The following is a 52,217-nucleotide window of genomic DNA, read 5'->3' as shown; positions in this document are numbered from 1 at the left end:
GGGTGGGGCCCGGCGGATCCAGGTGATCCGCCGGGCCCCACCGGACAGTCCGTACGCACGACACCGGACAGTCCGAACGCACGACCGAGGGGCGGGACCGTCACGGCGGTCCCGCCCCTCGGTCGTACGGATCCGACAGAGACGTCCTAGTCCTTGAGGACGTCCTTGATCTTCTCCTTGGCCTGGCGGGCATCGCCCTTCATCTGGTCCGCGCGTCCTTCGGCGGTCAGGCGTTCGTTCCCGACCGTGCGGCCCGCGGCTTCCTTGGCCTTGCCCTTCGCCTGTTCCTTCTTCGCCTTCATCTTCTGCTCACCCGACACGACTGGCACTCCGATCGCTGGGGGATCTCCTGACGTGCTGCGCCTAACCGCTCGCCGGGTTCCTAAACGTGGGCGCCCCGGGGAAGGGCGGGCTTCTTCGCGGTGGCGGCCGAGGGCCGGCCGCCGCCCGACTCGCACATCCCTGTACCGGGCATTTCGCCCCGTTTTTAGTCACTCTGGGTCCTTCGCTACCTCCTACAGAAAGGGCCACGATGACAGCGCCCCCTTCCTTCGCTTCTCCCCGTACCACGCCCGGCAGCACCACCCCCTTTGACGTAGGCCTGCCCGTGCTGCGGCTCGTGCTCGGCGCGATCATGATCGTCCATGGAACCCAGAAGCTGTTCCGGTGGTTCGACGGCCCCGGTATCAAGGCCACGGGCGGCTTCTTCAGCAGGGCCGGCTACCCGGCGGGCGAGACCATGGCGGCGATCGCGGGCCTGACCGAGACGCTGGGCGGTCTGGGCCTGATCCTCGGCCTGCTCACCCCGCTGGCCGCCGCCGCCGTCGTCGGCATCATGATCAACGCCATCACCCTCAAGTGGAGCGGCGCCGTCCTCGGGATGAAGGGCGTCGAGTTCGAGTCCCTGATCATCGCCGCGGCCGTCACCCTCGCCCTCACCGGCCCGGGCCGTTTCGCCGTGGACAGCTTCCTGCCGGTGCTGCGCAACCACCGGCTGGTCCACGGAGTCCTCGCCCTCGTCCTGGGGGTCGTCCTGGCGCTCGTGGTGCTGCTGCTGCGGGACTGACCCGCAAGCCCCGGCGAAACCGATAGCAACGCAGGACCAGTCGAGCAGAGGAGCGTGTTGTGCCCGAAAAGCAGGACGTGGTGGCCGTGATTCTCAAGGACCACCGCAGGATGGAAGAGCTGTTCCGCCGGATGCGCAGCGTCGAGGCGGACCGTGCGGCGGCCCTGGAGGATCTCGCGGCGCTGCTGATCGCCCACGGGAAGGCGGAGGAGGCGGAGGTGTACCCGGCGCTCAAACGCTTCCGGAACGTGGACGACGAAGAGGTCGAGCACGGCAAGGAGGAGCATCAGGAGGGCAACGAGGCCCTGCTGGCGCTCATGGAGGTGGACGAGGTCGGCTCCGACGAGTGGGACGAGAAGCTGGAGGAACTCGTGAAGGCCGTCGCCCACCACATCGACGAGGAGGAGCGCACGATCCTCAACGGAGCCCGGGAGAACGTTCCGGACGCGCGGCGCGAGGAGCTCGGCGCGCTCTTCCTGCGGGACAGGGCCGAGCACCTGGAGGCCGGCTGCGGGAGCATCGACAGCGTCCGCACGGTCGTGCGGGAGCAATGACGGGACCCCCTGGGCCGCGCCACCCGTGGGCTGCTCCGGCTGGAGCGTGACGGTCGCGACCGCGCCCCGGCCCAACGGGTCACGCCCGGGCCGCGAGGCGTTCTGCCTCACAGCCCGGGCGTGTGCGCCGTGCCGACGGTCACCCGTCAGCCGGTCTTGCGGATCCTGTACCCGTACTCCTTGTCGCTGTTGGTGGAGAAGTACAGCTCCGGGTGGTCCTCGCTCCCGGCCACACCCAGCCGCCCCACCTCGGAGTCGTCCGAGAACGAACCCCCCGCGTCGTACGAGAGCTCGACGGCGGTTCCGGCGTCCAGCGTCGACCACGTCCCCGTGCCCGACAGCTTGCCGTCCCCGGCCGGGGGCTCGATGAAGCTGAAGACGACGGCGTCACGCGGAATGCCCGACATCTCGAAGCGTCCGTCCGCCCGGAAGTCCACCCGCCCGCCGCCGTCGCCCGTCCAGGCACCGGCCACCTGCGAGGTGTCGATCCGCACGGGAGCGGAGCCGCTCCCCTGGCCGCCGCAGCCGGCGCTGCCGGCGAGCAGCACGGCCGCCGACACGGCCAGGGCCGTCCGCCGGCCGTTCCAGCGCTTCATTTCGCCTCTTCCCTTCCGCCTGCTCACTTGTAGATGGTTTCGGTCCAGCGCAGATCCACCCGGTACCCGGCGAAATAGCCTCCGGTGTACTGCGGTGTCTTGTTGAAGACCTGCTGCCACTTCCCGTGCCCCGGAGCGAAGGACTCGTTGTCGATGTCCGTCCACGCGTGGTACTGCACCGTGAGCGTATTGCCCTTGCTCTTGGTGACGTTGTACTTGACGTCGTAGGACCCGAGCACGCCCTGCGCCTCGCGGTCGTCCTTGCCGAGGATCAGGCCGCCGAGATCGGAAGCGTACACACCCGCCATCTGCAGGAGGTTCAGGTCCTCCCCGTCGCGGGTCTTGGTGACGCTGTACTTGTCCTGGCCCTTGGTCTTGCCGGTCTCGTTGAACTGGGCGGCGACCTGCTCCCTGACGTCCTTCATGCTGCTGCTCTTGATCAGCGCCTGGGTCATCTTGTCGTCGCCGTCGTACGACCCGTTCGGGATGGTGTTCTTCATCTCCGGGCTGCCCCAGATCCAGCGCAGCGCCAGCGACCAGGGGCCGTCGCTGTTGACCTTTCCGTCACCGCCGTGCTCGTCGTTGGCCAGCTCGCCGGACGGCGGCCGGCACATCGCCTGTGCCTCCAGGAACATCTTCTGGATCTTCTGCATCTCAGGGCTCAGCTGCCCGGTGAACTGCAGCGGGACCGGGTCGGGGCCCAGCAGCAGGGGCGGCCGCTGGAGCAGCGGGGAGGAGCCTCCGGCGCTTCCGGTGAAGCCCTGCGAGGTGCCCCAGGAGCTGCCCGAGGTACCGGTGCTGCTGGATCCCCACAGCGGCGGCGACACGAACATCTCCAACATGACCACAGAGATGTCGCAGTCGACCCCCATCGTGCAGGTGAAGGAGGCCTGACCCGACGGGTCCGCCGAGGTGACGGGGTTGCTCTCCGCGTAGCCGTACCCGTTCAGCGACTGGTGCTTCTGCGGCTCCAGCAGCGGGTCGGCACTGATGAAGCGGCCGAGTGCCGCGTCGTACTCACGCGCGTCGACATGGGTCAGCCCCGTCGACTTGTCCTGGGTCTTGCCCAGGAAGCCGCGGTCGTCGACCCAGCTCCCGACGCCGCCCCCGCGCTCCTCCCCGAAGGCGTTCAGGTACCGCTTGGTGACCGCCTGGGTGTCCGAGGCGATGGCCAGGCTGGAGGTTCCGTGGCGGTCTCCGGCCAGGTAGTGGACCTTGTTCGCGCCCGACTGGTTGGAGCGGACGGCGACCGTCAGCTCCTTGGTCCCGTAGAAGCGCTGCGCCCAGAACTTCCCGTCCGCCTTCAGGTGGAGCTCCGTGCCGCCGGCGTACAGGACCCGCTCGCCGTCCTTCTCGCTGCGTACGAGCAGGTTGCCGTCGGCGTCGTACAGGTAGTCGGTCGCCTTCGCGCCCTCGGTGACCTTGTCCAGCTTGCCCTCGGTACCCCAGTCCAGGGTCTGCGTGCCGGTGGCGCCGGGCCGGTTGACCGTATTGCCCGCCGCGTCGTAGACGTAGGACTGCTCCGGGGCGGCGCAGTCGTTCTTGGTGCTGGTCCCCCTCAGGGTGTGCGGCTGGGCGGTCTTGAAGCAGGACGTCGTGGTGACGTCGCCACCGGCCTTGTGCTCGGTCTCGCTCTTGCGCTGCCCGGCGGTGTCATAGGTGTAACCCGTCCAGTACGGAGCGGGGCCCGAGAGGCTGTCCGCCTTCCTGGGATCGGCGCACTTCCGGGAGGACGGGGTCCATGCCTCGGTCAGCCGGCGGAAGCCGTCGTACGCGAAGCACTGCGTCTCGGCCTTGCCGGTACCGCCGAGCGTCGTCGGATCGGCGACCTCGGTCACGTTGCCGACCTGGTCGAAGGAGTAGGTGAGGTCCTGCAGCATGTAGGGGTGCGTCTGGTCGGTGACGTGGCTGCGGGTCAGCCGGCCGGTGCCCTCCTCGTAGGTGTTGGTGACGAAGACCTTCTTGTTCGCCTCCGTGTTCGCGGTGCCCAGGATGAGCTGCTGCGCCTGGCCGAGCGCCGAGTAGTCGGTGGCCAGCAGGTAACCGGTGCTGCCCACGATGGACTTGACCTGGCCGAGCGAGGTGTAGTCGTACCCGACGATCTCGGACTCCAGGCCGCCCAGCGCCGGCTCCGTGGAGTTCATCTTGGTGCCGTCGTTGTTGAACGCCGTCGTGAAATCGATCGAGGCCGGGGCACCCGCCTTGACCAGTGGATCGGTCGCGGGCAGCTTGAGCCGGGTGGCGGTGGCGCGGTCGAGGCTGTCGTACGCCGTGACCTCGCGGGTGTAGGCCTGGCCGGTCTTGCCTCCGACGTAACGGGTGGAGGAGGACGGCTTGCCCTTCACCACGGCGTCGTAGCCCTGCGAGGTGAGCAGGTTGGCATCGGTCGCGCTGCCCGCCCAGGTGTGGGTGATGCGGCCGATCTCGTCGTACGCGGTGAGCACCGACTTGAGCCGGGCGTCGGTGGTCTTGACCACCTGGTCCAGGGCGTTGTAGTCGGTGACCGCCTTGCCCTTGTCGGGGTCCACCGAGGTGGTGCGACGGCCGAACAGGTCGTAGCCGTACGTCCACGCGGCCCCGTCCGGACCGGTGATCGTGCTCTCCTTGCCGTCCGGCGTGAAGCCCGTCTTCACCGAGGTGTACGCGACCCCGAGGGAGCCGCCGTACTGGGCGTCGGCCGGGTCGGTACCGGCGTACGAGCGGGTCTCCACGGTCCGGCCCAGAGCGTCCACGATCACCCTGCGGGCGCTGCCGCCCGCGAGCGCGGTCGTGGCCACGGAGTCACCGGTGTGCGTGGTGGAGACGGTCCACCGCTTGGTGCCGAAGAACAGCACGGACCGCTGGGTCTCGCGTCCGGCGCCGTCGAAGACGACCTCGGTCTGGGTGGGCGACTCGCCGTACTCGGCGCGGGTGTACGTGGCGTTCGGCGCCGTGGTGTTGTCGAAGATGTCCGCGTGCGTCTCGTAGGCCAGGCCGCGCGAGTCGTAGCGGGTGTCGGTGAGTACGCGGCCGCCCTGCGGGGTCGGCGACTGGCTCTGCAGCGGCCGCAGCAGCGCGTCGTAGATCGAGTACGTGGTGTTGTAGGTCGTCCCGTCCTTCTTCAGGACCGATGTGGAGACCGCGGACGGCTTGCTGTTGCTGAGCTGGTAGCCGAACTTCTGGTTGGGGCTGTAGCCGGCCGCGCGGTTGCGGTTCGGGAGCCAGACGTCCGTCAGGCGGCCCACGGCGTCGTACGCCAGCTCGGTCTTCCTCGCGTTCGGGTCGAAGGTCCGCAGCGGCAGGCCGCGCCGCGGGTCGAAGAAGGTGATGGTCTTGTGCCCCTTGGCGTTGGTCACGGCCGTCCGGGTCACCGGGCCCGCGTCCGGCGGGGTGTACTCCGTGGTCGTAGCCTTCTTGTCCGCGTCGGTCACCGAGAGCGGCCGGCCGAGCGCGTCGTAGCCCGTGGTGGAGACCTCCTGCCAGGAGGGCTGGTCCGAGGCGTTGTACGCGGCGGCCCGGCCCGTCCAGGTCGGCAGTCCCTTGGACGGCTGCTGGGCGGCCGACCAGGGGGCCCCGTCGTAGGAGATGGCGGTGTCGGACAGGACGTCACCGCGCTTGGCGGACTCGGCCGGCAGGTCCAGCTGGGCGTCCGTCACAGAGCAGGCCTTGCCCACCGTGCGGGTACGGGACGGCAGGTTGGTCAATCCGGCCGTGGTGTTGCGGGCGAACCAGGTGCGGGTGCACGTCTCGTCGCCGGTCACGGCGTCGTCGCCGCCGTCCTGGACCTGGTACGGCATACCGTACTCGTCGTGGTCGGTGGTGCTGGTGCGCGAGCGCCAGGCCTTCGACGCCGGCGCCGCCGTCAGGAACGTGTGCGTCGTCGCCTTGTGGGTGCGCACGTACCGGGCCACCTGGTCACCGGCTCCGGGCACCTCCTGGCGCGCCGTCTCCTTCGCCCAGGGCTCGTTGACCACGACACCGACCGGGGTGGCGCCGGAGTACGTGATCTGCTGGCGGAGCTGCCCGCTATACGAGCCGGAGTCCGCGATCGCGGGAACGGCCAGGCCGCTCACCCCGATCCCGGGGACGCTCACCGACTTCGTGGAGCCGTCCTTCTTCCTGTCCCCGTCCATGCCCTGGAGGTACAGCGAGACGGTCTTCGACCGGGCCGGGGCGTCCTTGGCGCCCTTGAGGACCGTCACCTGGCGGTAGCCGCGCCAGTCGGACCAGGTCCGCTCCTCCTGCGGGGTGAACGGCGAGTCGCTGTAGTGCCAGGCGGCGCCGCTGTAGCTGTACTCCTGCTCGATGCCGTCGTTCTGGCCCGCAGGATCGGAGTTCACCACCGCGAGCACGCGGTACTTGTGGAACCAGTCCACCGAGGCCTTGTCGGAGCCGTTGATGTTCCAGTACTGCGGGAAGCAGTTGCGGGTGTTGGTGTCCTCGGCGGCGCCCAGGACCTCGCTGCGCACGCACTCGGGCGCGGACATGGTGACCCTCGTGACCGCTCCGGTCTCGGAGGTGACCGTGGAGACGCGCGGGCGGGTCAGCGGCAGGATGTCGTCCGTGCCGTCCACCCGGTTGGGCCGCATGTGGTAGGTGAAGGACACCGGATCCATGGGCACGGCCGTGCCCGCCTTGGCGGTCCGCTTCAGCGACTTCAGCGTCAGCACCTGGTCGGAGGTGTCGCCGATGTCACCGCCGTCCAGGTACTCCTGTACGAGCTCCCACGAGTCCACCGCGTCGTACGAGGACGTCGCGGACGCCCAGGTGAAGGTGTTGATGCCGGTCAGCCGCTTGCGCGTGAAGAAGGACGGGGCCAGGCCGTCGCACTCGGCGTCGTCCTCGGAGCAGATCGCGTCGAAGGGCACGTCCGGCCAGTTGTCGGCGGTGTCCTTGGTGAGTTCCGTGCAGTCCGAGGCGGTGCAGCGCTCCTTGTGGTCGAAGGTGACCTTGGCGTCGGCGGCGTCCGTGAAGAGCGCCCCCTTGCGCAGGCCGTACTTGACCTCCTTCAGGTAGCCGCCGCGGACGTAGGGGGTGTCCGCCTTGGCCGCCTTGTTCTTGCGGTAGTGGTTGGTCTCGGTCGTGTACCAGTAGGTGGCCGCGTTCCCGCGGGTGTCCTCGACGTAGTCGAGGTTCCAGCGCCACGCCTGGGTCAGGGAGCGGCCCGCGAAGGAGGTGCCCTCGCTGTAGCCGGGCTCGCCCGAGTCGTCGCCGAACACCGGCGCGGTCCATACGGAGTTGGTGCGCTCCGCGGCCGCCCCGTCGAGCTTGTTCAGGCCGAAGACGTACTTGGAGCCGTCCCCGGTGACCACGGTCCAGTGCTCGCCGTTGTCGTCGCCGTTGTCGGCGCCGGTGGAACGGGTCACCACCGAGGCGTCGTCGCCCTGCAGCCGCCACGCGCCGGAGACCTTGTCCTTCACCAGAGTGGAGGACTTGCCGTTCAGCACGAGCCGGGCGTTGTCGTACTTCCAGCAGAGGTCGAAGACGTCGTCGTGGCCGTCGTCGTCACAGCTGCCGTAGCCGCGCTCGACGTAGGACTCGGTGATGCCGAACCCCTCACCGACCGAGGTGCCCTGGTTGTTGGTGGTCGCCGTACGGCCGTCGATGCTGCCGGAGTCGTACGCCAGCGAAACCGTCGGCGCCGGGCCGGCCGCCGCCGCGGGCGGCTTGAAGTCGTAGGACCAGGTGAACGCACCCGAGCTGCTGCCGGCCGACCAGGACGAGGATTCCGCCAGTTCGGTGGCGGAGTAGTCGCCGCTGCCCTTCGCAGACTCACCGGCGCCGGGGCTGCCGGCGGTCAGGGCAAGCACCGTGGCACCCGAGGAGGCCGACACCGTCTGCGTCGACATGCCGGAGGAGGCCGCGGCCAGCGGCACCGAGGCGGACACGGTCTGCGTCCGGGTGTCGTTGACCGACCCCAGCCGGGTACGGCTGCGGCACTCCTGCTTCTCGGGGCTGGTCAGGGCGCAGGCGGGCAGTCGTACGAGCTCCAGCCGGCCGGACCAGCCACCGCCGATCGCCGACGCGAACTCGCCGTATCCGACGCTGACTTGAGCCTGGCCCGCCGTCGGGGCGGTGGCGGTGAGCACCACGCCGAGGATGCCCAGCCGGTCGGCGGCCTGCTGGTCGAGCACGGTGACCGTGGCCTGGGTACCGGCCGCGGCACTGTCCCTCGCCCCGACCGCCGGAGCCATCGCCAGCGGCAGGCCGCCCGCGAGGGCCTTGCCCCGGCCGGGCGTCTTCGGCTGGCCGGCATCCGCCGCCGCGGTGAGCTCTACCTTGGCGCTGCCCGCCTTCGGCCAGGCGCCCTTGCCCTGCTCGGCGGTGGCCCTGCGGGCCTGTTCCGCGTTGGCCGCCGCGTCCTTGGCGACCTGTTCCCTCGCCTCCTTCGCGCCGGGACCGTTCACCGCCTTGACCTTGCTGACCCGGGGCGGGCGCACATCGGGGCGGCCGAAACCGCCCGGCTGCGCCTCCGCCGCCGACGCGAAGGCCAGCGGCGCCACCAGGCCCAGGGCCACCGCACCCGCCAGGAGGCGCGGTCTGCTGCGGCCGCCGCCCTCCCTCGGGCGCGGACCACCTATGTGAAACAACATCAGCTCCCTCTCCACCACAACTCGCAGGTGATGTCCGGCATCGGGCGCCGGACACCGGAAGTCCGTGAACGCGGCACCGGGGCCGCATGAGAACAAGGGCGGCACCGCGCGTCGCGCGGTGCCGCCCGGGGGAGTGCCGTCGAAGTGGCGTCGGCCGCCCGTAGGCCAGGCGCGACTTCGACGACACGACCTAGGGATGCGCCGCGGGTCAGTCGCCCACGTGCGCGTCGATCTGCTCGGGGCTCGCCATCGCCCCCGCCCACAGGCGGACCTCGGAGATCCGGGCCGGGAGGTGGTTCTTCCAGGCTCCCGAGGCGAAGGCCGCACCGACGGCGAACTCACCCGTGCCGATCTGGGCCGTGTACGCCATGGCGTCACCGTTCTGGTTGTGGCCCAGGTACAGGCTGACCGTGCCGGACTGGGCGTCGTACGTGCCGGTCAGGCGGACCACGTCGTCCAGCGAGGCGACCTCGTTGGAGACCACGGAGGTGAAGGAGCCGTCGGCGTTGAGCCGGCCGAAGTGCCACTTGCCCACGGGGACGGTGGTCTCCTGCCCGGTCTCCATGTCCACCACGGTGTCCTTGCCCGACATCTGGTACCAGAAGCCCCAGGAGGAGCCGGCCGCGGTGCGCTGGCCGAGCACCTGACCGGTGTAGCCCACGTCCTTGGTCAGCAGCTTCGCCTTGTCCAGCCGGACCGCGGTGGTCGCGGTGAACGAACCGGTGTCGTCGAGCGGCGGCGCGGCAGCCGTGGCCACGTCGTCCGTACCGTCGAGGACGATCTCGCCGGACTCCTGGACGGCTCCGCCGTTCAGCGTCAGCGGCCGGCCGTACCCCGAGGAGGTGTCGGCGACGGTGGCGCCGTCGTTGCCGGCGGACCACTCGGCCACCAGCTCGGCACCCGCGAAGCCCGCGGACGTCAGCAGCCTCGCCTCGTCGGCGACCTCCTTGTCCTCCAGCTTGCGCTGCCAGACGGCCACTTCGTCGATCGAGCCGTTGTAGTGCCAGTACCGCAGTCCGGCCCAGAGGTACCGGCCCATGTTCAGCGGACCGGTCGAGGACCAGGAGCCGGGCACGGTGCGGGTGCCCTGGAGCACGCCGTTGACGTAGAACCGCAGCTCCTGGGTCGCCGGGTCGTAGCTGCCCGCGAGATGGGTCCAGGCGCCCACCACCGCGGGCGCCTTGCTGACCACGCCGAAGTACGCCTGCCCGTTGTCCTCGTCCTTCTCCTTCAGGCCGAAGACCCACTTGTTGGACTTGACGTCGTACCAGATGACGAACGCGCTGTACTTCGAACCGTCCTGGGACAGCACGATGCCGTCCTGCGCCTTGGAGCCGAGCCGGGTCCACGCCGACACGGTGTACGCCGACCGGGTCTCCAGCACCGGACCACTGGTGGCCGCGTGCGCGCCGCTGCCGTCCAGGGACAGGCCCTTGTCGGTGACCGCGGTCTCCAGCGGTACACCGTTGGCATCGTGCGTCAGCTGCCCGCGCCGGCCGCGGTCGTCGCGTACGGCGGTGCCCGCCAGCGTGGCGTCGTGCCGGACACCGCTGGTCGCCGTGTCCTTGGCCACCCCGCTCGCCTCGTCGAAGCTCCAGCGCCCGACCGGGCCGGTGCCGGCCGCGACCAGGAAGTCGGCCACCTGCTGTGCTCCCCAGCGGCCGACGGTGTCCTTGGCCCGGACGTAGAGACGCTGGGTTCCGGAGCGCTCGGGCTTGATGGAGGTCCGGAAGATGCAGGGCATCGCGGGCTTGCACACCGAGGTCCACGCGGCCGACTCCGAGAGCCGGTACTGGAAGTCGTTGACCGTGTCACCGGCGGCCGGGACGAAGTTCACCAGGCCGGCCACTCCGGGGCCGCCGCCCGGGGCGCAGGCGTTGGTCGTGCACTCGGAGTACACGCTGGCGAACGTGACCTTGGGGGCCTTCGGCGCGGTCGGGTCCACCTTGAAGTAACAGGCTGCCGTGTAGCCGGTGTTCAGCCTGTTGCTGCCGTCCTCGAGGTAGGACATGGTCAGGGCGAGCAGGCGGTAGCTCACGCCCTCGGTCAGCGTCGGCAGGCTCTTGGTCTGCACGGCCAGGTTCCCGGCGTAGCCGGAGGTCGGACTGTCCACGTCGGTGTGCGCGGTCACCCAGGAGGTGCCGTTCCACTTCTGCGTCCGCCAGCGGATGCGCAGGTTGGCCTCCTTCTCGGCGCCGGCCGCGGTCCGCGGCTTGCCGGAGACCGCGGGGGTCGGGTCGCTGACGATCGCAGGGTCGGCGGAATCGGTCGAGCACACCACGCCGTTGCCCGTCACGATGCCGACGTTGGCGGGCAGGGCCGGCAGGGCCACGTACTTGACCGCCAGCACGGCGTCGTTCTTGAACCGCTTCCAGGCGGACGTGTCCGTCTCGTCGTTCGCGCGGATCTCCAGCGTCAGACGCGAGAACTTGCCCGCCGCGAAGTCCCGCACCGTCGGAGTGAGGTTCTCGTTCGTCTCCTCCGGGTTGTCGTTGAACTCGATCGGAGCGTCCGGGGAGTTCGGGTCGCACAGCGAACCCCGCCCGGCGGACACCAACCGGTCACCCATCCAGTCCAGCTCCTTGGGCCGCGAGGACCACGTGGTGGACGTGGAGATGTTGTCCGTACGCACGAGGTCGACCCACCGCGGATCGCACTGGAAGGCCCACGGCTCGGTGACGCGGAACGTGGCGTCGAGGACGTGCTTGCCCTTCAGCTCGGCCGGCGAGAACTCGAAGTAGAGCCGCTGGACGTACCCCGGACCACAGGCGTAGCCGGCCCAACTGCCGCACTTGCCCGCGCCCTTGCCGAGGTCGTCGTCACCGTTGGACCAGCCGTACGACTCGTAGCCGTCCGAGCGCAGCAGCGTACGCTCGGACTCGCCCCAGGTCACGGTCGGATCGATGAACAGCGGGTACGCGGAGGGGGCGCTGCGTGCCAGCATCTCCGCGTCGGGGACCACCGACAGGCGGTCGGCGCCCACCTTCACGTCCATCCGGGCGACCTTGTCCCCCTGACCGGGCTCCTGGCCCTTCCCCGAGGGCGCGACCTCAGCGGCGTCGGCGGTGGACGGCTTCGGCGCCGTCGGGCCGCCGCTCCGCGGAGCCGTGAACAGCGTGGACGGCTTCTCCGCCGCCTTCCGGCGCTGCTCGTCGGCAGTCTTCCCCGCCGAGTCCCACATCTGGGCCGGCGGGGCGCGGAACACGGTGCGGCCGTCGGAGTCCACGGCGGCCAGGCCTCCGGATGACCCCTTCTGGAGCGTCAACTCCTTTGTCTCCAGGCCGAAAGCGAGCTCCTTGAGCTTCGGGTTGCCGGCCGCCTCGGGAGTCTTCACCACGAGCACGTGCTGGAAGCTCTCCACGGTCGCGTTGACCCGCAGGTCCACCTGCGGCAGCACGTCCCGGTACAGAGCGGTCGCGCCCTGCAACTCGGGCTTCGGCAGCTTCCCCGGCCAGTTCAGGGCGAGCGAGCGTCCGCCGTCGGCGATGGCCGCCAGCGGACCGGCGTCCCCGCCGCCGGAGAAGCGCATCTCGACGGAGGCCGCCTTCGGGCCGACGGTGCCGTCGGCGCGCTGGACGAGCGTCGCGTCGGGGGCCTGCCAGCCGCCCCCGGCCTTGGCGACGCGCACCGGTACGGCGGACTGCTCCAAGGTGAAGGACATGCCGTCCGGGTTGGCGAACACGGTGGCCTGCTCGGTCCGTTCGCCCACGACCTCGACGCGCCGGCCGCCCGCCTTGGCCTCGTCCAGCGCCCGCCGGCCCTCGGCCGATCCGGCCTCGGCCGGCCTGGCCTTGTCCGCGGGCGCCGCGTGCGCGGCCTCCGCGGGAAGCACCCCCGAAATCATGGTGGCGAGCACGGTCGAGAGGACCGCACCCGCCACCCGTCTTCTCCTGGCACCGATGCGCACAGTCCGTCTCCCTCGTGACTGATCGTCAAATCCGAGAGATTGAAACAATCATGATCGAGCCATGTCAATCCAAAAACGATCGGGGTGTGATGACTGCGCTCAGCCTCCGGGGAGCGTGTACGCGGCCTCCAGCTGCCGTCCGGGAGGGGGACGCGGCACGGACGGGCGGCGCTTCCCGTCGTTGCGGTGCCTCAGCCCGCGGGCGTGGCCGAGGGCGCGGCCGCGGAGGTCTTGCGGAGCACGCCTATCTTGTCGATCCGGTGCTCGGGGTTGCCCTGGGCGTCGCTCCAGTAGTTCCCCTCGGCGTGGTCCTCCGGCGTGGCACAGGTCGAGAGGGTGATCATGGCCTGAGTGGGGGCCGCCCCGGGCTCGCCCGGCACCGCGGCGCGCTGCTCGCTCAGCGAGCGCTCCGAGCGGAAGGACGTCTCGCGGGTCGCCACGATCTCGTACGTGTGCACCACCTCACCCACCGTGACGAGGACCTCCTCGCCCTCCTCCAGGGCGGGCAGGTCGCGCAGCGGGCCGCCCGCCGACAGGCGGTGCGCGGTGACCAGGAAGTTCCCGACCTGCCCGGGGCCGACTCCGCCCCGCTTCCCGTACGGGCTGGCGGCCACGCCGAGGTCCTGGATGCGGGTACCGGGCGCGTCGTCGGTGGTGCCCTCGTACGGGACCACGCGCAGCCCGGCGACGCCCGCCGAGGGTATGGACAGCGTGGATTCCCGGGGCCGTGCGGCGGGGCCGGGGGACGGCTCCCGGGCGGCTGTCTGCGCCGGGGAGGGGGCGGCCGCGGTGGGGGAGGCCGCGGCGGGGGCGGCCGGGGGCGGGACGGGTGCCGCTGCCGTCCGCGGCGGGGCCGCCGGACCGGCGGCGGCCTCGGGTGCGCAGGCTGCCAGCAGGGCGGTCACGACGGCGGCGAGTGCGGCGGACATCGCTCGGGTCGGGTGCGGCAGGGGCATGGGCGTATTCCGTGTCGGGCGGGCGGGCGGGCGGGCGGGCGGGCGGCCGGTCGGTCGGGAGGGCGGTCGGCGGTCGGCCGGGTCAGGGTCCTGCGGCGGCGCCGTGACCCGGTCCACTCCGCCAGGGTGACATATGGAGCAAGCGGTGCATATGGTCCCGGCCTCCCGGGTTCGGCCTGCCCGGCGCCTGGCCTGCCCGGCGACCGGCCGTGCGGGCAGCCGAGGGGCTGCGCCGGTACGGCTGTCAGGGCGGCCCGGTCGGCGCTCGCCCGGGCGCCGGTGCCGCGGCGGGCAGGCCGGTCCCGGTGGTGTCAGCGGGCCGCGCCGAAGGCCTGCGTCCAGTAGGAGTTCGGCTGCGCGAGGCCGACGCCGATCTCCTTGAAGGCACAGTTGAGGATGTTCTGCCGGTGCCCGGGGCTGTTCATCCAGCCGTTCATGACCTGCTCGGGCGTGCTGTAGCCGTAGGCGACGTTCTCGCCGTAGGTCGTCCAGCTGTAGCCGGCGCGGGTGATGCGCTGACCCGGGTCCGAGCCGTCGGAGCCGGTGTGCGACATGTTGGAGTGCGCGGCCATGTCCTTGCTGTGGTTCAGGGCGGCGGTCGTCAGCTTCTCGTTGACGGTCAGCGCCGAGCAGCCGGCCTTGGCGCGCTCCTGGTTGACGAGGGCCACGACTTCGGCGGTCGGGCCGGAGGCCGGCGCGGCGGTCGGGGCGGTCGGCTGCTTCGAGGGCGCCGGGGGTGCCGGGGGTGCCGGCCGGGCGGGGCGCGGCTTGGCGGGCACCGACGCGGGCGGCTGCGCCGCCTCGGTGGACGGCTGCGCCGGCTGCGGGGCCTCCGCGGGCTGGTCGGCCGGCTCGCTCTGCTCGGTCTGCTCGGGCGTCCCGGCCGGGGTGGCCGCGGGCTCCGCCTGATTCTCGACCGGCTCGCTGGGCCAGGGGGTGCTGGGGGAGGGGCGCATGCTCTGCGATTCGGAGGTCCTCGCCGAGCCCGCCTCCTGGGTGTCCAGGCATGCCATCGCGGCCGTGGGTATGCCCACGATGCCCACGGCGATCGCGGCGATGGTGATCTTCTTGTAGTGCTTCCTCTTGCGGTGCTTCTGCATGCGTGACCTCACTTGGTTTCTGCGAAGCGTCCTGCGCCTGAGCTGCTGGAGCGCCGGGCGGGCCGCCATTCTTAAAAGCCCTGGAAGGGGCTGGCAAGTCTCGCCACCAGCCCGTACGGCGGCGCCGTGCGGCGGGCTTGAAATGGGCGGACAGTCATGCTGGCCGTGCGCCCGGCAGGCCGCCCGAGGCTGCTGAAAGCCATCAGAAACGCCTGTGACGTGGCGAGTTGCAGCAGCTCCTCCCGTCCCCCGAGATGGTCATTTCGGCCGAGAGGGGGAATGTCGACTCCAGTTGGACAAATCTCGACATGTCGGCAAGGGCTTAGTGGACGTAATGGTTCCGTGATCCGCCGGGCCACTGTGATGCATGTCACCGTTTCGACTGGAACCGGGCGCCGCCGGGGGCTCCGGGCCGCGCCTGGGCACGGGCCCGCCGGCCCGATGGCGGAGCCGGCCGGAACGGGTGCCGCGGGGTGTCGGGGGGTGCCGCGCGGCGTCCGCGGCCGCCCGGCCGGGCCCCCGTACCCCCGACCCCCGGTCGGCATCGCCTGGCAGGGCGGCCCGGATGCCGCAGGAATGCGCCAACTGGCCCTGAACGGCGCGGTGTTAGAAATTCCGTAGTGAGACGAACGGCTGTTGCCGGGACCCTTGCTGTGCCATCGAGGTTCGCGAATGATGCTCCCGGTGCCACCGGCCGACGCGGCCGGAACCCGCGCGCCACCCCCGAACCGCCCGGCCGGAGGCCTGCTTTGCGGACGAGTCATCACATCCGGAGATCATCCGTCGTCGTCGGCGCCGCGCTGACCCTGATCCTCGCCGTTCCCCAGACCGCCTTCGCGGCCCCGCCCCCGGCACTCCCCGCCAACGCCGAGACCATCGAGCTGACCTTCCAGCCCGCGTACGACTACGACACGGACGGCTGCTACCCGACACCCGCCATCGGGCCGACCGGAGTGCTCAACAGCGGTCTCAACCCCACCGGGGCCCTCAACGGCAACTGCCGCGACGCCTCGGACCTCGCCAACACCAACGGCTACTCCCGCGCCACCTGCAACAACGGCTGGTGCGCCGTCGTCTACGCCCTGTACTTCGAGAAGGACCAGGCCGTCCCCGGCATCCCGCTCGGCGGCCACCGCCACGACTGGGAGCACGTGGTGGTGTGGATCCAGAACAATGAGGCGAAGTACGTCGCCACCTCCGCCCACGGCGACTTCAACATCCACACGCGCGACCAGATCCGCTGGGACGGCACCCACCCCAAGATCGTGTACCACAAGGACGGGGTCGGTACGCACTGCTTCCGCGCGGCGAACACCAACGACGAACCGCCCGAGAACCACCGCCGCGCCTGGCAGTACCCCGCCCTCGTCGGCTGGTCGGGCTACCCGGCGACCCTCCGGGACAAGCTCAGCCAGGCCGACTTCGGCAGCGCGCACTTCGGCCTCAAGGACGGCTCCTTCTCGTCCCACCTCGCGGAGGCCAAGCCGGCGGGCATCCCCTTCGACCCGTACCAATAGGCGGACCGGTCCTCCATCGTCGGGAACACCGTCACCTCGATCGTGACCCCGGACCACGTCTGGCCCGCCCCGGTGCCCGCGAAGCCCGAACAGGAGCCCGTACATGGGCGGACACCTCAGGCGTCGCGGTCGGTCACGGTCGGGCGTCGCAGGCAGTCACGGTCAGGCGGCGGGAGGGGTGGTCCGGTGCGCCGTGAGCAGCAGGTACTCCCACTCCATGACACCGTCGCGGGTGTTCTCCTCGGCCAGCGCGTCCAGTTCGCGGTCCAGCGCCGCCACCCGCTCGGGATCGTCCCCGATGGACCGGTACACCGCGATGGTCGGTCCGTAACAGGCCTTGAAGAAGGTGCGGAATTCCCCCGGCCGGGGGAAGGCGTCGACCCGGACGGTCCGGCGGCGGGCGTCGACGTCCGTGACGCGGTCGCCGAGGAGCCCGTACACGTGCTCCTCCTCGCCCCAGAGGGGCGGCGGCTGGGCTCCGGGCGGCGCGGGCGGCGCGTACGGCTTCATCGTCGCGAACATCCGGCCGATGAACCCCTGAGGGGTCCAGTTAGCCAGGCCCACGGTCCCGCCGGGGCGACAGACGCGGACCAGCTCGTCGGCTGCGGTCTGGTGGTGCGGGGCGAACATGACGCCGAAGCAGGACATCACGACGTCGAACTCCTCGTCCGCGAACGGCAGGTGCTCCGCGTCGGCCTCCCGCCACTCCAGGCTTACGCCACGCACCCCGGCGATGTTCTTGCCCACCTCGAGGAGCTCGGGGGTCAGGTCGCTCGCCACGACGTCCGCCCCGGCCGCAGCGGCGGGGATGGCGGCGTTGCCCGCGCCCGCGGCCACGTCCAGTACGCGGTCCCCCTGCCGCACACCGCACTCCGCGACGAGTTCGGCGCCGGCCTCAGGGATGACGTGGGAGGCCACGGACGGGTAGTCGCCCATGGCCCACATGGCCCGGTGGCGGGCCTTGAGCGCTCGATCGACCGCAACCGCGTCGCTCGCTTCGGACATGCCTGCCTCCAGGGTCGGACCGATCCCCTTCACGAGGGTATGCGCCTTCCTCCGGAGACGCAGTTCGGGCCGCAGGGACCCGGCGAGGCCGCGCTCACCCACCTGCGTGCCCCTCCAGCGCCCTCTCATGGCGCTTGCAGGTCCGGCCCCCCTGATGCGCGGGCGAGGGCTGCGGCCGGCAGGCCTGTTATCGTGCGCCGATGTCATCGATCAAGCAGTTCCAAGTGACCACTGACTGCGCAGAACCCGAGCGCCTCGCTCGCTTCTGGTGCGAGGTGCTGGGGTACGTCGTATCGCCGGTGCCGAAGGGGTTCGACACGTGGGACGACTACCATCGCTCGCTGCCGCCTGAGCATCAGGTGCAATGGTTCTCCTGCATCGATCCCTCAGGTGTGGGCCCTCGGATGCTCTTCCAGCGCGTTCCCGAAGGCAAGGTCGTCAAGAACCGGGTGCATCTCTGCGTGCGGGCCGGCACCGGGCTCGTGGGTGAGGAGCGCCTCGCCACACTCCAGGCCGAGTGCGCACGACTGGTCGCGCTCGGCGCGGTGCACGTGCGAACGATGCTTGCCGATGGCACCAACGAGTCGTGCATCGTGATGCAGGACATCGAGGGCAACGAGTTCTGTCTCGACTGAGCCGAGACCGCCGACATGACGCGTATCACTTTCCGGGTGCTTCGGGTCGGGCGTGCGTGATCATGATCGGTATGGACGCTCGTTTCCTCGGCATCGCTGATCTGGTCGAAGCCCCGTCCGTGGCGGTCGTGGTCGACGTCATGCGTGCTTTCACCGTGGCTGCCTGGGCCTTTGCCCAGGGGGCGGAAAAGATCGTTCTTGCCGAATCGCTGGGCGAAGCCCTGGCGCTCAAGGCTCGCCACCCGGATTGGGTGGCGCTCAAAGACGGTCCGCCCGCGCCCGGGTTCGACACCGTCAACTCCCCGGGCCTGCTGCGGTCGATCGACCTCGGCGGACGGACCGTCGTGCAGAAGACCACGGCAGGGACGGTCGGCGCCCTTGCGGTCAAGGACGCGCCGCTGGTGCTGTGCGCCGGCTTCGTGGTGGCGGAGGCAACGGCTCGGCTCTTGCGGACGCGCGAGAGCGACAGCGTCACGTTCGTGGTCACTGGCGAGGACGGGCAGGCCGATGAAGATCTGGCATGTGCTCAATACATCGCTCGCAGGGTCACCGGGGCTGGGACGGATGCTGCCGAGTACCTCCGCCGCGCTGCCGAGTCGCGCGCCGCCGCCGAGCTGGCGGAGGGGGTGCGCCAAGGAGTCCATCCTGATGACGTTGCGCTCTGCCTCGAGATCGACCGGTTCCCCTTCGCCATGGTGGCGACCTTGGAAGGCTCGCTCATGGTCCTGCGCCCACGCGCGATGCCTTCGCTGACCGGCGAGGACCCGGTCTGATCGCTGGTGAGGCTACGCGCGGCTCGGCCGGAGGGTGGCGAGGACGGACTCCGCGGGCTGCAGGGTGAGCCCCGGGTGGACCTTCGCCCGGACGGCCCCGGTGTCCAGGTGGAACCGCTGCCCCAGTACGGCCAGCACCAGCGCCGCCTCCACGAGGGCGAACCGCGCGCCCAGACAGGCCCGCGGACCGCCGCCGAACGGGAACCACGCGTGTTCCGGTACCGGATGCGGCGCGTCCGCGTCCCAGCGCTCCGGACGGAACGCCTCCGGCTCCGGGAACCACCGCTCGTCCCGGTGCACCGACCACGGGCTGGTCCACACCGAGGTACCGGCCGGGACCGGCCGGCCGCCGATCACCGCGCCCTCACCGGCCACCGCCGAGATCAGCCAGATCGGCGGATAGATCCGCAGGGCCTCCTTGACCACCTGCTGGGTCCACGGGAGCCGCGCGTAGTCCTCGTACGTGGGCAGCCGCCCGCCGAGCACCCGGTCCAGCTCCTCCACCAGCCGCGCCCGCGCCCGCGGCGCCCCAGACAACAGCTGCCATGCCCAGGTCAGCGTGGTCGAGGTGGTCTCGTGACCGCCGATGTAGAGCGTGATCGACTCGTCCCGCAGCTCCGTGCGCGACAGCGGCAGGCCCTGCTCGTCGCGGGCCGCGAGCAGCCGGCTCAGCAGGTCGTCCCGCTCCTCGCCCGCCGCCGAGGCCGCCTCGTGCTCCCGTATGACGTGCTCGATCTCCCGGTCGAGCACCCCCACCGCCGCACTCATCCGGCGCCGCCCCGGCGTCCGCACCCACGGCGGCAGGAACAGCGTCACCCCGCGGAACTCCAGGCCCAGTTCGTGCTGCGCCGTGGCCATCGCCGCGCTGATCGGGGCCTCCCGCCCGGCCGCGTCACTCCCGAACAGGGTGCGCACCGCGATCCGCTGGGTCAGCCCGGCCATCTCCTTGTGCACGTCGATCCGGGCGCCCTCCGCCCAGCTCCGGGCCAGCGCGTCAGCGCACTCCACCATCGTGGCGGCGTACCCGCGCACCTGGCGCGGCCGGACGGCGGGCTGCACCAGCGCACGCTTGCGGCGCCAGTCGTCCCCGGTGGCGACGACCACCCCGTTGCCGAGCAACTGCCGGAAGGCCCAGCCCAGTTCGGTCGGCCGGAACGTACCCTCGACGGCGCCGAGCAGCTCACCGGCGTGCTCGGGCCGCGACACCAGCACGTTGCGCTTCGGCCCGAGCGCCCACGGCACCCAGTCCCCGTACTCGTCGCGCAGGGACTCGAAGAAGGCGAGCGGATCACGGGCGAAGGCCGGAAGGTTCCCGAGCAGGGGCCACTGACGCGGTCCGCGCTCGGCGCCCGGGGGCGTCGGCAGGGTGGCGGTCACGCACGCATGGTGACAGCGCACCCGCGAGGACGCCAGGTCCCGGCGCCGAACACCCCCCGGGCCGACGCCGGTTCACCCGGCCAGAGCGCGGCGCAGGGCTGCTCCGAGTTCGGCGTTCTGCCGCTGCGACACGGCGGCGGACAGGATCGCCTGCGACCCGTGGAAGGTGCCGGGCCACTGGTGCAGCTCGACCGACACGCCCGACCGCAGCAGGCGCAGCGCGTATTCGATGCCCTCGTCGCGGTTCGGGCAGAACTCCGCGGTGGCGATGTAGGCGGGTGGCAGGCCGGACAGATCGGCGGCCCGCGCGGGGGCGGCGTACGGAGTGGCGGGCCGGGCGCCCAGGTAGTGACGCCACGCCGCCGCGATCTTGTCGCGGTCGAACCAGGGCGTGTCCGTGAAGTTCCGCGCCGACCACGTCTCCTGCCGGTCGTCCAGCCCCGGCTGGTTGAGCAGCTGGAAGCAGATCGCCGGCCCCTGCTCGTCACGCGCCCGCAAGGCCACCGCGGCCGCGAGGTTCGCGCCGGCGCTGTGCCCTGCGACCGCGATCCGTTCCGGGTCGGTGCCGAGCTCCGCCGCGTGCTCGGCCGCCCAGCCCAGTACCGCGTACGCGTCGTCCATGGCGGCCGGGAACGGGTCCTCGGGCGCCAGGCGGTAGCCCACCGAGATCACCACCGCCCCGGAGAGGTCCGCGATCCGGGCGGCCCACGGATGGTCGGTGTCCAGGTTGCCGAAGACGCCTCCGCCGCCGTGCAGCCAGACGACGACGCCCCGGGCCCGGTGCGGGCGGTAGATCCGCACCGGTACCGGCGGATCGGCGGGCACCGTACGGTCCTCGACCTCCATGTTCGAGGTGTCCGGCGCCGGCGCCGCGGCGGCCCGCTCGGCGAAGGTCTTGCGCGTGGTGACCGGGTCGTTCATGTCCATGGGCGGGAGGAACGGGATGAATGCTTCGAGTTCGGGATCCATGACGACCATCCTCACGGCCGTCCCCCAGGGGGTCATCCGCCATCCGTCGCGCATCGCGCCCCGATCGCGCACCGCTCGGCGCGCCCCCGTCCTCCTATCCTTCTGCCATGGAGGCACTGGCTGTTCGGCTGTCGGGACTGGATCCGCACGTCGAGGGCGCGATCCGCATCGTCACCTTCTACGACACCCTGATGCGCCGGCGGGTGGACCTCCCGGCGCTCGCCCGGGCCTCGGCGGGCCTGGCCGAGTGCGTGGCCGGGATCCGGCTCCACGGCACGGGGCGGGTGATCCGCGTATCGCCCGACGGCCGGCCGGCGTCCGACCCGCCGCCGCCCGCGTCCACCACGGCGCCGATGACCCTCGACGAGGAGGAGATCGGCACGGTGTGGCTGGAACGCCCAGGCGAGCCCGGCCCGCTCGACGAGGTACTGCTGGACCGGCTCGCCATCGCCACCGCGGCGGTCGTCGAGCGGTACGGCCCGGCCCGCACCACCATGGCCGACCCCGCCCTCGTGGAACTGGCGATCAGCTCCGACAGCGACGAGGCATCCAGGGCCCGGGCGCTGCGCCTCCTGGGCTTCGCCGCCGACCTGCCCGTCCGCGTCGTCGCCGTACGGTCGCAGCTCCCGCTCGACCGGATCGGCGGCCTGGTCTGCCCGGCCCGCCCGGTGAAGGCGGCGCCCCTCGGCGACGTGGGCGTCATCCTGGCCACCACCGTCGCCCCGACCCGCTTCCCGGCGGGCGTACGTGCGGGCATCGGCGCCTCGGGAAGCCCCGACCGCTCCTGGCGGCAGGCTCGCACCGCCCTGCGCTTCACCGGCCCGCGCGAGCCCGTCATCCACTACGCGGACCTGGGAGCGCTGGCGCTGCTGGCCGAGGTGCCTCCGGAGGCCTCGCGTGACAACCCGGACGTGGCGGCCGTCGCGAGACTGGCCGGCAACCCGGAGGACCTGGAGACCCTGGACGCCTACTGCGCCACCGGCTCCCTGCGCCGGGCCGCTGACCTTCTCCACCTGCACCACAGCAGCGTCGCCCGCCGGCTCGAACAGATCACCAAGACCCTGGGCATCGAACTCACCGAACCCACCGGACTGCTACGGGCCGGGCTCGCCCTCACCGCATGGCGGCTGCTGGCCGACTGAGCCGGCCAGGGGAGGGACCCGGTGCGCCGGTTCGGGCCCTGGGCCCTGCTCCTGCTCCCTGCCCCTGCTCAGGGCTCAGCCGGTCGGAGCCTGCGGCAGCGCCGTGAAGATTGCCTCGGTGAACTCGGTGACTTCGGAGAAGCCGAGCCTGCGGTAGAGCCCGACGGCCGTGGCGTTGTCCGCCCGGACGTTCAGCCCGATGTGGTCCACGGTCCTCCCGAGCCGCCGGCACAGCTCGGCGACGCAGGCTCCGCCCGCGCCCTGCCCGCGGAGGTCGGGGTGCGTGGTGACGTTGCCGATCGCAGCGACCCGGAAGGCGGGCGAGTAGACGTGTACGCCCGCGACGGCGACCAGCCGCCCGTCCTGCCGGACGCCCACGTACTGGCCGGTGTCGAGCATCCGGTGGTCGAACCAGTTGCCCGGGTACGCCTGCGCGAACAGCTCCAGCAGGTCCGGCAGGTCCGCCCGGCCCAGCGCAGCGGGCCGCCACGGCCCCTCGGGGTGCAGGACGGAGCGGTCGGGGTCGGTGAGCGCCATCCGCAGCAGGGTCCCGTGCGACTGCACCGCGTACGCCGACTCCAGCACCTTGCCGGCGGCTCCGGTGAGGTGCCCGAAGAAACGGCGCGGGAGGACGGGCAGCAGCGCGTCCGCGAGCGCCTCCAGCTCGGCGGCCTCCCCGGGGCGGGCGAAGGCGAGCAGGGTCGGTATGTCGCCGACCGCGTACAGCAGGGCGACCGGGCCGTTGTCCGACACCGTGTACCAGCTGGTGTGGGGCCACAGCAGATCGTCGAGGTCGCCGAGTTCCATCAGGTGCATCGCTGGATCCCGCCGGAAGCGGTCGGCCAGGGCGGATCGGTCATGAAGGCTGCGCAGGTTCACCCACCCACCCTACGGCGGCCCCCGACCCGCGCCGCCAGGCCCCCCGCCCAGCTCCCAGACCTCACCGCACTCAGCCAGGACCAGCATGCCCCGGCCTTCACCCTCGCCGCCGGTACCGAGCGGTGGGGGATCAGTGCGGGATGCCGTCGATCAGTTCGCGGGCGCCCTGGCGCAGGAGGGCGACGGCGACGGAGGTGCCGAGGGTGGCGGGGTCGAGACGGCCGGCCCACTCGTGTGCGTTGAGGACGGTCTTGCCGTCGGGGGTGAACACGCTGGCGCGCAGCGACAGATCACCGCTGCGTTCGGCGCGGGCGTATCCGGCGATCGGGCTGTTGCAGTGTCCCTGGAGGACGTGCAGCAGCATGCGTTCGGCCGTCGCTTCGCGGTGGGTGTCGGGGTGGCCGAGGGAGCTGACGGTGTCGATGAGGAGGCCGTCGTCCTCGCGGCATTGGAGGGCGAGGATGCCGGCGCCGATGGGCGGCATCATCGTCTCCGTGGAGAGGACCTCGGTGATCACGCCGGTGAGGCCGATCCGTTCGAGGCCGGAGAGCGCGAGGAGGACGGCGTCGACCTCGCCCGCGTGCAGTTTCTCCAGACGCCGGTTGGCGTTGCCGCGGAACGGCACGCATTCCAGGTGGGGACGGCTGGCGGCGAGCTGGGCGACACGGCGCACGGACGAGGTACCGATCCGGGCGCCGGCCGGCAGCTGGTCCAGGGTGAGGCCGCCGGGGTGGACGAGGGCGTCGCGGATGTCATCGCGTTCGAGGAACGCGGCGAACATCGTCCCGGCGGGCAGGGGGCGGTCACACGGAACGTCCTTGAGGCAGTGGACGGCAAGGTCCGCTTCGCCATTCAGGAGGGCGGCGTCGACCTCCTTGGTGAACGCGCCCTTTCCTTCGACCTGGGAGAGGTCGCCCATCCACTTGTCGCCGGTCGTGACGACCGGGACGACTTCGGTGCGGATACGGGGGTGGAGCGCGGCCAGTTCTCTGCGGACGCGCTCCACCTGGGCCAGGGCCATGGGGGAGTTCCGGGAGACGATACGGACGAGCTCAGGAGCGGACATGCCGCCCACGATAGACCCGTCGGACGCGCGTCCTGACCACGAGCCCGATGCCCATCTCATGGGCGTGGAAGGCAGGTTGGGCCGACAGGGCCGCCGTCCGTCCTGCCGCTACTCCTTGAGCGCCGTGATCAGGTCCCGCGTGTCCGCGATCAGTGCTGCCTGGACCGCGGTGGCGTCCGTGGCGGGGCGCTCGTTCCGTTCCGCGTAGGTGGAAACGAACACTTTGACAGTGAACACCGCACCCCCGTCCAGCACTTTGAGCACGAGAAACTGCTCGCCGGCCGACGCCGTCATCACCGCACGTTCACCGAGGCCCGGAACCGCTTCCCTGCGTACGTCGCCCAGCCCGGCGGCATACTCGAATGACGGTACGTCGAACTCGACCGAGGGGTCCGTCTTCTTGTGCAGGTCCACCTGCACGTCCACGCTGAAGTCAGGCCTGTCCCCGCCGTTGGTCAGGCTGCAGAATGCCCCGTCCACGGCGGGGTGACTGTACTCGTGGTTCACCGGTCTGCTCTTGTGCAGGTCTCCGGTGATCCGGTTCAGTGCCGGACTCGCGAAGTCGTCGCACAGGTTCTTCGTCGTCCGGTACGAGAGCGCCGGCCCGGCCAACCGGTCCCCGAACGCGTGCAGTCCGCCGGCCCACAGCGCCGACGCCACCAGGGCACCACCGAGCGCCCACAGCCACGGCCGCGAGCCGCCCGCCGCCCGCTCGCGCGGAGCCAGCGCCTCCGCCGACTCTGCCGAACGCGCCGTCCCCCACTCGCCGTCGAGCTCCGGCTCGGTGATCATTTCCGCCCCCGTTTGGTCATGTGCCCCGCGCCGCCGACGGCGTGGGCAGGGTCATCTTATGGCGCGCAGGGTGCGGTGGGCGGTTTCGCGGAGGTGGTCGAGGACCTCGGGATCGGCGTCGAGCGTGAATTCGGTGTCGAGCGAGGTCAGGGTCCGGGCGATCCCGGGGAGGAAGTCGTCGGAGGCGTCGATGCGGCAGGTCTTCTCGTCGAGGGGCTGGATGCGGGTGCCGAGGCCGCGGGTGCGGGCGCGCATGTGGTCGGCGGACGCGTGGACGGTGGCGACGGCGCGGTAGCGGGTGGCGCCGCGGCGAGGCGGGCGGCGACGAAGGCGGCGGGGTCGCCGCCCGGTACGGGGCGGGCCGGGACGCGGCGCCCGGTGAGGGCGGGGTCCGTGATGCGGTCGAGGCGGAACAGGCGCCAGTCGTCCTTGCCGGTGTCGTGGGCGAGGAGGTACCAGAGGTTGCTGGAGGCGACCACGTGGCAGGGTTCGGCCCGGCGCGGCGTGGGGGTGCCGTGACGGGTGGTGTAGTCGAAGGTGACGATCTCGTGGTCGCGGCAGGCGATGGCGAGGGTGGCCAGCAGGGCCGGGTCGGCGCGGGGGCCGCGGTTCTCCCAGGTGATGCCGGCCAGGGATGCCTGGAGGGCGGTGACCTGGCCGCGCAGGCGGCGTGGGAGGACCTGTTCGAGCTTGGCCAGGGCCCGCAGGGCGGTCTCCTCCAGGCCGGTGATGCTGCCGGCGGCGGTGCGCAGGGCCACGGTGACGGCGACGGCTTCGTCGTCGTCGAGGAGGAGGGGAGGCAGATCGGTGCCGGACCCCATGCGGTAGCCGCCCGCGTGGCCGCGGGCGCTCTCGACGGGGTAGCCCAGTTCGCGCAGGCGGTCGATGTCCCGGCGGACGGTACGGACGGTCACCCCGAGCCGGTCGGCCATGTCGGCGCCGGACCACTCCCGCCGGGTCTGCAGCAGGGACAGCAGCCGCAGCAGCCGTACGGTCATGTCACTCGTCATGGTTTCCACTCTGCCCGAGTCAAAGGACACGTTCTGTCCTGAAAGGCTCCTAGGGTGGATCTGTCCGAATCGGAGTAAACCAGGAGATTCCCCATGAAGATCGCTGTCCTCGGTACCGGTGGCGGTGCCCGAGCCCACACCGCCAAGCTGCGCGAGCTCGGCCGCGAGGTCTACGTCGGCACCCGAGACGTGCAGGCCACTCTCGCCCGTACCTCGCCCGACATGATGGGCAACGCCCCGTACCCGCAGTTCCTCGCCGAGCACCCCGGGATCACCCTGCTGTCGTTCGGTGAGGCCGCTGCCGCTGCCGACGGCGTGGTCATCAACGGGATCGACGGACACAATGCCGTCGCCGCGCTGACGGCCATCGCCGATCAGCTGGCGGGCAAGACGGTGATCGATTACGCCGTGCCGTTCGTGTACCTGCACGAGAGCGAGCACCCCTGGCCGACGCCCTGGGGCGTCATGCCGAAGCTGGAGCCGTGTGACACCGACAGCCTCGGCGAGCAGATCCAGCGGGCCCTGCCGGACGTCAAGGTCGTCAAGTCCTTCGTCACCCAGGAGCAGACCACCGTGGTCGACCCGGGGAGCGTCGGCGGCGGCGAGCACACGATGTTCGTCGCCGGTGACCACGCCGACGCCAAGCAGCAGGCCACGGATCTCCTCAAGGCGTACGGCTGGAGCGACATCCTCGACCTCGGGCCGCTCGTGTGCGCCCGCGGCATGGAGATGTATGCCCACATGCACTCCGCCATCGGCTTCGGCCTCGGCCAGCAGTTCGGCGGTCACTTCGGCATCAAGGTCGTGCGCTGAACGCGTCGGCCCGCACCGCAGGCAACCTCCCGCACCGCACCGCACCGCACCGCACCGCCCCGCCCCGCTCCGGTGTCGGCGCGGGGGCTGAACGGCGGGGGAGGGGCGGCCCGGGCGGGGTGGTCAGAACGCGAAGACGGCGTTTCCGTTGAAGGTCGCGGACATGGCGCACGCGTTGGAGAAGGTGTGCTTCCAGGAGATGCGGCTGCCCTGCCAGACCCCGTCCGCCCTGACGGTGACGGGGTCGTAGTGCATCGGGCAGGCGCGGTTCGGGTCCGGGGCGGCCAGGAGCGCGTCGAGGGTTCCGGCGGTGGCAGCGAGGCCCGCACAGGCGGCCTGGGGGTCGGGGTGCGTGCCCTGGGCGGTCGGTGCGCAGCTGAGGGTGGCCGCCCGTACGGCGGTGGCCTCGTCCTCGCCCTGGCTGACGGTCAGGACCACGGCGGAGGGGGCGTACAGGCCGGCGGGCTGTGCCTCCGCGATGCCGGCAACACCGGCCAGGGTCAGGAGGGTGGCGGCGGAGACAGCAGCGATGCGGTGACGCACGACAGACTCACTTTCAATTCTAAGGGAGGACGCAGCAGTTGGCTGCGTTATGTCGACTGGATGCTGCTGAGTCTGTCGGGTGTGAAGGGTGCATGCACATCGATGACCGATTTACAGACAACCCGTTCGATTATCGGCGACCGAATGGTCGTTCAGGCAGCTCAGGCGGGTGTCTGCCCCGCGTGATCACGCAAAGACGGAGGGTCACATCGCGCGTGGAGCCCATGCGGAGGGTCGCTGACCTGCTGTCGGCCGCGCGCGGTTCATCGAACGTCCATCCAGGCTGACCGGATAGTGCCGGTCTCCGGGGAAACGGGGTCCCGGGTGGCGGCGCGACTGGGTGCCTGGGTGCCTGGGTCCTGGTCGTGCAAGCCGTCGAAGCCGTAGAGGGGTGTATCCCGGGATGCCGTGTCGGCGGGGCGCCCGCAGGCTGGGGGCATGTCTGACCGTATGGAGATCGTCATTCATCCGGTATCGCCGAAGGGCGGCCGGAAGGTCACGCTGCATGCGCTGGGCGTGGACGCAGATCTGGGCCGGGCGTTCACGCCGGGCGACGTGAGTGAGTTCCTGCGCAAGGCAGGCCTGGAGGATGTGGATCTGTCGGAGGACGGGCCGATCAGGTGGGAAGGCGGCGGGCCCGAGGTGTGGACTGCCGACATCTGACCCGGCCCGGCCCGCGCCGCGTCAGCGGACTGGTGGGCCTTGGCACCGATGACCGCCACCAGCTCCACCTCCCAGTCCACGAGAGCGCTGGGCAGCTCGATCGCGTCGTGGGGGCCGGCCGGCGAGGTGGGGTACTTGGTGAAGACAGCCGGCCGAGCGGGCGCGCCGGCAGCGGACTCCGCCACATGGTCGGAGTAGTTCAGGGCGACGGCGAAGACCTGCCGGGGGCGCGCTACGGGCGCGGCTACCACGCCCCGCGGGCAGCAGTAGGGCCGGGCAGAGTCTCTCTGCCCGGCCCTACTGCCGTACTGCACACCGATCGGTTTCGTCGGCCGCCCGCCCCCGCGCTGGCGGTGAGCGAGCCGCGACAGGCTCAGCCGTTGACGAAGGTGAGGCTGGTCGCGTCGTAGCGGGTGCCCGCGATCTGCTCGGACGGGGCCGCGGCCTCGATGGCGGCGAGGTCCTCGGGGGACAGCTCGACGGCCAGGGCCGCGAGGTTCTCCTCCAGGTAGCGCTGCTGCCGGGTACCGGGGATCGGCACCACGTCGTCGCCCCGCCGCTGCACCCAGGCCAGGGCGAGCTGCCCGGCGGTGACTCCGGCCGCCGCGGCCAGTTCGTTCAGCTTCGCGACGATCGCCAGGTTCCGTTCGAGGTTGCCGTCGGCGAAGCGCGGCTGGCTGCGCCGGATGTCGGTCTCGGCCATCCCCTCGACCGAGCTGTACCGGCCGGTCAGGAAGCCGCGCCCGAGCGGGGAGAACGGGACCAGGCCGATGCCGAGTTCGCGGCAGACCGGGGCGACCTCCGCCTCCAGGTCGCGGGTCCACAGTGACCACTCGCTCTGCAGCGCGGCTATCGGGTGCACCGCGTGCGCCCGCCGGATGGTCTGCGCGCCGGCCTCGGACAGCCCGAGATGGCGGACCTTCCCAGCCGTCACCAGCTCGGCCATGGCACCGACGGTCTCCTCGATCGGCACCTGGGGATCGACGCGGTGCTGGTAGTAGAGGTCGATGTGGTCGACCCCGAGGCGGCGCAGCGACGCCTCGCACGCCTGCCGCACGTAGGCGGCGTCGCCGCGGAGCCGGGTGGGCTCGCCCAGGCTGCTGACGAAGCCGAACTTCGTGGCCAGCACCACCTCGTCGCGACGCCCGGCGACGGCCCGTCCGATCAGCTCCTCGTTGTGTCCGTCGCCGTAGAAGTCGGCGGTGTCCAGGAAGGTCACCCCGAGGTCGAGAGCACGGTGGAGCGTCGCGATCGACTGCGCGTCGTCCGTGGCGCCGTAGCCGTGGCTCATGCCCATGCACCCCAGGCCCTGCGCGGAGACCGCCAGGTTGCCCAGGAACCGGGTGGGGACGTCGGTCATGTTGCTGCCTCCTGAGCTGGGGATCATCTCTGCCCAGAACGCTAGGTGTTGGAGTGCGCTCCATGTCAACCGAGCGTCGTGTCCGAGCCAAAGGGCGAGAAACGTGCCGTCGGCCGTACGTGCGGCAGGAGGTGGCCGCGACTGGCGTCGGAGGACCGGGACGTCGCCACGGCGCGATGCCCTTCTCCCTGTGGGGGATGATCAGGCCAGGTCGAGTTGCCAGTACGCGGTCTCGCGGTAACCGGCGGACGGCGGGACGACCTCGACCGTGACCGGGGTGCCTGGCTTGCCGGGCATGACCCGCACCAGGACGGTCCGCTTCTTGTCCTTGCCGAGGGGCGGCATGAGGACGGACGCCGCCTCGTCCTCGTTGAGCCAGGTCAGGTCGTAGCCGGACGCGTAGTCGTCGAGGGACCTGCCCGGGCGTACGACGACGGGGGCGTCGGCGATCGTGCTGACACTGGTCTTCAGGGACGGGCCACCCGGGTGCAGCACCTCGTCGGTGCCGTTGTCGTAGGTGATGGTGAAGCGGTAGCTGCCGTCGGCTTCGCGGCGGGGCCGGCTGACCGTGACCTCCAGGTCGTCGTCGTACCGGGCGGTCGTGCCGGGGCTGAGAGGGTTCGCCACGCTGCCGGAGGTTCCGCCGTTGTCGAGGTGCCCGTAGCCGTTCAGACCCTTCTCGACCTCAGCCAGCGCCGCGGCTCCCAGGAGGACCAGAACGGTGAGGAGGAGCAGCGCCATCGCGCAGCCCTTGAACCACCGGGGGCCTCCCGTAGCCGCGGTGTCGGGGGTCGAGTCAGTGTCCATGCACGTCAGGATAGGAACGGCCGGGCATCGGATCATGAGCGCAGGTACTCAAAGACCGACTGGGTACTGCCGTCGGTGAGCTCGCCGTCCCATCCCTTGTCGTCCTGAGGAGCGAGGCCAACTCTTGTGCAGCCGCGCGATGTCAGACCGGGTCGGTACGGTCGGTCCATGAGAGCTACTGGAACGTTCGGCGTCAAGGCGTTCGTCCCCACCGAGCTGGAGCCGGAGCCGGAGCCGGCCGTGTCCACTGGGCTGCCGGTAGGTGTCGCGACGATGGAGAAGCATTTCGAGGGCCAGGTTGCCGGCCGCTCAGCGACCTTGTTCACCTCCGCGTTCGATCAGACAACCGGCGTCGGCACCTACGTGGCCATGGAGTCCTTCGAAGGCGCGCTGCACGGCCGGGACGGCGCCTTCAACTTCGTGCACTCGGCGACGACCTCCGGCAGTGACCGCACCGCGGAGTTCTTCACCATCGTTCCCTCCAGCGGCACCAGGGACCTGGCTGGAATCTCCGGCGCCGGCGGAATCGCGATCGACCCGGACGGCACGCACCGGATCTGGTTCGACTACGAGCTCAGCTGAGCCACGCCGGACGCACTGACGTGACGCATCCTGTGCAGCTGGGCCGGGGCCGGGGCCGGGGCCTGGGCCTGGCAGCCGAGGCAGCCGCGTTCATGCGCGTCCAGACGCCGGGCGCAGGTCCACCGTCCAGGCCATCAATATCTTCGTCCAGGACATCGGCGACGGCCGTGCACGGGTCTACCTGAAGGCGTTCTGACGTCGCTCGCGGAGCGCCGGGACGTCCGTGGCCGGTACATTCCACCAGGGCATCCGCCGCCGCCCCGGAGGGTGGCGAGGGCCTCGGCCCGGCGCCGGCGTGCCGTTCAGCGGCGCCCGTGGTGCGGCTGTCGGACGGACATGGGTGCGAGGCCGAGGTCGGCCAGCGCGGATGCTCCCGCGGCGGCGTGTTCGGGACCGGCGAGCAGCAGCGTGCGCGCCGACTGGTAGCGGGAACCGGCCGCGGCGAAGGCCTCCGCGGCGGCGAGCAGCCGCGGCAGGTCGCCGTCGAGCAGCGCCTCCGCCCGGTCCACCTGGGCGGTGGCGACCGGGTTGCCGGCGACCACGGCTCGGGCGGCGGCGATCCGGTCCCGGGCGTCCGGGTGCCCGGCGAGGGCCGCTGCCTCCGCCCGCAGCGCCACGTACCAGTGCAGCCAGACCCAGCAGACCCACTTCCACACCTGCTCCGGCTCCGGCGCGACCCGTTCCAGCGCCGCGTCCGCGTCCCCGTGATGCAGCAGGACCATGGCGTCGAACACCGCGCCGTGGCCGTAGCGGTGGTCCTCCTTGCTGCCCGCCTGATCGGCGATCGCGAGCCAGGTCGCCCGGGCCTCGTGGTCGTCGCGCAAGCCGTGGATCATCGCGACGGACGCGGCGGCCGGGCCGAGCGAGAACGACCGCTGCCGGCCGGTCTGCTCCCATGCGTCGAGGAAGCGCACGCTGCCGGTGAGCACGTCGTCGGCATGCCCCGCGAAGGCGTCCGCGACCAGGAGCCAGGACGTGGCGTGGTCGCCCACCTCCGCCAGCAGCGGCTGGCCCGCGAGCTGACCGCCCCACCGGTGGGCCGCCGGCAGCTCGCCCGCGCCGACGGCGGTCGCGGCGGCCATGGCGAGGGCGTCGATCAGCTCGTGCGTACCGGCGGGAGCGCTCGGTGCCGAAGCCAGGATGTCGATCCGGCGCCGGGCGGCAGCCGCGGCGGCGAAGGTGTCACCGGCCCAGCTCTGCGCGCCGGAGAGCGCGTCGAGTGCGGCGGACTGCGCCACCGGGTCGCCCGCGCGCTCGGCGGACTCGACCGCCCGTTCGGCGCACGCGACCGTGTCCGGCGCGGTGTTGTCCGGGTCCCCCTGGACCGCTCCGAACGCGTCCGCGACCACCGCCGCCTCGGCCAGCGCCACGGCCGCCTCGGCAGCCGGGTCGTCGTCACAGATCAGCTCCCGCGCCGCCGCGAGCAGGGCGGTGACCTCTTCCGCGGGCGGGATCTGGCTGAACGCGCTGGAGAAGCGGTACGCGACGGTGGCGGCGGCCGCCAGTTCGCGACCGGCACCGGTGCTGTCCCCGGCCCGCCGGGCGGCCTCTCCGGCGGCCCGGTGCAGGCGGAACATGTCGTCGCCGAGCCTCCGGCACCCGGCCACCCCGGCGGCGTGGCGCAACGCCCGCGCACCGGCGGCGTCGTCCTCGGCGAGCCCGGCCGCCTGCTCGTACCGCTGCTGTGCCTCGCCCAGCAGGTTACGGGTGAAGGTCAGCTCGGCCAGGGACGAGGCGAGCCGGTACGCGTCCGCCCGCTGCTCCGGCCGTCCTGCGGCCCAGGCGAGGGCGGCCCGTAGGTCCTCCGCCACGGCGTCGAACCGGGCACGCCAGTGCGCGCCGCCGGCTCCGGTGAGGGCGGTCGCGCCGGTCAGGCACCACCTCACGTGCCGGGCGCGTACATCGGCGAGCTCGCCGGCTTCGGCGAGCCGCTCCGCCCCGTACTGGCGGATGGTCTCAAGGGCCTGGTACCGGGTGCCGTCCGCCGAGGGCGTCACGGCGAGCAGGCTCTGCTCGGCGAGCCTGCCCAGCCCGTCGGCGACCGCGGCCGGTTCCAGCGTGGCGACCCCGGCCACCTCGGCGGCCATCTCGGCGGCGGCTTCGGCGGTGAACGGCAGGACGAACACCGACACCCGCCGTAGCAGCACCCGGTCTTGCGGCGTGAGCAGGTCGTGGCTCCAGTCGAGGACCGCCCGCACCGACCGGTGCCTGCCGTCGGCACGGTGGCCGCCGGCGAGGATCCGGAGCTGGTCGGCCAGGCCGGCCGTCAGTCCGTCCAGACCGAGCGTGGGCCACCGCGCCGCCGCCAGTTCGATGGCCAGCGCCATGCCGTCGAGCCGTTCGCACAGGGCCGCCACCTGGTCGCGTTCCGCCACAGTCGGTGCCCGGCCGACCGCCGCCGCCCGCTCCATGAACAGGGCGACCGCCTCCGACTCACCGCCGCCGACCCGCGACAGCGGCGGAACCGGGAAGACCCATTCGAACGGCACCATCAGCCGGGCCCGGCTGGTCGCGAGCACCCGTATCCCGGGGCAGGCCACCAACAGCCGTTCCAGGAACGGCGCCACCCCGTCGAGCACCTGCTCGCAGTTGTCCAGCACCAGCAGCGCCTGACGGCCCGCCAGCGCCGCCACCACCGCGTCGTCGATGCCGCGGCCAGGCTGCTCGCCCACGCCGACGGCCGCCGCGACCGCCGCCCCCACCCGCCCCGGATCGGTGACCGGGACCAGGTCGACGAACCACACCCCGTCGGCGAATTCGCCCGCCACCTCCGCCGCCACCGCCAGCGCGAGCCGCGTCTTGCCCACCCCGCCCAGACCGACCGCCGTCACCAGCCGACGGGCCGTCACCGCCTCGACCAGCTCCCCGCGTTCCCGGATCCGGCCGACGAACGCCGTCAGCGGTGCCGGGAGCGCGGGTGCCGAGCGCGCCTGCTCGGCGCCGGTGAGCTCGGCCGCGCGCCGGGACAGCGCCCGCCGGTCCGGCATCTCCAACTTGCGGAGCAGCGAGGAGACATGCGACTCGACCGTCCGTACGGAGATGAACAGCCGCGCGGCGATCTCCGCGTTGCTGAGGTGTTCCCCGAGATGCGTGAGGACTTCGGCTTCCCGAGCTGAGATCACTGGAGTGGACACCGACTCATTATCCGTACGCCTCGGCCGTACGGATCATCCGTACGGATCATCCGTAGTGCTCTCCGTGGTCAGCACGGAGGCGGACCCCACCCCGCCCGGGAGAGGCTGTGACCACGGCGAACGGGCCCGACAGACAGCCCCGCACCGGGTCGGTCCGGACCCACGACAACAGGAGTGCTCATGACCAGCTCTGCCACCCAGGGAATCAAGACCGTGCTGCATCCCGTATCCGACCTCGCGCAGTCCAAGGCGGTGTACGCCGCGCTGCTGGGCGTCGAGCCGCAGACCGAAGGTCCCTACTACGTCGGCTTCGAGGCCGCCGGCCAGCACATCGGCCTCGTGCCGGGCGGTGGACCGATGGGCCTGACCTCGTCGCTGGCCTACTGGCACGTGGAGGACATCGAGTCGAAGGTCGCCGAGATGACGGCCGCGGGCGCCACGGTGAAGGAGTCCGCGCACGACGTCGGCGGCGGCCGCCTGGTGGCCACCGTCATCGACCCCGACGGCAACCTCCTCGGTCTCCTTCAGGACCGATGAGCAACCGATGAGTACAGAGCCCCGCTCCCGCGCACAGCGCCGTCGCGACACCGAGCACCGGCTCACCCACGACATCGACGTCTGGGTGGCCAGTGCCTCGCCGGGCGGCACGCCGTATCTGTTGCCGCTGTCCTTCGACTGGGACGGCGAGGCAGTCCTGGTGGCCACCTCGGCGGACAGCCCGACCGGCCGGAACCTGGCCGCCACCCGCACCGCCCGGCTGGCGCTCGGCCTGACCCGCGACGTCGTCATGATCGAGGGCGACGTCGAGGTCCTCGCCATCGACGCGCTGCCACGCCAGGTCGGTGACCGCTTCGCGGTGCGCGCCGGCTTCGACCCTCGCTCCCTGACCACGCCGTACCGTTGGTTCCGCATCGCCCCCGGCCGCATCCAGGCCTGGCGCGAGGAGAACGAACTGACCGACCGTGAGCTGATGCGCGACGGCCGCTGGCTCGTCTGAGAACTCGGCCAGGCACGTAACCCAGCCGAGGCCCCGGCCCTGCCCGGTCGGCCGCATATCCCAGGCACCAAGACCCAGGCACCAAGACCCAGGCACCAAGACCCACGCACCAAGACCCACGCACCAAGATCCTCCAGGAGGAAATCCGCCATGAGCAGCACCGACAACAGCACGCACCAGGGATTCACGGCCGAGGAGCGGGCCGCCATGAAGGACCACGCCCAAGACCTGAAGAAGCAGGCGCGCCGCAGCTCGCGCGCCGACAAGGCCGCGGAGGCGGAGCGGGACGTGCTCGTGAAGATCGCCGAGATGCAGGACTCGGACCGGATCATGGCCGAACGCGTCCATGCCGTCATCACGGCCGCTGCCCCGGCCCTCGCGCCGAAGCTCTGGTACGGGATGCCCGCCTACGCCCTGGACGGCAAGATCGTCTGCTTCTTCCAGAGCGCGGAGAAGTTCAAGGCCCGGTACGCGACGCTCGGGTTCAGCGACCAGGCGAAGCTGGACGAGGGCACGATGTGGGCGGCCGGCTTCGCCCTGACCGAGGTGACACCCGAGGTCGAGGCGCGGATCGGTGCGCTCGTGAAGCAGGCAGTGAGCTGAGGCGCGCCCGGGGGCAGGCAGGGCGCGGCGAGCTCGATGTCCTCGTCGCGTCGCATGGCGAGGAGGAGGAGGCGCCGCCCTCTGCCCGGGGGCGCCCTCGCCCGGTTCCCCGTAACCGGCCGCGCCCTCCCGGAGCGGACCGCCGGCCCCCGTTACCGGCCCCGCCGTTACCGGTTCCGTCGCCCCCGGTGCGGTATACGTCCCCCTGGGGCTCACCCGATCCCCGCGAAGGGAGTGGTTGCCGTGGAGCGAACGACGTGCTGCGTGGTGGGAGGCGGGCCGGCCGGAATGGTGCTGGCGCTGCTGCTGGCCCGGGCCGGTGTGGACGTGACGGTGCTGGAGAAGCACAGCGACTTCCTGCGCGACTTCCGCGGTGACACCGTGCACCCCTCCACCCTGTCGCTGCTGGACGACATCGGCCTCGCCGAACGGTTCGCCCAGCTGCCGCAGCGCCGCGTGACCTCGGTGCAGTTGCCCATCGGCCCGGACCGGTCCCTGGTCACGGTGGGGAACATCGGTGCGCTGCACGGGAAGTACAACTACATCGCGATGGTGCCCCAGTGGGACCTGCTCGACCTCCTCGCCGACGAAGCGGGCCGGGAACCCTCCTTCCACCTGCGCATGGACACCGAGGCGACCTCCTTCCTCGTCGAGCACGGACGGGTCACGGGCGTGCGCTACCGCACCGCGGACGGCAGCACCGGCGAGCTCAGGGCCACCCTGACCGTGGCCTGCGACGGCCGTGGCTCACTGGCCAGGGCACTGCCCGAACTCGGCCTGGAACGCTTCCCGTGCCCCATGGACGCCTGGTGGTTCCGCCTGCCGCGCCGCGAGGACGACCCCAGCGGACTGGTGGGCGCGCTGGGCGACAGGTTCTTCACCGCGCTCATCGACCGCGGCGACTACTGGCAGTGCGCCGCGCTCATCCCCAAGGGAACCGACCCCGAGCGCCGCGCCGAGGGCCTGGAGCGCTTCATGAACCGGTTCACGGCCGCCGCCCCATGGCTGGCCGACCGAAGCGACGCCGTCACCTCCTGGGACGAGGTGAAGCTGCTCGACGTACGGCTCGACCGGCTGCGCCGCTGGCACCGCCCCGGGCTGCTGTGCATCGGCGACGCCGCCCACGCGATGTCACCCGTCTTCGGCATCGGCATCAACCTCGCCGTGCAGGACGCGGTGGCCGCGGCCCGGTACCTCGTGCGTCCGCTGCGCGAGGGCACCGTAGGACTGCGCGACGTGCGCCGCGTCCAACAGCGTCGCTGGCCCACCACCGTGGCGACCCAAGGCCTCCAGCGCCTCGCCCATGCCCAGGTCATCGGACCGCTGCTGGCCGGCCGGACCGCGTTCGGCGACCCCCGGCGGGCCAAGCGGATGACGGAGCTCGTCACAGAGTCGCGGTGGCTGAACCGGGTCCCGGCCTACTTCATCGCGTACGGAGCCCTGCGCGAGCGCCCGCCGAGGGAATCGCTCAGCTCAGCGCGACGGCGTCCGCCCAGCGGAAGTTGAGGATGCAGGTGGTCTCTACGCCGCCCGCCCCCGCACATCGCCGCATCGGTGCCGACGGCCTCGACATCGGCTACTGGCTGCATCTCCGGTCGACCGGACGGGACTGGCCACGATGGCCACGGCGGCTCTTGTCCGCCAGGGCTTCCAGATGGCGGGCATCGACCGCCTGGAGATCCATCACGATGCGGCCGACCCGGCGAGCGGAGCCATCGCCCTCCGCTTGGGGTTCACCGAGATCGGACGCACCAGAGCACCGGAAGGGCCCGTCGCTCCTGGAGGGGTGGGGATCGACGTCGTGTGGCGGATGACAGCAGTCCACTGGCACACCCAGAGGGGCTGACCTCTCCAACTCCGACGGCGAGACGGGCGGTGAGGAGAGAGAGCGGCTTGCGCGGGCAGTTCGCTGGATTGCGGTGCGTGACCGGGCGGGTGCGGGCAGGCTGGACCCGTCCGGACCGGGCCGGCCCGGCTCGGACAGTACGGCACGGCATGCGGAACGGAAGGGGGCTGTGCGTGGTGGACGGGGCGTTCAGGGCACTGGGGGCGGCGCACGAGGGTTCGGTGGGTGTGCTGCTCGCGGACGGTACCGAGCCGGGCCCGGTGTACTACGACGTGGGCAGTGGCGGGCACGTGCCGTCCACGACGAAGTGGCATGCCTACGACGGCCGGTTCGGCCGGCCCAGGGCGGCCGTGCTTCGGGGCGCGTGCTCGTGCGGCTGGCGGGGGATGGCCGAGTACGCACTCAACTGGACCGTGCTCGGCGACCAGCGGCCGCTGTACGAAGCGGACGTCGATCTGTCCGGGCCGATCGCGGACTACGGCGCACACCTGTCGGTGGTCAGGGACGCCGCGGTGCCCCTGCCCGGGGACCTGACCGCGCTGCTGACGGAGCTGACGGGCCGTCTGGCCGACCTCGCGGTGCGGGAGCCACTGGTGGCGCTGAAGGCGCTGGCCGACATCCAGCACGTCATCGGACAGACGGGCGCGGACGCGGCCCGCGCCGTATGGGCGGGCAGGTACCGATGGCGGAGGTGGCGGTCGCCCTCGGTACCAGCGAGGCAGCGGCCCGGAATTACGTGGTCACCTACCTCCGCCCCTGACCCGCCGACCGGCCCCGGCCGGACGGCCGTCAGGGCGACTCGCGTGGTTCGCGGTCCATGACGCGACGGGCCGCTTCGGCCTCCGCCGCAGGTGGGGACAGTTCATCGAGGGTGTCGAGCTCGTCGTCCGACTCCAGTTCCTGCTCCCAGGCGGCCGCGAGTCGCTCCTGCTCCTCGGGCGGTTTGCTCGCGACGGCCTCCCGGTGGTGAGGGTCCAGAGCCGTGAAGAAACGTCCGACCGCGTCCGTCGGCATGCCGTACTCCTTGTCGCCGTGGGGGAGGGGCGGCAGCAATTGCGACGCCGTGCCCGGCCAAGCATCGCGAACCCGGCCGGCGCCGGCAGCGCGACACGGCGCGTCGCCACTCGTATGCCTGTGTCGGCCCATCAGGAACCCGGAGCCGCGGCCGCCTTCGGACAAACCGACTGCAAGGGGCACCCGACTCCGCACCGATCTGAACCTCCGCGAGATCGGTCGGAAGCATGAGCTGGCATGGTGCATATGGTCAGATCGTCCCACTGGACCGCGTCTTGGACATGCCGCATGATCACGAGTTGAGGTGCAGGAACGGGTGCACTGCATGCGCCGAGTGGTGCAGGCAGTGTCACCCGAGACAGAGGAGCCCCCACTCGTGATTGCCGTCCCCCCGCTGTTCTCCCCCATACCGCCCGCCATTCACCCCCGTCACGCGGAGATCAACACGCTGACCGCAGCCTGGGCGGAGGCTTTCGAGATCGGCTCCGTCGACCTTCGCCAACGCCTGGTGCGGCATGAGATCGGCGTGTTCGCGGCCCGGGTCCTGCCCCACGGCCGCGAGGAAGTCGTCCGGATCCTGGCCGACTTCGTGATGTGGCTCTTCGGTGTGGATGACGGCTACTGCGAGGAGGGCATCCTGGGCCAGCGTCCCGGAGATCTTGCAGGAACGATGCACCGCCTGCTGCGCGTTGCGCAGAATCCCGAAGCGCCCATGCTGCTGGACGATCCGCTGGCGGGCGGTCTGCGTGACCTCCGGTCGCGCGTGGACGAGTACGGGACGGACGCTCAGGCGGCCCGCTGGGTCGCGTGCCTGCGCGAGTATGCCCTCTCCGTCGTGTGGGAGGCGTCCCATCGCCGTGCGGGCACGGTCCCGAGCCTGTCGGACTACACCCTGATGCGGTTGTACGACGGCGCGACGACGGTCATCTTCCCTCTGCTGCAGATGGGACACGGGTACGAGCTGCCGGCCGACGAGGCCGACGCCAAGGCCGTCCGGGCGGCCGAGGAAATGGCGTCGTTCGTGATCACCTGGGACAACGACCTCCTCTCCGACCACAAGGAGCGCTCGGGGGACGGCTATTACCTCAACGTGCTCCGGGTCCTGGAGGAGGACGGCTTCAGTCCGCAGGAGGCGATGGCCCGGGCCATCGCCCAACGCGACCGCGTTCTGACCGAATTCATGCGCCTCACCGAACACCTCCGTGCCGTGGGCAGTCCGCAGATGCGCCAGTACACGGCCGGGCTCCGGAACTTCGTACGCGGCTCGCTGGACTGGGGCATCCAATCGATCCGCTACACCACCCCGGACGACCCGGCCGAACTCCCCACGACCGTCGCCGAGACGGCGACCGACGACAGCCTCGAACCACTGGGCATCGACGCGGTCTCGTGGTGGTGGAACGTGATCCCGCCGGGCCGTCCTCTGCGCCTGTCCCCGCCCCTCGATCTCACCGGCGCGAGGCACTGACCAGAGGGCCGAAGGCCCTGAACCCGTCCGCGAACGCCCGACGGGGGAGGCAGCTGTCCGGACGTTACGTACGCGCGACCACGGTCATGGGAATGGAGTCCGCGTGTGCCACGGCGGACGCAACCTCCCGCGGCGTGTGACCCTCGACCGGTACGAGCTTCCAGCGGTCCAGGATCGTCGCGATGGCGATCGTCGCCTCCGTCCATACGAACAGGTCCCCGATGCACTTACGGGATCCCGCGCCGAACGGGACGTAGGCGCGGCGGCCCGGTCCGTCGGCCTGCCGTTCGGGGAGCCAGCGGTCGGGGTCGAACACGTCGGCGTTCTCGTACAGACCGGGATCGCGGTGCAGCGCGTACAGGCTGAAGGCCACCTCGGTACCACGGGGCAGTGTGACCCCCGCCAGCACCACCGGCTCGGTGGTTCGCCTCATCAGCAGGGTGACGCCGTGGAGCCGGATCACCTCGTCGATGACGCGGCGTATGCCCGTCAGTTGGGGGACGTGCAGCGCGGTGACGGGGCCGTCGCCGACGACCCGGCGGACCTCGGCGACGAGGCCCGCTTCCACCTCCGGGCGGCGGGCGAGCTCGTGGAAGGTCCAGGCGAGGGTGGCGGCCGTGGTCTCCGCGCCGGCGAACAGGATCGTGGAGAGCTCGTCCCGGACGGCCTCGTCCGACAGTCCGGTGCCGGTGTCGGGATCCTGAGCCGCCAGGAGCAGGGACAGCAGGTCGTCGCGGCCCGCATGTCCCGCGGCGCGGGAGGTGCTCACGACCTCGTCGATGACCGTACGGAGGCTGGCGGCCGCGTGGTCGAAGTCCCGGTTGGCACGTATGGGCAGCCGGTCGAGGAACTTCGGGGACGCGGCGCGCACCAGCAGGTTGGTCAGCAGCACGGGCAGGTGCCGGCGGACCGCGTCGACGGCCGGGAGGCCGATGTCGGTGGAGAACAGCGTCCGTGACAGGGTCTCGACGGCGTACCCGGCCATGGCCGGTTCGAGGTCGATGACGTCACCGGGCTTCCAGGAGTCGGCGAGGGCCCGGGCGCTGCTGCTCATGATCTCGGAGTATCCGGCGATGCGGTCGCGCGAGAACATGGGCTGGATCATGCGGCGGTGACGCCGGTGGAGCTCGCCGCCGGAGTTGGCCAGGCCGTTGCCGGCCAGGGGCCTGAGCCTGTCGAAGAAGCGTCCCTTCTCGAACCGGTTGGCCTGTTCGACGGTGACCTCGTGCACGAGATCGGCTGTGGTCACCACGTACATCGGCATGGTGCCGAGGTTGACCCGTACCAGGTCGCCGTGGTCGCGCAGTGCCGAGAGGAAGCCGAGCGGGTCCCGCCACAGCGCCAGGGCGTGACCGAGGAGGGGCACGGCCCCCGGTGCGCGTGGAACGGAGCTGATGGGCACTTCAGTTGCTGACGACATACCTGGTGGTCCTTTCGGCGGGGGTTGCGCAGACCAGGATCCCCCCGTCGCGTCCGGGGGAACGCGGCGGCCCTGTGAACCGGCACACAGCCCAACAGGCAAGATCACAATCGGCCAAGTGTGCTTCGCCTCTCCTGCTGTTGAGGGAACCCTGGACGCTCGCGGTGCATCAGCCGACTGTAAGCTGCGCGGTGCTGACTCTTCGTCACTCTCAGTGCGGGCTCGACCCAAGCCTTCAGAGTCCCGTCCCTGCCCGGAGGCCACGTGACCACGCCATCCCTCGACCCGACCCATCCCTCGGACGCTGCCGCCCGTGGCTGCCCGATGCGCTCCGCGGCAGCCGACGGCGTACGCCCGCTCTACGGCGCCGAGGCGGAGTCGCAGCCGTACGCCCTCTACGAGCAGCTCCGGGCGGAGCACGGCGAAGTGGCTCCGGTGCGCCTGTACGGGGACGAGCCCGCCTGGCTGGTGCTGGGACACCGGGAAAATCTCGAGGTGATGCGTTCGAGGCTCTTCTCCTCCGATTCCCGCAACTGGAATGCGATCCAGAACGGGACCCTCGCCCCGGAATCGCCCCTGCGGCCCATCACCGCCTGGCAGCCCCTCGTTGCGCTGACGGACGGCACGGAGCACTCCCGGCTGCGGGAAGCGGTGACGGACAGCCTGGGGCGGGTGAACAAGCACCGCATGCGCCGGTACATCATCCGGTACGCCGCTCAGCTGATCGACGAGTTCGCCGGGAAGGGCCGGGCCGATCTCGTCGCCGACTTCGCCCGGAAGCTGCCCGCGCTCGTGATCGCCCAGCAGCTCGGCATACCCGAGGCTGACGCCCTGTCCGTCGGATCGGCCGTTTCCGACATGATCAGCGGTGGTGACGCTGCACTCGCCGGCAACGATCTGGTGATCAAGACGGTGGACGAGCTGGTGAGGAGCCGGAAGCAGCAACCCGGCGAAGACCTGGCCAGCTGGCTCCTGGCCCATCCGCAGGGCCTGACGGAGGAAGAGGTCCGCCAGCACCTACGACTGCTGCTGGTCGGTGCGCTGGAGCCCACCGCCAACCTCATCGCGAACACCCTGCGGATGGTCCTGACCGACTCGCGGTTCCGCGGGAACCTCTCGGGCGGCCAGATGACGCTGCCGGACGCACTGGAACAGGTGTTGTGGGACCACCCCCCGCTCGCCGTGGTTCCGACCCGCTGGGCCACGGACGACACCGACATCGGCGGCACCCGGATCGCGGCGGGCGACATGGTGATGCTCGGCCTGGCGGCCGGGAACGTCGATCCGGCCATCCGTCCCGACAGCGCCAGGCCCGTGCACGGCAACCGCTCGCACCTGGCCTTCGGCGCCGGGTCCCACGAGTGCCCCGGCCAGGACCTCGGCCGGGCCATCGCGGAGACGGGCATCGACCTGCTCCTGGAGCGCGTGCCGGACCTGACCCTGTCCGTCGACGACGAGCACTTGCAGGTCGTGGGTACATGGATGTCCCGCCGTCTGACCGGTCTGCCCGTCGTGTTCAAGCCCCGCCAGCAGGAGACGCCTCCGGTGCTGGTCCAGCAGCCTGCGCCGGAGCGTGTCCAGCGCGTGGCGGCCGTCCCCGCAGGGGCCGGCACCCGGTCGTGGAGGTTCTGGCGCCGGTAGCCGCCGCGACAGCACCACCCGTGCGCGGAACCACCACGAGGGACGGTTCCGCGAACGGGGGCCTGCCGGGCACCGGACCGCTCGCGCAGGGGTGCTGGTCCTAGGACGAACGGAGTAGGGGGATATCCGGCGCGCAGCCGAGGATGGGCTTCCGTACCGTTGGTTAGCGTCGCAGACATGCGGAAAGCCGATGTGCAAAGCTACCTGCGACGCCTGGGGATCCCGGATCCGGGCCCGCCCTCGACAGCCGGACTGCGCGCGCTCCATGCAGCGCACGTGGAACGCGTACCGTTCGAGACGTTGGAGATCCATCTGCGTCGGCCGACCACCGTGGATCCGCAGGAGTCCATCGCCCGGATCCTGCGCGGGCGCGGCGGGTACTGCTTCCATCTCAACGGCGCCTTCGCCACCCTTCTGCGAGCACTCGGTTACGCCGTTTCCTGGCATCGTGGCGGCGTCCACAGCACGTCACAGGCCCCGCCGCCGGGAGCAACCGGCAACCACCTCTGCCTCGTTGTGGCGTGCGAAGGCGAGTCATGGTTCGTCGACGTCGGGCTCGGTGACGCACTGCACGAACCGCTTCCCCTGCGCGCGGCGACCTACCGGCAAGGTCCCTTCACCTACCGGCTGACACGCTCGGGCGTCGAGCCGGGCGGCTGGCGGTTCGACCACGACCCGCGCGGAACCTTCATCGGCATGGACTTCTCGTTGGCCCCCGCAGGACCGGGTGACTTCATCGAATGGCACCGGGAACTGTCGACGTCGCCGGACTCGGGCTTCGTCCGCGTCGTCTCCGCCATCCGCAGGGATCCCCACGGCGTGGATGCGCTCGAGGGCTGCGTACTGAGCCGGACGGACATCACCGGCCGCAGCCAACGGGAACTGGACAACGAAAGCGACTGGTTCGGCGCTCTCGCTGACGTTTTCGGCCTCACCCTCGACGACGTCACAGCAGTCGAGCGCAGCGTCCTGTGGACCGACGTGTACTCCAAGCACCAGGTGTGGAAGGCCCGTCGCAGCGGCCAACGGCCTTGAGAGGGCGGTATCGAGGGCCGATGGAGGCCCTTTGGCGCGGAGACCTCACCCCTTCATCGTCAGGGCGCTACTCGGCTTCGGGGGTCGCGTTCTGTGTGATCCGTTCGAGGACCTCCGTGTACAGGGACCGTTTGTCGGGACGGACATGGCCGGCGGCATGTCGGAGAGCGGGGATCGCCGGCGTGCCCATCGCTACGAGCCCCTCGGCCGCGGTCCTGCGGACGACGGGATGGGAGTGCTCCAGCATGCGGGTCACGGCGGGGACCGCGGGTGCCCAGGCAGCGTGGCAGAGAGTCCGGATCGCCGTGCGCACCAGGTCCGGCTGGGGGTCGTCCAGCAGGACCGACGTGTGGTGCAGGTAGGTCTGCCGGTCCAGCATCGCCCGCGAGGTCCGGTGGGCGTGCAGGCGGACCTTGGGCCTGGGGTGATGCAGCAACTCGCCGATCAGGTCCCGCAGGCCGGGGTCCTGGTCCGCGTCCGGTCCCCTGTGTCCTTCGGCCAGACGCGTGAGTGCTTGGCGTACCCGCACCGGATCGCCGGTTCGGGCCAGTTCCAACAACTCCTGTCGGGAGGGGAGTTGTGCCGCTCCGGTCGCCTCGGCCGGGGCGCGCGCACGGAGCGCCGCCAGCGCGGCGGCGTCCTGCCGTACGGTGTCCGGGCCGCGCAGCGGACCCTCGACGAGGAGCAGCCCGTCCGCGAGCTCGTCGCGTCCTTCGGCGCGCAGCCGCCGGCAGGTCCGCGTCAGCGCAGGGGTGCGCAGCAGGGGACGCCCGCAGAGCAGGTCGAGGAACCCCCAGGCGCCGGCGTCGAGGCGCTCGGCGAGGTGCTGCGCCAGCACGTCGGCGGGGACCCGGCGCAGCGCCCGCCCGGCTGCGGAGCTGCTGGACGGCGGGTCGTGCTCCCACCATTCCAGCAGCAACGGAACCAGCAGTTCCAGGTCCCACGGGTCGAGCCGGCCTGCCGCGAGAGCCACCCTGTCGTGCAGGATGCCCTCCGCTCGGAGTTCCGTCTCGCCGAGGGCACTCAGCGTGCGGGCCAGGTCGGCACCGACGGGTACGTCGATGTGGCCTTGCAGGAACGCCCGCAGCACGGGAAGCCTCGCCTCGGGCTCGGGCCACTCCAAGAGCGCCAGGGCCGCGGTGTGCCGGCGGTCCGGGGCGGACGCCTGGAGCATGGCCAGCAGGCGCTCCCGCAGTGCGGCAGAACGGGGCTGGTCGAGGTCGTCGCTGTGTACGGTCCGCGGTCGTGGCACCGGCGCGTGGGTGGTCTCGGCGATGGTCCAGGGCGGTGCGTCGAGGGGCTGGATCGCCGTCATCCAGTCGATGAGGGCGGCGCGGACCTCGGGGCCGGCAGAGGCGTAGACGTCGATCAGCGCGGCCAGACGGTCCCGGGAGCCGGGGACGCCGTCGTGCTGCCGTTGGAGCCGGCGCCATTCCTCCAGGGCGCCCGGTGTGCGCACCGCGGCTTCCAGCGCGGCTCGCCACGCCTCGGCCCCGGCTCCGGCCGGCGCGGTGGCTTCGGGGGACTGCGGGATGGCGAAGGCGTCCCGCAGCACAGCGGTCTCGGCCTGCCAGGGGTTGGCGCCCAGCCGGGCCGAAGCGAGTGCCTGCTCGAGGTCGGCGCGGACCAGCACCGCGCCGAGGCTGCGCAGCAGCGTCAGCGTGGACCGGCTTCCCGCGGGCACGGATGCGGGAGGCAGCGCGCGTACCGCGTCGACGACAGCCTGCTTCTCGACCGCCGGCAGGGTCGGCGCGACCGCTTCGAGCACCTCGAAGAGGTCGTGCCGGTCTTCTGCCGAGGCCGCGTCGGTCCCGTCGGTCCCGTCGGTCCCGTGGGTCCCGTCGGTTCCGTCGAGCCCGTCGAGCAGGACCCCGGTGAACCGGGCGAAGGCCGCCAGTTCCCCGGCCGTCCACGGTGCGGGGCAGAGCCGCAGCGTGAGCCGCAGTACGCGCCCCCGCGCAGCCGGTTCGGAGCCGGCCAGGCGAAGCCAGTCCGGCAGCATGGGCCGCAGCACCCGCAGCTGGGTGGGGTGCGGCAGCTCGTGCCTTTCGGCGATGCGCAGGGCGGCCGACGGATTCCAGCCCGCCGCAGTCAGCGACCTGACGTCGAGGTCCGCTGTGATGTCCACCGCCGGCCGGGGCGCGGCGGGCGCGGTGATCCCGTGCTCGGCCATGGCCGTCGCCAGGTCCTCGACGGTCCCGGAGGCGAGGCGGACCCGGCCGGTCGCCACCAGGGCGAGCAGGGTCGGTACGACCCGTGACGCCTGGTCGTCCAGGGCCAGGACCGAGCGCGCCGGCACGGTCCGGTCGAGGCCTTCCAGCAGCAGTTCGCGGGCGCGGCGGTCTTCGCTGTGTTCGGCGGCGGCGAGGACGGTCGCCAGGTATGCCTCGCCCAGGATGGCGCGCAACGCCTCGACGAGCGTGCCGCGCAGGCCCGGATTGTCGTGATGCCCGAGCCAGAAGAGCAGTGCCGGTACCGCCGTGGGCGTGCCCGCGCGGACCAGAACCCCGGCGGCGGTCTTCTTGACGTTCATGTTCGGATGCCCGAGACAGGCGGCGACCGCGGTCGAGGCCCAGCGGGCCCGCGCGTGTCCGAGGGCGAGCAGCGCCTGCCGGACGGTCTGGACGTCCTGGGCGGCGGTCAGCGCGATCAGGGTCGCCGACAGCGCCTGTGCGTCGTCCCCCGTGGCGTCGCGGGCGAGCAACGCGATCACGTGCTTGCGCACGTGCCGGTCGCGGTGCCGCAGCAGGCGGTGCGCCCGCGCACGGGTGCGCGCGTACGGGGCCCGGAGCAGGAGTTCGAGCAGGATCGCCTGCTCGCCGCTCGACAGCCCGGGCCGGTCCAGCAGATCCAGCGTCATGGTCGCGACGAGAGCGTGTCCGGCCTCTCCTGCGGTCGCCGCGTCGAGCAGGCAGGACGGCCTGATCCGTCGCCGCTCGTGGAGACGACGGCCCAGGCCGTGTACGGCATCCAGGATCTCCTGGGGTACGACGGGTTCCCCGGCCGCTTGTCCGCCTTCGAGTCGTGGGGAGGCTCCGCCCGGCTCCCGGGACGCCGCCAGCTCGGCCACGATGCGCAGGAGCAGGTCCGCGATGACCGGCAGCGTGCCGGCGCCGCCGTGGGCGGCCAGTCCGCACAGCGCCGCCACCGGCTCGTCCGGGTCCAGATGGGAACTCAGGAGGGCCAGTTCCTGCTCGTCCGGGCCACCGAGATCCGCCGCGATACGAGCCGGCAGATCGGCGGGATCGAGACGGACGAGGACGGCGCGCCGCTGTTCCGGATCGTGCGTCAGATGCCACAGCACCTCAAGGGCGCGGTTGCGCACCGCGCGCAGATGCGGCGCGATCACGCCCCCGCTCTCCTCCGGGGCGAGACCGAGCCCTTCCCTCAACGCTGCCACCGTCCGGTGCCCGCCGATGGCCTCCAGAGCCTCCAGGGCCGCCGCGGGCGCCGACGGCAGGAGAGCGATCACGGCGTCCTCGGCCTCCGCATGGCGCAACGCGCGGATAGCGTCCAGAAACGGCCCCGGCAGGGGAGCCGAGGGAAGAATCCGTGTGATCGCGTCCCCGATCGGAAGTTCCCCCGTCCCCTGTCCGGCCAGGGCGACCAGCAGCGTGAGCCGCCGCGGCCAGCTCGGATCGTCGGCGGGCGCGTCCACCAGTACCCGGAACACCACCTGGCGGCAGGTGAACAGGATCGTCGCGACCTCGTGGGGCGCGATCGAGTGATCGGCCAGAGCCAGGCCGAGGATGGACGGGACGTGCGCACCGTCCGGGAAGTGCCCGCGCCGGTGGAGCCCGCGCAGGCAGGTCACCGCCGGCCCGCCGAACAGCAACGGGTCCCGTGCGGCGACGGCCGCCAACGCGCCGATGTCATCGCGGTCCGCCAGGTCGCCGAGCAGTTCCATCGCGCGCCGGCGAAGCCCCGGCGGCAGTTCCGGATCGTCGACGACCTGCCACAGCAGCCCACCGTGCCCGTGATGGGCCGCGGCCGCGAGCGCGGCATCGGCCGCCTCGGGCCGTGTGACGACCGAATCGGCAACGAGAAAGGGGGACAGGAGTCCCAGCGGCAGTGAATCCAACGCCGCCCACGGCTCGGTGAGTTCACCCAGCACGGCGGCGATTACGGATGCGCTGCCCACACCGAGCAGGCTGATCAGATGTTCGCGAACCAGCGCGGGAGCCAGCAGACCGGCGTGCAACCCCTGCCGGGCCAGCCGCAGCGCCGCTGCTTGCAACACCGGGTCACCGCTGTTCACCAGCTCGTTCACGAGTTGCGCGGGCTGGTGCGCGCAGGCGAGGGTCGTTTCCCGCACGGCCTGGTACAGCAGTTCGCCCGGAGGCTCCTTGCGGATCACCGTCGGCTCGTTCAGAAGCTCAGCGCGCAGCCAGGCGATCCGTACCCGTGCCGGCAGCTCAGCCGTACGCCACGACGGCCAGGTCAGCCCCCGGAGATACGGCCCCAGTCGTTCATGGAGCCGCGCCAGGACGAGTACCGCCTCCGGCGGCCCCTCCACCGATACCGGCAGCAGCCCCGCCAGCTCGGCCATCTCCAGCGCGTCGCCCGTCCTGCCCGAGGTGACGCGCTCGGTCATCAGGACCAACCCCAGGTACCGCAGGCGGGGATCCTCGTGCCGGATGAGACGTCCGAAGACGGCCGGCGGGCAGAGCTGCGCGTCGAGACGGCTGGACAACCAGCCGACGTCAGCTCGACGCACCGCGTCCTGGAAGGGTTTGTCGGCCGGCGTCATCATCGTCGGATGCTAACCGGGACGTTTCCGGCCCCACCAGCGGGATCCCGTCGTCGAGGAGTGCGAGGCCGGCACCAACGGCCCCGATCCGTACGCACCAGGCCGTTTCTTTCGGCCTGGTCAGCCGGATGATGTGAAAGAACGGACTGGGGCTGGTTCGACGCCGAGGCGAGGGCCGCGCCGCCGGGAGCAGACCCCGGCTGCCGGGCGTTGGACCGTCGAAGGGAGTGTGTCGCGTGCAGACGCCGCACACCAGAGTGATGAGGAGGACCCGATGAGCACGGCCGACGAGGGACGGCAGTGGCCGGACGAGGTCAGTGTCGACAACGCGAGGACGACGCTGCTGCAGCTCCTCGCGCGGGCGGGGGTCCCTTCCGGTGACGCGCTGGAACTGATCGGGCTCGTGGAGGCGGGTGCGCTGGCCCTCGCGCACGAGGAGCTGAGCGGCGGCGACCGCAGCGCGCCGGGGGACAAGGGCGAGGTGTACGAGTCGGGCTGGCTCGACGGCGCCGCGGACCTCCTGGACGAACTCGGCGGGGTGGCCGAGCGGACCCTGCAGGAGGTCGTGGGAGCGGACGGGCAGGCGGGCGCGGCCGTGGAGCGTCCGCGGGCCGGGCGGATGGAGGTGGAGCGGGCGCGGGTGGCGGTGACGCCCCTGTACCTGTCGTTCACCGCGGTCTCGGAGCTGGATCCGGAGGTGACCGAGGAGGTGCTGTCCGCCGTCCTCGGTACGATGAGTCCCCGGCAGCGCGCCAGGTACGCCGGGCGGCTGACGGAGTTCACCGCGGCCCACCGGGCCCGGCTGGAGCGGCTGTTCGCGGCGTTCGGACCGGGCAGCGGGATCACGGTGCACGGCCGCTATTCGCTCGTCCACTCCGCCACGAGCATCGCCGTGCTGGAGCGGCTCGTCACCGCGCCCCAGAGGCTGCGGGAGGAGTGGGACGCCGCGGAGCTGCCGCCCGCGTGGCTGGACGGGCTGACGGCGGCCTGGAACGCCCCGGCCTGACCGCCGCCGCCGGATTCCCCCAGGCCCCCTGCCTTGCCTGCGAGAGCCGTCGCGGCGTGGGCGGCGACGGCTCTCGGGGAAGGGGTGCGGAAGGGTCGGGGAAGGTACGGATCAGGGGCGCGTCAGGGGCAGCTGATGCGGATGTCGCCCGGGTCGGTGGTGCAGGTGTCGGTGCCGAGACCGCCGTTGGCGGTGTCGTTGCCCGCGACGCCGTCGGTGGTGGTGAGGCGGTCGTTGCCGTAGGAGCCGGTCAGGGTGTCGTTGCCCGGGCCGCCGTTCAGGGTGTCGTCGCCGAAGGCGCCGTCGAGGTTGTCGTTGCCGTAGCCGCCGTGGACGGTGTCGTTGCCGTAGCTCGCGCGCACGGTGTCGTTGCCGCCGAGGGCGCAGATCACGTCGTTGGAGAAGCCGCCGTTCAGAGTGTCGGTGCCGCTGGTGCCGATGATCGTGCAGCCGCGGGCGTTGTTCACCGAAGTGGTCGCGGTGGACGTGTTGTTGGTGTTCGTGGGGTCCTGCTGGTCGGCGCTGACGGTGGCGCTGTTCGTGAGCGTGCCGGTGGCCCGGGGCTCGGCCGTCACCGTGACCGTCGCGCTCGTACCCGGGGCCAGGGAACCGAGGGCGCAGTTGGCCCCCGTCGCGGTGGTCGTACAGGTGCCTTGCGAGGCAGCGGCCGAGGTGAGGGTGACACCGGCCCCGGAGAGCGTGTCCGACAGCGTGACGCCCGTCGCGGTGGCGGTGGACGCCGCGGAGTTGGAGACCGTCAGTGTGTAGGAGGCGCGGTCGCCGATGCTCGCGGTGGCCGTCCCGGCCTGCGTCACCGACAGGTCCGCGTTCGGCACCGCCGTCCCGTCGCCGCCCTCGTAGCGGGCGAGGGCGAAGGCGAAGCCCGCCCCGTAGCCCGCCGCGACGATCTTGCCGTCCGGCTGTACGAGCACCCCGCGGGCCTCGTCGAAGTCCCCGAAGCCGGTGACCACGAAGCCGTCGCCGCCGAAGCCGGTGTCCACGGTGCCGTTGGTGTTGAAGCGGGCCAGGCCGAAGTCGTTGGCCTCGGCGCTGTTCGGGTCGTCCCCGCGGCCGGCGAGGACGATCTTGCCGTTCTGCTGGAGCGCCATGCCGTACGCGATTCCGCCGTCGCCGGGGAAGTTGACCGAGGTGCGCCCGCCGGTGCCGAAGCCGGTGTCGGGCCCGCCGTCGGCGTTGTAGCGGAGGAGGGCGAGACCGAAGCCGCCGGAACCCGCGGCGACGATCTTGCCGTCGGTCTGCACCGCCACGGCGTGGCCGAACTCCGTGCCGCCGAAGTCCGCGGTCACCATGCCGTCACCGCTGAAGGTGGTGTCGAGGCTGCCGTCGGGCAGGTAGCGGGCCACCCCGATGTCGAAGGCGGTGTTGCCCACGTAGCCGACCGAGACGATCTTGCCGTCCGGCTGGAGTGCCATGCCGCGGGCGATGCCGCCGGCGTCCTGGGGCGAGGTGGGTGTGAAGCCCGCGACCACCGCGCCGTCGCCGCCGAGGCTCGGGTCCAGGTTGCCCTCGGTGTCGAGGCGGACCAGGGCGAAGCCGCCACCGCCGCCCTTGCCCGCGGCGATGATCTTGCCGTCGGACTGTACCGCCACGTCCGCGCCGTCCGCGGAACCACCGAACTCGTCGACCCGTACCAGGCCGCCGTCACCGAAGCCGGTGTCCAGACTGCCGTCGGTGTTGTAGCGGGCCACGGAGAAGAAGCAGCAGCCGCCGCCCTCCTCCGCGATCACCTCCGTGGTGCCCGCCACGACGATCTTCCCGTCCGAGGGCTGGATCGCCACCGCGTTGCCCGTGTGGCTGCCACCGCCGAAGTCGCTGGTCACCATGCCGTCGCCGCTGAAGGTGGGGTCGAGGCCGCCGTCGGTGTCGTAGCGGGCGAGCGCGAAGCCGCCCTCGCTCAGGCCCGCCACGACCAGTCGGCCGTCGGCCTGCCGCGCGATGTCGTGACCTTCCGCGTAGCCGGGGAAGGCGGTGGTCACCCGCCCGTCGGGCCCGAAGGAAGGATCCAGATCGCCGGGGGCGGCCAGCGCGGTCCCGGGCAGCGCGAGTACGAGGCCCAGGGCGAGCGCGGCCAGCACCCCGGCCCTCCCGCCCGCTGCGCGGCCCCGGTCCGCCGGTCTGAGGTGTGCGTGGGTCATGGGCGTACGGACCTCCGTCTTCGCGGCGTGCAGGGAGCAGCGCACAGCTTCGTACCGGAGAGCGCCCGCGCGCCCGCGGGCCGTGCCGTACTGCGCCCACTGGACCCCGGGAACCACCCCGGCGGGGGAGCGCGCGGGGGGTGATCGGTCCCCGCGGGACGGACACCGGCCGCCCGGCCGCCTGACGGCCCGACCGGCCGCCTCAGCCTTCGACGCCGGTCGAGGTGTGGGCGGCGCCGACCGGCTTGGACTCGGGAGACCCCCGCTGGCGCAGGTAGACGGAGAGGATCGCCATCGCCGCCACGGCCAGGAACTCCGACTGCCAGTTCTGCAGGGTCCTGCTCCAGAAGTCCGGGGAGGCCACGTAGCCGCTCCACCCGACGGGGTCCTGGAACTTCCGCAACTGCTGCTCGTTGTAGGCGGCCGCACCGGCGATCGACTGGGCCAGCCAGGACAGGACGAA

The 52,217-nt window shown here is 71.7% G+C and carries 41 protein-coding genes and 1 pseudogene (1 of these 42 only partly in view); 19 read left to right on the top strand and 23 right to left on the bottom strand.

Going from position 1 to position 52,217, the window contains the following annotated elements:
* Positions 1 to 146 precede the first annotated feature (146 nt).
* Positions 147 to 320 (bottom strand): CsbD family protein, encoded by a 174-nt coding sequence (locus AB0D94_RS20480; RefSeq protein WP_362053644.1) that lies wholly within the window; start codon positions 318 to 320, stop codon positions 147 to 149.
* Between the two features lie 212 nt (positions 321 to 532).
* On the opposite strand from AB0D94_RS20480, the gene AB0D94_RS20475 reads away from it, so the two are divergent.
* Both AB0D94_RS20475 and AB0D94_RS20470 read left to right on the top strand, forming a co-directional pair.
* Entirely contained in the window at positions 533 to 1,066 is a 534-nt protein-coding gene (locus tag AB0D94_RS20475) for a DoxX family protein (RefSeq protein ID WP_362053641.1), read from the top strand.
* Between the two features lie 59 nt (positions 1,067 to 1,125).
* Positions 1,126 to 1,620 carry a hemerythrin domain-containing protein gene (locus AB0D94_RS20470; RefSeq protein WP_362053638.1) on the top strand — a complete coding sequence of 165 codons (495 nt, stop codon included), beginning with the start codon at positions 1,126 to 1,128 and terminating at the stop codon, positions 1,618 to 1,620.
* 146 nt (positions 1,621 to 1,766) lie between these two features.
* Here AB0D94_RS20470 and AB0D94_RS20465 read toward each other — a convergent pair whose 3' ends face one another.
* The 5 genes from AB0D94_RS20465 to AB0D94_RS20445 form a co-directional block, all read right to left on the bottom strand.
* Entirely contained in the window at positions 1,767 to 2,216 is a 450-nt protein-coding gene (locus AB0D94_RS20465) for a hypothetical protein (RefSeq protein ID WP_362053635.1), read from the bottom strand.
* Positions 2,217 to 2,239: 23 nt separating this feature from the next.
* Positions 2,240 to 8,788 (bottom strand): RHS repeat-associated core domain-containing protein, encoded by a 6,549-nt coding sequence (locus tag AB0D94_RS20460; RefSeq protein ID WP_362053632.1) that lies wholly within the window; start codon positions 8,786 to 8,788, stop codon positions 2,240 to 2,242.
* A 208-nt stretch (positions 8,789 to 8,996) separates the two neighbouring features.
* Complete coding sequence (locus AB0D94_RS20455; protein WP_362053654.1) at positions 8,997 to 12,632, bottom strand: LamG domain-containing protein; 3,636 nt, start codon at positions 12,630 to 12,632, stop codon at positions 8,997 to 8,999.
* A 254-nt stretch (positions 12,633 to 12,886) separates the two neighbouring features.
* Entirely contained in the window at positions 12,887 to 13,651 is a 765-nt protein-coding gene (locus tag AB0D94_RS20450; RefSeq protein WP_362053629.1) for a class E sortase, read from the bottom strand.
* Positions 13,652 to 13,962: 311 nt separating this feature from the next.
* Positions 13,963 to 14,751, bottom strand: a complete 789-nt coding sequence (locus AB0D94_RS20445) for a CAP domain-containing protein (RefSeq protein WP_362053626.1) — start codon at positions 14,749 to 14,751, stop codon at positions 13,963 to 13,965.
* A gap of 749 nt (positions 14,752 to 15,500) precedes the next feature.
* On the opposite strand from AB0D94_RS20445, the gene AB0D94_RS20440 reads away from it, so the two are divergent.
* Positions 15,501 to 16,268: an NPP1 family protein gene (locus AB0D94_RS20440; protein WP_362053623.1), complete on the top strand. Its 768-nt coding sequence runs from the start codon at positions 15,501 to 15,503 to the stop codon at positions 16,266 to 16,268.
* Positions 16,269 to 16,430: 162 nt separating this feature from the next.
* Here AB0D94_RS20440 and AB0D94_RS20435 read toward each other — a convergent pair whose 3' ends face one another.
* Positions 16,431 to 17,273, bottom strand: a complete 843-nt coding sequence (locus AB0D94_RS20435) for a class I SAM-dependent methyltransferase (RefSeq protein ID WP_362053620.1) — start codon at positions 17,271 to 17,273, stop codon at positions 16,431 to 16,433.
* A gap of 200 nt (positions 17,274 to 17,473) precedes the next feature.
* Between AB0D94_RS20435 and AB0D94_RS20430 the strand changes: the two genes are divergently transcribed.
* Positions 17,474 to 17,908 (top strand): VOC family protein, encoded by a 435-nt coding sequence (locus AB0D94_RS20430; protein ID WP_362053617.1) that lies wholly within the window; start codon positions 17,474 to 17,476, stop codon positions 17,906 to 17,908.
* A gap of 71 nt (positions 17,909 to 17,979) precedes the next feature.
* On the top strand, positions 17,980 to 18,681 hold the full coding sequence (locus AB0D94_RS20425) for a 2-phosphosulfolactate phosphatase (RefSeq protein WP_362053651.1): 702 nt from the start codon (positions 17,980 to 17,982) through the stop codon (positions 18,679 to 18,681).
* A gap of 12 nt (positions 18,682 to 18,693) precedes the next feature.
* On the opposite strand, the gene AB0D94_RS20420 is transcribed toward AB0D94_RS20425, so the two are convergent.
* Positions 18,694 to 20,058, bottom strand: a complete 1,365-nt coding sequence (locus AB0D94_RS20420; protein WP_362053614.1) for a cytochrome P450 — start codon at positions 20,056 to 20,058, stop codon at positions 18,694 to 18,696.
* Between the two features lie 72 nt (positions 20,059 to 20,130).
* Entirely contained in the window at positions 20,131 to 21,027 is an 897-nt protein-coding gene (locus AB0D94_RS20415) for an alpha/beta hydrolase (protein ID WP_362053611.1), read from the bottom strand.
* Positions 21,028 to 21,134: 107 nt separating this feature from the next.
* Between AB0D94_RS20415 and AB0D94_RS20410 the strand changes: the two genes are divergently transcribed.
* Positions 21,135 to 22,169 (top strand): helix-turn-helix domain-containing protein, encoded by a 1,035-nt coding sequence (locus AB0D94_RS20410; RefSeq protein WP_362053608.1) that lies wholly within the window; start codon positions 21,135 to 21,137, stop codon positions 22,167 to 22,169.
* Positions 22,170 to 22,244: 75 nt separating this feature from the next.
* Here the strand turns inward: AB0D94_RS20410 and AB0D94_RS20405 are convergent, their stop codons facing one another.
* The 4 genes from AB0D94_RS20405 to AB0D94_RS20390 form a co-directional block, all read right to left on the bottom strand.
* On the bottom strand, positions 22,245 to 22,985 hold the full coding sequence (locus tag AB0D94_RS20405) for a GNAT family N-acetyltransferase (protein ID WP_362053605.1): 741 nt from the start codon (positions 22,983 to 22,985) through the stop codon (positions 22,245 to 22,247).
* Between the two features lie 193 nt (positions 22,986 to 23,178).
* Positions 23,179 to 24,114: a hydroxymethylbilane synthase gene (gene hemC, locus AB0D94_RS20400; protein ID WP_362053602.1), complete on the bottom strand. Its 936-nt coding sequence runs from the start codon at positions 24,112 to 24,114 to the stop codon at positions 23,179 to 23,181.
* A 108-nt stretch (positions 24,115 to 24,222) separates the two neighbouring features.
* Complete coding sequence (locus AB0D94_RS20395; protein WP_362053599.1) at positions 24,223 to 24,906, bottom strand: hypothetical protein; 684 nt, start codon at positions 24,904 to 24,906, stop codon at positions 24,223 to 24,225.
* A 146-nt stretch (positions 24,907 to 25,052) separates the two neighbouring features.
* A complete protein-coding gene (locus tag AB0D94_RS20390) occupies positions 25,053 to 25,916 on the bottom strand; it encodes a WYL domain-containing protein (protein ID WP_362053596.1) in 864 nt (287 codons plus the stop codon).
* Positions 25,917 to 26,009: 93 nt separating this feature from the next.
* Between AB0D94_RS20390 and AB0D94_RS20385 the strand changes: the two genes are divergently transcribed.
* Positions 26,010 to 26,729: an NAD(P)-binding domain-containing protein gene (locus AB0D94_RS20385; protein ID WP_362053593.1), complete on the top strand. Its 720-nt coding sequence runs from the start codon at positions 26,010 to 26,012 to the stop codon at positions 26,727 to 26,729.
* A 123-nt stretch (positions 26,730 to 26,852) separates the two neighbouring features.
* Here the strand turns inward: AB0D94_RS20385 and AB0D94_RS20380 are convergent, their stop codons facing one another.
* Complete coding sequence (locus AB0D94_RS20380; protein ID WP_362053590.1) at positions 26,853 to 27,272, bottom strand: subtilase-type protease inhibitor; 420 nt, start codon at positions 27,270 to 27,272, stop codon at positions 26,853 to 26,855.
* 438 nt (positions 27,273 to 27,710) lie between these two features.
* On the opposite strand from AB0D94_RS20380, the gene AB0D94_RS20375 reads away from it, so the two are divergent.
* Positions 27,711 to 27,935: a hypothetical protein gene (locus AB0D94_RS20375; protein ID WP_362053587.1), complete on the top strand. Its 225-nt coding sequence runs from the start codon at positions 27,711 to 27,713 to the stop codon at positions 27,933 to 27,935.
* A 32-nt stretch (positions 27,936 to 27,967) separates the two neighbouring features.
* Here the strand turns inward: AB0D94_RS20375 and AB0D94_RS20370 are convergent.
* The 3 genes and pseudogenes from AB0D94_RS20370 to AB0D94_RS20360 all read right to left on the bottom strand — a co-directional run.
* Positions 27,968 to 28,186: pseudogene (locus AB0D94_RS20370) on the bottom strand (fumarylacetoacetate hydrolase family protein); the annotation flags it as partial.
* 122 nt (positions 28,187 to 28,308) lie between these two features.
* Positions 28,309 to 29,295 carry an aldo/keto reductase gene (locus AB0D94_RS20365; RefSeq protein ID WP_362053584.1) on the bottom strand — a complete coding sequence of 329 codons (987 nt, stop codon included), beginning with the start codon at positions 29,293 to 29,295 and terminating at the stop codon, positions 28,309 to 28,311.
* Positions 29,296 to 29,496: 201 nt separating this feature from the next.
* Positions 29,497 to 30,102 (bottom strand): hypothetical protein, encoded by a 606-nt coding sequence (locus tag AB0D94_RS20360; protein WP_362053581.1) that lies wholly within the window; start codon positions 30,100 to 30,102, stop codon positions 29,497 to 29,499.
* Between the two features lie 168 nt (positions 30,103 to 30,270).
* Between AB0D94_RS20360 and AB0D94_RS20355 the strand changes: the two genes are divergently transcribed.
* Positions 30,271 to 30,684: a DUF3224 domain-containing protein gene (locus tag AB0D94_RS20355; protein ID WP_362053578.1), complete on the top strand. Its 414-nt coding sequence runs from the start codon at positions 30,271 to 30,273 to the stop codon at positions 30,682 to 30,684.
* Between the two features lie 302 nt (positions 30,685 to 30,986).
* On the opposite strand, the gene AB0D94_RS20350 is transcribed toward AB0D94_RS20355, so the two are convergent.
* Positions 30,987 to 33,818, bottom strand: a complete 2,832-nt coding sequence (locus AB0D94_RS20350; protein ID WP_362053575.1) for a LuxR C-terminal-related transcriptional regulator — start codon at positions 33,816 to 33,818, stop codon at positions 30,987 to 30,989.
* Positions 33,819 to 33,998: 180 nt separating this feature from the next.
* Here AB0D94_RS20350 and AB0D94_RS20345 point away from each other — a divergent pair, with 180 nt between their 5' ends.
* From AB0D94_RS20345 to AB0D94_RS20320, 6 genes are all read left to right on the top strand, one after another.
* A complete protein-coding gene (locus tag AB0D94_RS20345) occupies positions 33,999 to 34,355 on the top strand; it encodes a VOC family protein (RefSeq protein ID WP_362053572.1) in 357 nt (118 codons plus the stop codon).
* Positions 34,356 to 34,362: 7 nt separating this feature from the next.
* Positions 34,363 to 34,815, top strand: a complete 453-nt coding sequence (locus AB0D94_RS20340) for a pyridoxamine 5'-phosphate oxidase family protein (RefSeq protein WP_362053569.1) — start codon at positions 34,363 to 34,365, stop codon at positions 34,813 to 34,815.
* A gap of 150 nt (positions 34,816 to 34,965) precedes the next feature.
* Positions 34,966 to 35,418, top strand: coding sequence for a hypothetical protein (locus AB0D94_RS20335; RefSeq protein WP_362053566.1), 453 nt, complete (start codon positions 34,966 to 34,968; stop codon positions 35,416 to 35,418).
* A gap of 243 nt (positions 35,419 to 35,661) precedes the next feature.
* Positions 35,662 to 36,924: an FAD-dependent oxidoreductase gene (locus tag AB0D94_RS20330; RefSeq protein WP_362053563.1), complete on the top strand. Its 1,263-nt coding sequence runs from the start codon at positions 35,662 to 35,664 to the stop codon at positions 36,922 to 36,924.
* A gap of 112 nt (positions 36,925 to 37,036) precedes the next feature.
* Positions 37,037 to 37,264: a GNAT family protein gene (locus AB0D94_RS20325; protein ID WP_362053560.1), complete on the top strand. Its 228-nt coding sequence runs from the start codon at positions 37,037 to 37,039 to the stop codon at positions 37,262 to 37,264.
* A 149-nt stretch (positions 37,265 to 37,413) separates the two neighbouring features.
* Positions 37,414 to 38,085, top strand: coding sequence for a hypothetical protein (locus AB0D94_RS20320; protein ID WP_362053557.1), 672 nt, complete (start codon positions 37,414 to 37,416; stop codon positions 38,083 to 38,085).
* Here AB0D94_RS20320 and AB0D94_RS20315 read toward each other — a convergent pair.
* Positions 38,054 to 38,278 carry a hypothetical protein gene (locus AB0D94_RS20315; RefSeq protein WP_362053554.1) on the bottom strand — a complete coding sequence of 75 codons (225 nt, stop codon included), beginning with the start codon at positions 38,276 to 38,278 and terminating at the stop codon, positions 38,054 to 38,056. The two genes, AB0D94_RS20320 and AB0D94_RS20315, sit on opposite strands and share 32 nt — an antisense overlap.
* Positions 38,279 to 38,603: 325 nt before the next feature.
* Between AB0D94_RS20315 and AB0D94_RS20310 the strand changes: the two genes are divergently transcribed.
* On the top strand, positions 38,604 to 39,746 hold the full coding sequence (locus tag AB0D94_RS20310; RefSeq protein WP_362053551.1) for a selina-4(15),7(11)-diene synthase: 1,143 nt from the start codon (positions 38,604 to 38,606) through the stop codon (positions 39,744 to 39,746).
* 64 nt (positions 39,747 to 39,810) lie between these two features.
* Here AB0D94_RS20310 and AB0D94_RS20305 read toward each other — a convergent pair whose 3' ends face one another.
* Positions 39,811 to 41,166 (bottom strand): cytochrome P450, encoded by a 1,356-nt coding sequence (locus tag AB0D94_RS20305; protein WP_362053548.1) that lies wholly within the window; start codon positions 41,164 to 41,166, stop codon positions 39,811 to 39,813.
* A gap of 264 nt (positions 41,167 to 41,430) precedes the next feature.
* On the opposite strand from AB0D94_RS20305, the gene AB0D94_RS20300 reads away from it, so the two are divergent.
* Both AB0D94_RS20300 and AB0D94_RS20295 read left to right on the top strand, forming a co-directional pair.
* On the top strand, positions 41,431 to 42,807 hold the full coding sequence (locus AB0D94_RS20300) for a cytochrome P450 (protein ID WP_362053545.1): 1,377 nt from the start codon (positions 41,431 to 41,433) through the stop codon (positions 42,805 to 42,807).
* Positions 42,808 to 42,984: 177 nt separating this feature from the next.
* The gene (locus AB0D94_RS20295; RefSeq protein WP_362053542.1) at positions 42,985 to 43,842 is read left to right on the top strand and encodes an arylamine N-acetyltransferase; all 858 of its coding nucleotides are present in this window, start codon (positions 42,985 to 42,987) and stop codon (positions 43,840 to 43,842) included.
* A gap of 67 nt (positions 43,843 to 43,909) precedes the next feature.
* Here AB0D94_RS20295 and AB0D94_RS20290 read toward each other — a convergent pair whose 3' ends face one another.
* Positions 43,910 to 48,595, bottom strand: coding sequence for a HEAT repeat domain-containing protein (locus AB0D94_RS20290; protein WP_362053539.1), 4,686 nt, complete (start codon positions 48,593 to 48,595; stop codon positions 43,910 to 43,912).
* 271 nt (positions 48,596 to 48,866) lie between these two features.
* Between AB0D94_RS20290 and AB0D94_RS20285 the strand changes: the two genes are divergently transcribed.
* Positions 48,867 to 49,598 carry a hypothetical protein gene (locus AB0D94_RS20285; protein WP_362053536.1) on the top strand — a complete coding sequence of 244 codons (732 nt, stop codon included), beginning with the start codon at positions 48,867 to 48,869 and terminating at the stop codon, positions 49,596 to 49,598.
* 122 nt (positions 49,599 to 49,720) lie between these two features.
* Here AB0D94_RS20285 and AB0D94_RS20280 read toward each other — a convergent pair whose 3' ends face one another.
* Positions 49,721 to 51,754 (bottom strand): calcium-binding protein, encoded by a 2,034-nt coding sequence (locus AB0D94_RS20280; RefSeq protein WP_362053533.1) that lies wholly within the window; start codon positions 51,752 to 51,754, stop codon positions 49,721 to 49,723.
* A 202-nt stretch (positions 51,755 to 51,956) separates the two neighbouring features.
* On the bottom strand, positions 51,957 to 52,217 hold the 3' end of the coding sequence (locus tag AB0D94_RS20275) for a DUF6766 family protein (protein ID WP_362053530.1). Its footprint extends 441 nt past the window's final position; only the last 261 of its 702 coding nucleotides appear in the window; the start codon falls outside the window, past its right edge — the gene reads right to left on this strand; its stop codon occupies positions 51,957 to 51,959.

It is taken from the genome of Streptomyces sp. NPDC048255 (assembly GCF_040652415.1).
Classification (GTDB): Bacteria; Actinomycetota; Actinomycetes; order Streptomycetales; family Streptomycetaceae; genus Streptomyces.
This window is presented reverse-complemented; position numbering and strand designations above follow the sequence as displayed.

What these genes read in the sequence shown, in the direction of transcription:
- AB0D94_RS20475 (WP_362053641.1), top strand. Translation starts at nt 533, where the DNA reads ATGACAGCGCCCCCTTCCTTCGCTTCTCCCCGTACCACGCCCGGCAGC.
- AB0D94_RS20455 (WP_362053654.1), bottom strand. Translation starts at nt 12,632, where the DNA reads ATGATTTCGGGGGTGCTTCCCGCGGAGGCCGCGCACGCGGCGCCCGCG.
- AB0D94_RS20355 (WP_362053578.1), top strand. Translation starts at nt 30,271, where the DNA reads ATGAGAGCTACTGGAACGTTCGGCGTCAAGGCGTTCGTCCCCACCGAG.
- AB0D94_RS20365 (WP_362053584.1), bottom strand. Translation starts at nt 29,295, where the DNA reads ATGACCGACGTCCCCACCCGGTTCCTGGGCAACCTGGCGGTCTCCGCG.
- AB0D94_RS20340 (WP_362053569.1), top strand. Translation starts at nt 34,363, where the DNA reads ATGAGTACAGAGCCCCGCTCCCGCGCACAGCGCCGTCGCGACACCGAG.
- AB0D94_RS20335 (WP_362053566.1), top strand. Translation starts at nt 34,966, where the DNA reads ATGAGCAGCACCGACAACAGCACGCACCAGGGATTCACGGCCGAGGAG.
- AB0D94_RS20360 (WP_362053581.1), bottom strand. Translation starts at nt 30,102, where the DNA reads ATGGACACTGACTCGACCCCCGACACCGCGGCTACGGGAGGCCCCCGG.
- AB0D94_RS20375 (WP_362053587.1), top strand. Translation starts at nt 27,711, where the DNA reads ATGTCTGACCGTATGGAGATCGTCATTCATCCGGTATCGCCGAAGGGC.
- AB0D94_RS20385 (WP_362053593.1), top strand. Translation starts at nt 26,010, where the DNA reads ATGAAGATCGCTGTCCTCGGTACCGGTGGCGGTGCCCGAGCCCACACC.
- hemC (WP_362053602.1), bottom strand. Translation starts at nt 24,114, where the DNA reads ATGTCCGCTCCTGAGCTCGTCCGTATCGTCTCCCGGAACTCCCCCATG.
- AB0D94_RS20425 (WP_362053651.1), top strand. Translation starts at nt 17,980, where the DNA reads ATGGACGCTCGTTTCCTCGGCATCGCTGATCTGGTCGAAGCCCCGTCC.
- AB0D94_RS20415 (WP_362053611.1), bottom strand. Translation starts at nt 21,027, where the DNA reads ATGGATCCCGAACTCGAAGCATTCATCCCGTTCCTCCCGCCCATGGAC.
- AB0D94_RS20285 (WP_362053536.1), top strand. Translation starts at nt 48,867, where the DNA reads ATGAGCACGGCCGACGAGGGACGGCAGTGGCCGGACGAGGTCAGTGTC.
- AB0D94_RS20405 (WP_362053605.1), bottom strand. Translation starts at nt 22,985, where the DNA reads ATGCACCTGATGGAACTCGGCGACCTCGACGATCTGCTGTGGCCCCAC.
- AB0D94_RS20290 (WP_362053539.1), bottom strand. Translation starts at nt 48,595, where the DNA reads ATGATGACGCCGGCCGACAAACCCTTCCAGGACGCGGTGCGTCGAGCT.
- AB0D94_RS20295 (WP_362053542.1), top strand. Translation starts at nt 42,985, where the DNA reads ATGCGGAAAGCCGATGTGCAAAGCTACCTGCGACGCCTGGGGATCCCG.
- AB0D94_RS20395 (WP_362053599.1), bottom strand. Translation starts at nt 24,906, where the DNA reads ATGATCACCGAGCCGGAGCTCGACGGCGAGTGGGGGACGGCGCGTTCG.
- AB0D94_RS20310 (WP_362053551.1), top strand. Translation starts at nt 38,604, where the DNA reads ATGCGCCGAGTGGTGCAGGCAGTGTCACCCGAGACAGAGGAGCCCCCA.
- AB0D94_RS20320 (WP_362053557.1), top strand. Translation starts at nt 37,414, where the DNA reads ATGCGGAACGGAAGGGGGCTGTGCGTGGTGGACGGGGCGTTCAGGGCA.
- AB0D94_RS20460 (WP_362053632.1), bottom strand. Translation starts at nt 8,788, where the DNA reads ATGTTGTTTCACATAGGTGGTCCGCGCCCGAGGGAGGGCGGCGGCCGC.
- AB0D94_RS20435 (WP_362053620.1), bottom strand. Translation starts at nt 17,273, where the DNA reads ATGTCCGAAGCGAGCGACGCGGTTGCGGTCGATCGAGCGCTCAAGGCC.
- AB0D94_RS20390 (WP_362053596.1), bottom strand. Translation starts at nt 25,916, where the DNA reads ATGACGAGTGACATGACCGTACGGCTGCTGCGGCTGCTGTCCCTGCTG.
- AB0D94_RS20325 (WP_362053560.1), top strand. Translation starts at nt 37,037, where the DNA reads ATGGCCACGGCGGCTCTTGTCCGCCAGGGCTTCCAGATGGCGGGCATC.
- AB0D94_RS20345 (WP_362053572.1), top strand. Translation starts at nt 33,999, where the DNA reads ATGACCAGCTCTGCCACCCAGGGAATCAAGACCGTGCTGCATCCCGTA.
- AB0D94_RS20465 (WP_362053635.1), bottom strand. Translation starts at nt 2,216, where the DNA reads ATGAAGCGCTGGAACGGCCGGCGGACGGCCCTGGCCGTGTCGGCGGCC.
- AB0D94_RS20430 (WP_362053617.1), top strand. Translation starts at nt 17,474, where the DNA reads ATGTCATCGATCAAGCAGTTCCAAGTGACCACTGACTGCGCAGAACCC.
- AB0D94_RS20450 (WP_362053629.1), bottom strand. Translation starts at nt 13,651, where the DNA reads ATGCCCCTGCCGCACCCGACCCGAGCGATGTCCGCCGCACTCGCCGCC.
- AB0D94_RS20445 (WP_362053626.1), bottom strand. Translation starts at nt 14,751, where the DNA reads ATGCAGAAGCACCGCAAGAGGAAGCACTACAAGAAGATCACCATCGCC.
- AB0D94_RS20305 (WP_362053548.1), bottom strand. Translation starts at nt 41,166, where the DNA reads ATGTCGTCAGCAACTGAAGTGCCCATCAGCTCCGTTCCACGCGCACCG.
- AB0D94_RS20410 (WP_362053608.1), top strand. Translation starts at nt 21,135, where the DNA reads ATGGAGGCACTGGCTGTTCGGCTGTCGGGACTGGATCCGCACGTCGAG.
- AB0D94_RS20315 (WP_362053554.1), bottom strand. Translation starts at nt 38,278, where the DNA reads ATGCCGACGGACGCGGTCGGACGTTTCTTCACGGCTCTGGACCCTCAC.
- AB0D94_RS20280 (WP_362053533.1), bottom strand. Translation starts at nt 51,754, where the DNA reads ATGACCCACGCACACCTCAGACCGGCGGACCGGGGCCGCGCAGCGGGC.